The sequence below is a fragment of the Bradyrhizobium genosp. SA-4 str. CB756 genome, from assembly GCF_000473125.1.
In the GTDB taxonomy this organism is placed as follows: Bacteria; Pseudomonadota; Alphaproteobacteria; order Rhizobiales; family Xanthobacteraceae; genus Bradyrhizobium; species Bradyrhizobium arachidis.
Genome location: NZ_KI421499.1, coordinates 8,945,958 through 9,001,727, shown reverse-complemented (window position 1 = coordinate 9,001,727; position 55,770 = coordinate 8,945,958). Strand labels below are relative to the sequence as shown.

Genomic DNA, 55,770 nt, shown 5'->3' with positions numbered 1-55,770 from the left:
GTTCGAACGCGACCGCCTGCTGGCAATCGAGCTCACCGACGGTGTGCTCGATGGCGCCGAGGGGATGATCGTCCCGACCGGCGCGGCCCTGCCCAAACGGAGGGCGGTTCGCGCCCTCCACGCGCACGCGGCCTAAGGGATCGCTTTCATAGCGAAGACCGAAGCCGCAGCATCCTGCGGCAACGCCCGGCCGCGCCTGCGCCAAGCCTCTTCCTTTGGGGTTGCGCAGGCGCCGGAAACGCCTTTTAACCCCGCGAAACACCCCTTTCAGTCGAGGTCCAAAACATGTCTCGTCGCCTGATCTCCACCGGCTCCCCGCTCGAGAAGACCGTCGGCTACAGCCGCGCCGTGATCGATGGCGATTTCGCCTTCGTCGCGGGAACCACCGGCTACGATTACACGACGATGACGATGCCGGCCGATGTCACGAGCCAGTCACGCAACTGCTTCAAGACCATCGAAGCCGCCCTGAAGGAGGGCGGATTCGAGATGGCCGATATCGTCCGTGCGACCTACTACGTCACCGACGCCAGCTACATCGATGCCCACTTCGCCGTCTGCGGCGAGGTTCTCGGCGACATCAGGCCGGCGGCGACGTTGCTGGTCGTCTCCGCCCTCGCCAAGCCCGAGATGAAGGTCGAGATCGAAGTCACCGCCAAGCGCCGCAGCGTCTGACAAGCGCCGCAGCGCCTGATCCACCCCCTCACCTTTCGTTCGCCAGCACGTTCCGGAGAAACCATCCCATGAGCCACCCCTCGCAGATCTACGCGAAGATCACCGGTCCCATCGTCATGGTCGGCTTCGGCTCCATCGGCAAAGGCACCTTGCCGATGATCGAGCGGCATCTCGACTACGACAAGTCGCGCGTCACCGTGATCGATCCCAAGGACGAGGGCCGCAAGGCGCATTGCGAGCAACAGAATGTGCGCTTCATCCAGAAGGCCGTGACCAAGGACAATTACCGCGAGCTGCTGACCCCGCTGCTGACCGAAGGCGGCGGCCAGGGCTTTTGCGTCAATCTCTCGGTCGATACCGGCTCGACCGACATCATGGAGCTCTGCAACGAGCTCGGCGCGCTCTACATCGATACCGTCAACGAGCCCTGGCTCGGCTTCTATTTCGATGCGTCCAAGGGCCCGGAAGCGCGCTCCAACTACGCCCTGCGCGAAGTGACGCTGGCCGCCAAGCGGGCGCGCCCGGCGGGCTCGACCACGGCCGTCTCCTGCTGCGGCGCCAATCCCGGCATGGTCTCCTTCTTCGTCAAGCAGGCGCTGCTCAATGTCGCCGCCGATCTCAAGCTCAATGCTCCCCGGCCGAAGACCAAGGCCGAATGGGCGGATTTGATGCGGCAGGCCGGCATCAAGGGCATCCACATCGCCGAACGCGACACCCAGCGCTCCAAGAAGCCGAAGGAGCCTGATGTCTTCGTCAACACCTGGTCGGTGGAAGGTTTCCTGTCGGAAGGCGTGCAGCCGTCCGAGCTCGGCTGGGGCACCCACGAGAAGTGGATGCCGGAGAATGCGCGGACCCACGAGGCCGGCTGCGGTGCTGCCATCTATCTGATGCAGCCCGGCGCCAACACGCGCGTGCGCACCTGGTGCCCCACCCGCGGCGCGCAGTACGGCTTCCTCGTCACCCACAACGAATCGATCTCGATCTCCGATTACTTCACGGTGCGTGACGCCTCCGGCAAGGCCGTCTACCGGCCGACCTGCCACTACGCCTATCATCCCGCCGACGATGCCGTGCTGTCGCTGCATGAGATGTTCGGCCGCGCCGCCAAGATGCAGGAGAAGCACCACATCCTCGACGAGAACGAGATCGTCGACGGCATCGACGAGCTCGGCGTGCTGCTGTTCGGACACGACAACAATGCCTATTGGTACGGCTCGCAGCTCTCGATCGAAGAGACCCGCGCCCTTGCGCCCTATCAGAACGCCACCGGCCTGCAGGTGACCTCCGCCGTGCTCGGCGGCATGGTCTGGGCGCTGGAGAACCCGAACGAAGGCATCGTCGAAGCCGACGAGATGGATTTCGATCGCCTGCTCGAAATCCAGCTGCCGTATCTTGGCCCGGTGAAGGGCTTTTATACCGACTGGACGCCACTGACGGATCGTCCGGGGCTGTTCCCGGAGGACATCGACACCAGCGATCCCTGGCAGTTCAGGAATATTCTGGTGCGGTGAGGCAGGCTCTCTCGCCCCGTCATTCCGGGGCGCGCCACTTGGCGCGAGCCCGGAATCCATCGGGCGGCAATACGTGCGGATGAATGGATTCCGGGCTCGCGTTTCGCGCGCCCCGGAATGACAGAGAAACCTACTTCTTCTCGATCGGCGGCGCGACCTTCTCCGCCGGAGCCGGTGGCAACACCGGCTTTGCCGCGCCCTGCGTCTGCGGATCGGGGCGCGCCGGCTCGGGGGCCGGCGTGGTCGGCCGGTCGCCGCCGGGCTTGGACTCCGCGGGCGTCTTGCTCTGTTCGTCGGACGGCGTGCCCTGGAGCGGCTGCGTCGCTTGCGCCGTCTGCATCCGGCTTTCGGCGCGGATTTGCGCCAGTGACACCACCGACACCACGACGCCTGCTGCGAACAGCGAACAGGCGATTGTCAGGTCGAGCTTCAGTCTGCGCTTGTCATTCTGGCCGGGCATATCGATCACCGCGTTTGTCCGCGGGATCAACGAAACTGGGGCACGCCGGTTCCGGGGCCGAATGAGCGGGAACCTATCCCCTGCGCGCCAAAGCGCCGCGCTCACTCCGTCGTGCTGACTTCCCAGGTCGCGTGACGCACGCCCGGCAGGTGTTGGAGATCGGTCGCCACCGCATTCAGCTCGTTCGGGTCGACCGCTGTGGCCACCAGCTTTGCGACGATCTCCAGATTGTCCTCGCCGATCTCGGCGACCTCGACATCGGCCACCGGATATTTCGCGGCCTCGAGCTTGTCGACGAGGCGGTCGCGCATGTCGGGCAACGCGTCGGTCGCGACCGCGAGCTTGAAGTAGTAGGTCGCTTCCAGCGCCTTCTCGTTCAGCGGGATGCGGTTGATGGCGTTGACCAGCGGGCGCAGCAGCGTGTTGCCGGCGATGACGAACACGGTGAGCGCGGCCGCCTGCGCGACCATGTCCGCGCCCGCGCAGGAGCCGACCGCGGCCGAGGCCCACAGCGTCGCCGCGGTGTTGAGCCCGCGCACGTCCATGCCCTGCTTCATGATGACACCGGCGCCGAGAAAGCCGATGCCGGAGACGACATAGGCGATCACCCGCACGGCACCGTCGGCGCCGTCCAGATGCATGGCGAGATCGACGAAGGCGGCCGCTCCCACTGCGACCAGCACGTTGGTGCGCAGGCCCGCGGTGCGCTGGCGGTATTGCCGCTCCGCGCCGATCAGCGTGCCCAGCACGAAGGCCGTGAACAGGCTGACCAGCGTGTCGGCGAAATCAGCAAGCTGGAAGGTCGTCAGAAACCGCATGAATGTCAGCTGCCGGAGGGTGGGCAAAGCGAAGCGTGCCCACGGCTCCCGTCAAAGGAAAAAGATCGTGGGCACGGCGCGAGGGCGCCTTTGCCCACCCTACGGCGGGAACTATGACAGATTAAAGCTCCAGCAGCCCGCCATCCCCACTTTCGTCCGCAAACGCCAGCAGGGTGCCCTTGGCATTCCAGGCGAGCGCAGACACGGGCGGCGTGCCGTTGCGACGGACCAGGATCTCGGCGCCGTCCTCCAGCCGCACCATCAGCACGGTGCCGTCGCTGTAGCCGGCGGCGAGGATGTCGTTCTTGGGATGACAGGCGACCACGGAGACACGGGCCTGCAGCGGCGCGAGCATCGCGGGCTCCTTGCCCATCGGGCCGTCCTTGCTGGCGAACGGCCAGATGATGACGGTGTCGGCGCCGGAGGTTGCCAGCCCCTTGCCGCCCGCGCTCCAGGACATCGAACGGACGCGGCCGGGATAGCCGGTCATGCGCATGTGCCTGTTGTCGGCGAGCCGCCAGCCATGCAGCGCCGCCTCGTGCATCGAGGTGACCAGGAATTTGTTGTCGGGGCTGAAGGTGACGCCGAGATGCGAGCCGGCCCAGGGCAGGAATTCGGCCGATCCTTCCATGTTCGGAAACCACAGCGTCGCGCCATTGTAATGCGCGATCGCGAGCCGCAGACCCTTTGGCGCAAACGCGAGTCCGCCGACGGTCGAGGGCACCTCGAGCGACTTCTCCTCGGCCTTGCCGCTCTTGACGGTCGCGGTCTTGCCGGCCGACCAGGCGAAGGCGCCATCGGCGTGGAGCGCCACCGCGTCGATCCAGCGCCGCTTCGGGTCGGTCGCAAGCAGCGTCACCTCGCCCTTGGCGTCGAGCGCAACGACCTTGCCGTCGTCGCCGCCCATCACGAGGCGCTTGCCGTCGGAGGCGGTCGAGAGAATGCCGCCACTGTGCACGGCGACCGTGGTGATCTCACCCTTGGCGTCGACGAATGCGACGTTCTCCTCGCCGCCGACGAAGGCGGCGCGGAGGCCAAGGAAATGCACCGAGGTCACGGCCATGCCAAGCGCGAGCGGCTTGACGCGGTCGGTGACGGAGACGATCGAGGCGGAATCGGGGGCCGGCGAAAACTCTTTCATCACGAGACGATGCAGCTCTCAAAGCCCTCGCGAATGGCCTTTTCCGGCAATTCGCGGCCGATGAAGACGAGGCGGCTCTCGCGCGGCTCACCGTCCTTCCACTTCCGCTGGTGGTTACCCTCCAGCATCATGTGGACGCCCTGGAAGACATAGCGGTCGTCGTCGTCGTGGAAGGCGAGGATTCCCTTGGAGCGCAGGATCTTGCCGCCCTCGACCTGCACCAGGTTCTGCAGCCAGGGCATGAACACATTGGGATCGAGCGGCTTGTCGGTCTTCAGCGACAGCGACTGCATGTCCTCGTCGTGATAGTGCTTCAGGCCGTGGCCGTGATCATGGTGGTGATGGTCGTGGCCGTGATGGTGGTGATGATCATGGTCGTGGTCATGGTCGTCGGCCTCGAGGAAATCCGGCTCGATGTCGAGGATGCGGTCGAGGTCGAACGCGCCGCGATCGAGCACGTCGGCCAGCGCCACCGAGCAGCGCTCGGTACGATGCAGCTTCGCATAGGGGTTGATGCCGCGGATACGGGCCTCGACCTCGGCAAGCTCGCCCTTGTTGACGAGATCGGTCTTGTTCAACACGATGACGTCGGCGAACGCGATCTGGTTCTTGGCCTCGGGCGCGTCCTTCAGACGGTCCGACAGCCATTTGGCGTCGGCGACCGTGACGACGGCGTCGAGGCGGGCGTTCTTCTGCACGTCCTCGTCGACGAAGAAGGTCTGGGCGACGGGTGCCGGATCGGCAAGGCCGGTGGTCTCGACGATGATGGCGTCGAACTTGCCCTTGCGCTTCATCAACCCGTCCATGATGCGCACGAGGTCGCCGCGCACGGTGCAGCAGATGCAGCCGTTGTTCATCTCGAACACTTCCTCATCGGCGCCGATGATGAGGTCGTTGTCGATGCCGATCTCGCCGAATTCGTTGACGATGACGGCGTATTTCTTGCCGTGGTTCTCCGACAGGATGCGGTTGAGCAGCGTGGTCTTGCCGGCACCGAGATAGCCGGTCAGCACGGTCACGGGAATTTTCTGGGAGGTCGCTTCAGACATAACAACTCCGGCTTCGGGCTTTTCGCGCGACGCGAGGCGGGGTGGCCCCTGCCCTAATGGTCAAGCGCGCTGGTCAGGGCCTTTATATTGTGCCTGACCATGTCAATGTAAGTGGGTGCAGGCCCCTTTTCGCCGGTCAAACCGTCCGAAATCAGGGTCCCGCCGACCTGTGCGCCGGTCTCGGCCGCGATCCGCCGGATCAGGCGGTCATCGCTAATATTTTCCAGAAATACCGCCGGGATTTTTTGGGCCTTGATCTGGCCGATGATGGCCGCGATGTCCCGCGCGCTGGGCTCGGTTTCCGTGGAAACGCCCAGGGGGGCGATGAACTGGACGCCGTATTCGGCGGCGAAATAGCCGAAGGCGTCGTGGGTCGAGATCACCTTGCGCCGCTCGGCCGGGATTTTGGCGACGGCCTCGCGGACCTCGCGGTCGAGGGCTTCGAGCTTTTCCAGATAAGCCCTAGCCTGACCGCGGAAGAACTCGGCATCGTCAGGATCGGCCACGGCCAGCGCGTTGGCGATGTCGGTCACGTAGACCTTGGCATTCGGCACGGACTGCCAGGCATGCGGATCGGCGGCCGAGCCAAGCTTCAGAGGTGCAATGCCGGCGCTTGCGGTGACCACCTCCGCCTTGCTGCCTGCTGACTGCACCAGACGCGGCAGCCAGCCCTCGAGGCCAAGCCCGTTGACGATGACGAGCTTTGCAGCCGCGATCCGCTTCGCATCGCCCGGCGCCGGAGTATAGACGTGAACGTCGCTGTCGGGGCCGACCAGCGTGGTCAGATCGATCCGGTCGCCGCCGACATTGCGGACGAAGTCGGCGAGGATCGAGAAACTTGCGACCACGTTTAGCCGCTCGGCGGCGTGCAGCGGTGAGGCCATCAGCAGCAAGGCAAGGAGCAGAAGGAAGCGCATCGTCACGCCTCCAGATGCCGGCCGGGAAACATCTGCCTGACGATGCCGCCGACGCGACCGAACAGCACAGAGACGATGTAGAACACCGTCGCCACCAGGATGATCGCGGGCCCCGACGGCACGCGGGTCTGAAACGACAGCACGAGGCCGGCGTAGCCCGAGATGGCCGCGGCGATCACAGCGATGCACATCATGGCCGTGAGATCGCGCGACCAGAACCGCGCGATGCCGGCAGGGAGGATCATCAGCCCCACCGCCAGCAGCGTGCCGAGCGCCTGAAAGCCGTTGACGAGATTGATCACGACGAGGGCGAGGAAGGCGAGATGCGCAGGGCCGCCGGCACGGCTGACGGTGCGCAAGAAGAGAGGATCGACGCTCTCGATCACCAGTGGACGATAGATCACGGCAAGCACCAGCAGCGTCACCGTGGCGTTGAAGGCGACCACCAGCAGCGTCTGATCGTCCATCGCGAGGATGTTGCCGAACAGGACGTGCAAGAGGTCGATATTGGTGCCCTTGATCGAGACGATGGTGACGCCGAGCGCCAGCGAAGCCAGATAGAAGGTCGCAAGCGAAGCGTCCTCCTTCAGCCCCGTCGAGCGCGCGACCACGCCGGCGAGGATCGCCACCGCAAAGCCGGCGATCAGGCCGCCGGCGGTCATCGCAAACAGATTGAGGCCGGAGAGCAGGAAGCCGACGGCCGCGCCGGGCAGGATCGCATGCGCCATGGCATCGCCGACCAGGCTCATCCGCCGCAGCATCAGGAACACGCCGATCGGCGCGCCTGCCAGCGCCAGCGCGATCACGGCGGCGAGCGCCCGCCGCATGAACTCGAATTCGGTGAACGGGCCGATCAGCGCGTCATAGACCATCTGTGATCACGCCGCCTGCGAGCGCCCATCTTCGCCACAGGCCGCGGCGCTGTCGTCGAAGGCCTCGCACATCCGCATCGCGACCATCAGGTTTTCCGGCGTCAGCACCTCCGCTGTCGGGCCCCAGGCCACGGGGCCGCGCGCCAGCACCAGCGTCTCGGTAAAGTGGGTGCGCACCATCTCCATGTCGTGCAGCGCGGCCAGCACGGTCCGGCCTTCGCCGTGCCAGTGCTTCACCAGCGCGAGCAGGTCCGCCGTGGTCTTGCTGTCGATGGCGTTGAAGGGCTCGTCGAGCACGATCAGGCGCGCATCCTGGAGCAGCACGCGCGCGAACAGGACGCGCTGCATCTGTCCGCCCGAGAGCGTTCCGATCGGGCGGTTCTCGAAGCCGCTGAGGCCGACGGCGCCGATCGCGCGGAGAATCTTCCCGCGCGCGGCCTTGCCGATGCCGCCGAACAGGCCGGCATCGCGCCACAGCCCAGTGCCGACGAAATCGAACACCGAGATCGGGAAAGTGCGGTCGATCTCCGCACTCTGCGGCAGATAGGCGATGTCGCGGACGTCTAACCCACCGAGATGGATGCTGCCGTCGAGCGGCCTGAGGATGCCGACGATGCCGCGCAGCAACGTGGATTTCCCGGCGCCGTTGGGGCCGATCACGGCGACCAGCGCCCCTCGCGCGACCTCGCCATTGAGATGGTGCACGGCCGGATGGCGGTCATAGCCGAGCGTGACGTTGTGGAAGTGCAGCGCCGCCATGGTCACCTCATCGCCAGAAAGACGATGCCCCAGAGCACGGCGCAGACAGCGACAGCCGCCGCAAGGCGGCCGGCCATGGTCATGCGCAGGATCGACCAGGGTGCGTCCTGCGCCGGATGCGGCGAGGCCGCATCGTGGACATGGGCGTGGGTGTGGTCGTGCCCATGCGAATGGTCATGAGAATGACCTTGGGAATGCCCATGAGCATGGTCGTGATGGTGGGCGTGGGACGCGGCGGGAACCATGCCAGGGACGTTATATTATAACATTACGCCTGTCCACGGCTGAGGATGTCATTCCGGGGCGGCTCGAAGAGCCGAACCCGGAATCTCGAGATTCCAGGTTCGATGCTGCGCATCGCCCCGGAATGACCTCCCGAGCGTTTAGGGCTTGCCAATCACCATCGCGATGGCGGCAGCCACGAAGGGAAACGGCACGGACACCGCGCAGCGGAACCAGACAAAACGGGCCGGCATGAACGGGATTTCCCACAAAATCACCCGCTGGAAGGCGAACAGGGCCCAGGCGACGACATAGGCCACCACCTGCGGCACCCCGCCACCGGACTTCAGCGCCACGGTCCCGATCGAGAAGCCGATCACGGGACCGCCGGGTGTGGCCGCGCCGGCGACCACGGCGGTCGCAACCCCGAGCCAGCCGCTGTCCGGGCCGAGCCAGCCGGTGATCACCTCCTGCGGGATGATCGCGGCGATGTAGCCGGAGCCGATCACCCCTAACGCGATCCGCGGCACGATGTTGATGAAGTCCATCGTGCCTTCGCGCAGCGAGGCCTTGAACACCGGAGGGCCGCGGCGGAAGGCGATCAGGCCGACGCCGAACACCGAGCCCCAGAGCAGGATGTCGATCAGGAGCGCTGCGCTCAATTCGCCTCCTCGTCGCTTTCACGCTTCGGATAGACCCGGACATAGACGAAGCGGCCGAGCGCACCGGCGAGTACCGGCAGGGGCAGCGAGATCACGATCCGCCACAGCGTGAAGTCGGTGCCCATGATCGGGATCTCCCAGGCGACCGCGCGGCCATAGCCGATCAGGGTCCAGCTCACGACCATGGCGATGGTGGCGCCGAAATCGGCACCGACCGCAAGTAGCGCGCTCGCCACCGGATAGGCGGTGAAGGGACCGCCGGGGAGAATCGCTCCGAAGGCGGTGCCGATCAGGAGGCCCATCAGGCCGGATTTCGGCCCGAGCGAGCGCGAGACTTTCTCGTGCGGCAGGATCTCCGAGATGAAGGCCCCTAACAGGCAGCCGGCCAGCACGCGCGGCAGGATGCCTGAGAACAGCGAGAGATCGTGGGTGAGGATGTCGAGGACGCCGTCGGTGCCGTCGCGCCGCCAGACCAGGCCTGCGCTCACCGCCACCAGCGCTGCGATGATGATGGTCGACCAGCCGATCGGCTTGCGCACACGGCCCGGCCGCGGCTCGGACTCCGCGTCCTCGGCAGGCGCCGGATTGTTCGGGGAAGGCTCTGACAACGGCTCGGTCGGATCGAAGGTGATGCCCGTCCTGATTAAGGGCGGCGTTCCCCCGATGCAAACGGTGTGATGACAGACCCGTGCGCGCGCTGCGCAGGACTGGTTCAATCAGTCAATTCCGCACAGCAAAAAGGCGGCCGCTGATGCGACCGCCTGATTTGTCATTCCGGGGCGCACGAAGTGCGAACCCGGAATCTCGAGATCCTCAGGTGCGCAACCGCGCACCGTAGTTCGATGCTGGCGCATCGCCCCGGGATGACGGAGTAAAGCTTACGCCTTGTCGAACAGCGACTCGACGTATTCCCAGTTCACGAGGTTCTCGACAAACGCCTTGAGATAATCGGGGCGGCGGTTGCGATAGTCGATGTAGTAGGAGTGCTCCCAGACGTCGCAGCCGAGGATCGGCGTGGCGCCGTGCACCAGCGGATTCTCGCCGTTCGGGGTCTTGGAGATCTCGAGCTTGCCGTTCTTGACCTGGAGCCAGCACCAGCCGGAGCCGAACTGACCGACGCCGGCCGCCTGGAAGTCGGTCTTGAACTTCTCGAAGCCGCCGAGGTCCTCGTTGATCTTCTTCTCGAGCTTGGCCGGCAGCTTCGTGCCGCCGCCATTGGGCTTCATCCAGCTCCAGAAGTGGATGTGGTTGTAGTGCTGGCCGGCGTTGTTGAACACCGCGGGGTTCTTGCCGAACGAGCCCTTGACGATCTCCTCAAGGGACTTGCCTTCCCATTCGGTCCCCTTGAGCGCATTGTTGCCGTTGGTGACGTAGGCCTGATGATGCTTGTCGTGATGATATTCGAGCGTCTCCTTCGACATGTACTGGCCGAGGGCGTCATAGGCGTAGGGGAGTGGGGGCAGCGTAAAGGTCATGGCTTCTTGTCCGCAACTGGTGGGGAACGAGTTCTAACGGTCACCCCTTATAGAAGGTTCCTGCAGCATTAAATACCTCAGAATTTGCGAAAACGCGTGATGGGGTGACTTCGCCCGAATGCACCAATTCGTCGCAACGGGCCGCGGTCGATCAAGCCTGCGGTTCGCCATAAAATATCATTGCCTTTGAGGCGCTTAAGACAGAACAAGCGCGCCACGAAGCGGAGCTGCGAAGGGACGCCATGAGCATAGAGATCGACATTTTGAACGGCGACGCCTCGTGGCCGATCGCCGCGCCGCTGCATCAGGCGGTCTGGGGACCGCAGATGATCGCGGGCAAGCCCTGGGCTCACGTCAAATGGGACAATGCCCATCTTCGCGTGCTGCTCGAGACGCCCGAGGACGGTATCGTCTGCCACGTCGGCGTCTACTTCCGCACCGTCACCTGGAACGGACAGAAGGTCCATGTCGGCGGCATCGGCGGCGTCTGCACCCGCGAGGACCGGCGCGGCCGCGGCTATGCGACCATGGCCATCGACGCAGCCGTCCATACCATGCGCGCCAACGAGGCGGTCCGCTTCGGGTTCCTGTTCTGCGAGCCGCACAATTTCGCATTCTACGAGGCGCGCAGATGGCAGCCCTTCAAGGGCGAGGTCTACTGCGAGCAGCCGGAGGGGCGGATCCGCTTCGAGTACATGGCGCCCTACGTCTTCGAGATCGTCCGCGCGCCGACGCTCGGCACCATCGACCTATGCGGCCTGCCCTGGTGAGCCCTGCGTGAGCGCAGGGCTGGCGCGGAGGGGGGCCGCCCTATAATATGTCGCTCATCATCCAATATTCCGCCCGGTGGGACATGACGATCGACGCCCCGATAGACGCCGCGCCGCCGCGGGCCCCGGTCGCCTCCCCCATTGCGAGCCTGCTGACGGCGCCGATCCTGCCGACGCTGCTCCGGCTCGCGATCCCCAACATGATCGCGATGGTCGGCAGCACGCTGGTTGCGATCGCCGAGACTTCCTATATCGGGCGGCTCGGCACCATCCCGCTCGCCGCCATCGCCCTCGTTTTTCCGTTCGCGATGCTGACGCAGATGATGAGCGCGGGCGCGATGGGCGGCGGGGTCTCCTCGGCGATCAGCCGCGCGCTAGGCGCCGGGAATCGCGATCGCGCCGCGACGCTGGCGCTGCATGCCGCCATCATCGGCCTCTGCGGCGGACTGTTCTTCACGGCGATGATGCTCGCCTTCGGCCGCTCGTTCTTCACGCTGCTCGGCGGGCGCGAGCGCGTGCTCGAGGAGGCCTGCGGCTATTCGCAGGTGCTGTTCTCGGGCGCGGTCGCGATCTGGCTCGTCAACACGCTGGCCTCGGTGATCCGCGGCACCGGCGACATGCGCCTGCCGTCGATGACGCTGATCGTCGCGAGCGTGCTCCAGATCGCGCTCGGCGGCACGCTGGGGCTCGGCCTGTTCGGCATGCCGCAATTCGGCATGCCCGGAGTTGCTGCCGGCCAGCTGATCGCGTTCAGCTGCGCCGCGGTCTTCTTTCTCTGGTATCTACTATCAGGCCGCAGCCGGCTGGCGCTGAACTTTCGCGCCTTCCAGTTCGAGCGCGCGATGTTCCTGGACATTCTCAAAGTCGGCGCCGTGGCCTGCCTATCGCCGCTCCAGACCGTGCTCACCATCCTGATCTTCACAAAGATCCTGGCGACCTTCGGCACCGAGATGCTGGCCGGTTACGGCATTGGCTCGCGGCTGGAATTCCTGCTGATCCCGATCACCTTCGCCTTCGGCATCGCCTCGGTGCCGATGGTCGGCATGGCGATGGGCGCCGGACATATCAAGCGCGCGCGGCGTGTCGCCTGGACCGCGGCTGCCGCTTCGGGACTGGCGGTCGGCCTGATCGGCCTCGCCGTCGCGCTCGATCCTGCGCTGTGGGTGTCGCTGTTCACCGGGGAGCCCGGTGTCACTGCGGCGGCGCACAGCTATTTCCACTGGGCCGGCCCGGCCTTCGTGTTCTTCGGCATGGGCGTGTCGCTGTATTTCTCATCGCAGGGCGCGGCACGCGTCGGCGGCCCGGTGCTGGCCTCCACTGCCCGGCTTTTGATCGTCGCGATCGGCGGCGTCAGTCTGATGACGGCGCAGGCGCCGGCCTGGACGTTGTTTGCGCTGGTCGGCGGCGCCATGGTCGTGTTCGGGCTTTCGACCGCCGCCTCGGTCGCCTTCGCGCGCTGGGGCAAATGAGCGCAGGCGAGTAAGCGCAGGCAGGTAAACGCGGGAATGTGATTCCATCCAGCGTTGCACTATCCTGCCGGGCTGCTATGGAAGCGCCTCCATTTTTCGGGGCTCCCTCCATGCTCAGCAGGTTCGCGATTCCTTCCGTCATTTTGGCTGCGCTGTTTGGCGCGACTGCCGCCCATGCTCAGAGCGCCGACGGGACCTGGCTCACCCAGGCGGGTGATGCGCGCGTGAAGATCAGCAAGTGCGGCGGCGGCATCTGCGGCCACATCGTCTGGCTGCGCGAGCCCATGGACACCGCGACCGGCCAGCCCGCCACCGACAGCAAGAACCCCAACCCCGCGCTCGCGAGGCGCCCGATGATTGGCCTGCCGCTGTTCAGCGGCATGCAGCCGTCAGGGCCGAACAAATGGTCGGGCCAGATCTACAATGCCGACGACGGCAGCACCTATGCGAGCAGCGTCACGGTCACCGGCGCAGATTCGCTGCGGGTCGAAGGCTGCGTCGGCGCGCTCTGTGGCGGCGAGACCTGGACCCGGCGCTAAAGCGCGATGAGATTGGGATGAATCGTTATCCCGCTTTAGGTTGTTGTTTGAGCATGATCTTTTCGGAAAACCGCTTCGCACTTTTCCGGATCATGCTTTAGCCCGCCGCCATCATCGCCTTCAGCGCCGTCGCCGCCGAGGCGTAGCCGCCCCGCGCGCCGTCGATGAAGTGGACATGGTCGCTGCGCAGCGCCGACGGCGTGAAGCAGGTCATCATCGCCGCGTCCTGCTGGTAGAGGCCGTAGCGCACGATGCCGTCGCGCGCCGCCATCGCGAGGCGCTCGCTCAAGGCGCGCTCAAGCTGCGGCGTGCAGTCGAGGATCATGCGCAGGCCATCATCGTATTTGCGGAAGTCCGAGTTCTCGACCACCTGGCGCTTGTAGACCTTGGGCACGAAGCCGCCGACCTTGAGGTCGAAACGCATGATCAGATAGACGAACAGCGTATAGGCCAGCACGCTGGCCCTGCGCGCGAGCAGCGGACCGCCGCGCTTGGTGCGGGCTTCGAAGTCCAGCCCCTGCGGCGGCCATTTCAGCGGCGGGCCCTGCGGCGGCACGGGACGGCCGCCGTCCGGGCTGCGCTCGACCAGGTGGATGATGTCCTCGATCACCTTGCGGAAGGCCGCCGGATCGACGCCGCGGGCGGGCATCACCAGCACCGACAGGATCAGGCCGCGCGCAGCCGGCATCACCTCGAAGCGGCAAGACAGTCCTGAGAGATCGGGCTGCGCGCCCGCCGGTGCCTCCGCGACCGCGAACTCGCCGCGCTTCATCGCAGCGTCGGCCCAGGCGAGCCCGCCGCCCGAGAACATCGCATAGGACAAATTCGCCGACGGACCGAAACGCGCGACGCGCACGTCGAGGCCCTGCGCGCGGATGGCGCTGACCGGCACCAGCGCGACGCGCATCTTCAGGTCGAGATCCTCCCGCACCCAGGTCGCGGTCGCGGCCAGTGCCTCGCGCGCAGCATCGAGATCCGAAGGCGCGACCGCAAAGCTCGCGCCGTCACCGCCGAACACGAAGGGAAATTCGCGACCCTCAAGCGCATTGGTCACCGCCGCGATCACGGCGGCGCCGGCCATGTTGACCGCCTTGTAGCGCTGCGCCGCGATCGCCTTGGTCGAATCCACGATATCGGCAACGCCAATGCTCCAGTCATCCGGCAGCGGCGCATAGAGCGCGGGGTCCATCAGGCTGGTGAAGCCGCGGAAGACGGGAATGCCGCCGTAGAAGGAGTCGCCTGATGTCATCGGGTGATGCCGGATGGTTGGAAGCGTCCGAGAGAGATACGAGGCAGGAGCGATCCGGGTTCGCCGGGCGGCGCCGCTTTCGATCATTGGCCGAAACCGGCCCGGACAACAAGATCGCAGCGCGCCGCAATGCCGCAGCCGATCATTGATCGACGTCAAACAGCCGGCCCGGGCAACCTCTACGATGGCGGCATCTCCAGGAGCGAGGCGGGATGATCGAGGTGTCCGACTTCAGCAACAGGCAGTCCAACCCGCCGATGCGGCGACGCACGGGGCTTGACCCGATCAGTGCGGTGAAAATGCCGGAAAGACTGACAGCAATTGTCGATGCCTGGGCTGAAGCCCATCATTTGTCGCGCTCGGCTGCGATCTGCAAGCTGGTCGAGCTCGGGCTGAAGATCGCGCCTGCTGCGCCGGCATCGGCGCACTCGGTCGCATCCGACGCCACGCGGATCGAGGAGATCGCGGTGCACGAGATCAAAGCGCTGCTCGATCCCGCACTGCCGGTCGACGAACGCGAGCGCCGCATCCGCCGCCTCACCGAGGGGCCGCCGGAATTCTCACACGAACGGATTGACCTGCCGAAGCATCGAGCTTGAGCGCCCGCACGCGCTAATGCAGCTTCTCGTCCTCGCGCTTGCGCAAGGCCTCGAGCGAGGCATCGTGGCAGCCGACAAGCCGCACGAATTGCTGCGGATACATTTCATGGCCGTGGCCGCCGGAGTTCTGATGCGTCATCGGCGGGCAATGGACCTCGTCTGGCTTCGCGCCAGATTGCTCGGTCCGGTGCTGAGATGAAGCGGTCATGTCTTGCACGGTCATGGACTGCTCCCTGTCGATTAGGGCAGATCGATTGACGTAACCCAATCGATTGCGGAGCATCTTACGACCAAATCCGGCTGAATGTCATTGCGCCGGATCAACGCAATTGTGGCAGACGGGTTCCGTTTACGCGGTATTGCCCGCGTCGATCGTGAACACGGTACCGGTCACGTTGCGGCCGCCCTCGCCGAGCAGATATTCCACCATGCGCGCGACGTCGTCCGTTTCCGGCAGGCGGCGCAATGCGCTGCGGCCGGCGATGCGCTTGCGGCCTTCGTCGGAGAGATTGTGCGTGAGCTCGGTGTCGATGAAGCCGGGCGCGATCGCATTGACGGTGATGCCGAGCTTGCCGACCTCCCGCGCGAGCGAGCGGGTGAAGCCGGTTGCGGCAGCCTTGGTCGCGCCGTAGACGGAGAGGCCGTTATAGCCTGTCGTCGCGATGATCGAGGAGATGTTGATGATGCGGCCGGCGCCATCGGCCATCATCTGCCGCGCGACATATTTGGTGAGGATGATCGGCGACAGCACATTGAGCTGCACCAGCGCCTCGATCTCCGAATTGTGCATGGTCGCGAGCAGGCCTTCGGTGCCGAGGCCGGCATTGTTGACGAGACCAAAGGTCGGACCGAACTCGTCGCGCACGAGCTTCGCGAAGGCGGGGATCGCATCGATCACGGCGAGGTCGCAGGCCCGAAAATGCAGGCGGCCCTCGGACTCTGCGATCGCCGCCTTGAGCTCGTCGCTCTCGCGCCGCGCCGCCGCGATCACGTTGTAGCCTGAAGCAACGAGGCGCTTGCCGATCGCCAGGCCAATGCCGCGGCTGCCGCCGGTGACGAGAACATTATGCATCGGTGCGCGCCAGTTTGCCGGCCGGAGTGACATCGAGCGCCTCGACGAAGCGGATCACCGCCGGCACCTTGTGGGACGCCAGCTGGGCGCGGCACTGCTCCAGGATCTGGTCGCGGATCTCCTTGATCCGCGCCTGGTCGGTGCCCTCAGTGAGGATCACGTCGGCGACGACGATGCCGCCGGTGATCGGGCTGCGCCGCGATTTCGCCCGCGACATCCGCACATCAGGGTGGCGGTTGATCACCGCCTCGATTTCCTCGGGGTGGACCTTCAGGCCGCCGATATTGATGATGCCGCCGCGGCGGCCGACGAAATAATAGCGGTCGCCCCGCAGCTCGACGATGTCGCCGCTGTCGACAAAGCCGTCCGCGTCGCTGAGTGCGGCGGCGTTGCGGCCGACATAGGCATGTGCGGTGCGCGTCGAGCGGATCCGCAGCGAGCCATCGACCACCTTCATCTCGACGCCATTGCGATTGCCGAGATAGTCGGCCGGGAAACCTTCGAGCCCGTCATTGACGGCGAAGCCGACGCCGGCCTCGGTCGAGGCATAGGCATGGCCGACGGAAGAATTCGGGAATGCGGCCTTGAGCCCGTCGAGCACCGCCTGGTCGGCGATCTCGCCGGAGAGGCGGACATAGCGCGGGGCGAACTGCGCGGCCGCGCCGCTCATCAAGAGCTTGCGCCAATGCGAGGGCGTACCGGAGATGTGGGAGACGCCGCGCCCGTTCAGCCGCGCGACGTGATCGCCGAGCGCCTCATGCGGATCGGACAGCACCATGGAGCCGCCGGAGAGAATGGCGCGGAGAAAGATCTGCAGGCCGCCATAGCGGCGGATGTCGTAGAACGTCGCCCATACCGGCGCGGGGCCTTTTGCCGGACCTTCGGCGACGATGGCGCCGGTCAACGCCTCCAGCGTATGGCCGGCGATTTTCGGCACGCCCGAGGTGCCCGACGTCAGCATCAGCCATTCGGTGGCGCGCTCGGTCTTGGCAGGCGTGGTGGCTTGAAGCGGCAGTTGCGCGGTGACGACCAGCGACACGCCGGCATCAGTCCAGCGATCGGGCTCGTCGGTGACAACGGCATCGATCCCGGCATCGGCGATCAGCGCGTCGAGATGCGCCGGGTTGAGATCGGGCGGGCACAGCAGCATGCGACGGGCGATGCCGTCGAGCTCGATCATGGCGATGCCCGACCGAAGCTGGTCGGACAATTTCAGCAGGACGGCACGGCCAGACAGCTCATGCAGGCGGCCGCCGAGGACCGTCTGCGACAGGATATCCGTCAGCGACACCACATGGTGGGCATCCGACAGCGTACGGCCGGTCAGCTCCGCGCCGAGATGGTCGCGAAGCGCAAAAATCTCACGCGGGGACATTTTCGTAGGCCCGCACGAAATCGCCCACGGTGGCGGGGAACGCTGCGTCCTCGGAAATGGTGAAGGGGTCGACGCCGGTCTCGTCTTCGAGGCGCGCCACCAGAATGGCGAAGGCGAGCGAGTCGAAGCCCGTCTCGTGCAGGGACAGATCGTCCGAGAGGGCGGGAAGCGTCACGTGCTGCTCTTTGGCGATCTGCTGGATCGCCTCGATGACCTTGGACCGTACCGACATGGCTGGCTCGCTCTTGTTATCGATATTTCGTGTTGCGGCGGCTCTTGATGACCGCCTCCCCATGGCCGTCTGTTTACCCGACAGAAGTAAATGGCTTCTTGGACAATTCAGATAAAATTGGACCTATCTGGCGATTTCCGCGGCGCTACAGCCTGATCGTGCCGTCGATGATCTTGGTAAACGTCCCTGAATCGAGCGGGGCATAGGCGCCGGATTTCGGGTCGAGCATGAACAGCGGATCGGAGATCGCAGCCGGATCAAATCCCTCCCGCGCCAGCTCGCCCTTCTTCTGCTTGAACGTCTCGGTCGCATCGAGCTCGCGCGAGATGCGAACGAAGACCGGGCGGGCGTAAGCCGGCAGGCGCTCGGCGAGATGAGCCGGCAACGCGGCGATGTCAAAGCCCTCGTTCACGACGATGGCGCTCATGCCGGCGCGGCCGTCGGTGTCCAAAATGCTGACGCCGTAGGTGGTGGCATCGATCACGCCGGTGAAATCGCGGACGGCGTCATTGACCTCGGAGGTCGCGACGTTCTCGCCCTTCCAGCGGAAGGTATCGCCGATGCGATCGACGAAATGGAAAAAGCCCTGGTCGTCGAGCCGCATCAGATCGCCGGTCCGGAACCAGGCATCGCCCTTGGCGAACACGTCGCGGAGAATCTTCTTCTCGGTTTCGCCGGCGTCGGTATAGCCCTCGAAGCGGCCCCCGCCTTCGTCGGCCGTGCCGATGCGGCCGATCGCTTCGCCGGCTTCGCCGCGGGCGCAGGCGATGCAACAGCCATCTTCATTGCGCAGCGGCGCGCCGCTATCAGGGTCGAGCTTGACGAGGCTCGCCGGAAACCGGTGCGCAAGCAGCGGCGGGATGCGGCCGATCGCGCCTGGCTGGCCCTCGACGTTGAACAGCGAGAAATTGCCTTCGGTCGCGGCGTAGAATTCGAGGATGCGGGGAATGGCGAAGCGCGCCTGGAAATCTTCCCAGATGTCGCCGCGCAAACCATTACCGCAAACGAGCCGCAGCCGGTGGCGGTTCTCGTATTCCGACGGCGGGGCTTTGAGCAGATAGCGGCAGAGCTCGCCAATATACTGGAACAGCGTGCAGTCGTGCCGGACGATGTCGGGCCAGAAATTCGAGGCGGAGAATTTGTCCGCGATCACCACCGAGCCGCCGGCGGCGAGCATGCTGCATGGCGCGACGATGCCGCCGACCGAGTGGAACAGCGGCAGGCAGTCATAGAGCCGGTCCTGCGGCGTGGCGCCGGTGAGACCCGCGAACCAGAAGCCCCAGTTGAGGATGCGGCGATGGCTGATGCTGGCGGCCTTCGGCAGGCCTGTCGTGCCGGAAGTGTAGATCAGCAGCGCGCGGTCATCGATGGTGACGTCGCCGTGCTCGTCCGGCGACAGCGGCGCATCGTCGAGCGCCGCAAGCGCAACGTCGATGGCGCGCTCGCTGCGGACATCGCCGTGGGTCCAGACTTTTGCATCTGACTTCAGATGCGGCTTCGCGCTCTCCAGCGTCTCCGCGAGCTCATGCGCGACGATGATATGCGAGGGCCTTGCGACGCCGATGCAATGCGCGAGCGACGGTCCGACCAGCTTGGTATTGATCAGCGCCACCACGCCGCCGACCCGGCTGATACCGAGCCAGGCCGCGAGATAGTCGATGCCGTTCGGCATGATCAGGGCGACCGTATCGCCCTTGGCGACGCCGACCGAGCGCGCCCAGCGCGCATAGCGGTTGGTCCGCCTCGACAGGCCTTCGTAGTCGAGCGTCGTCTCGTCTGCGACCAGCGCGATGCGATCAGGCTGACACTGCGCCCGATCGTCGACGACGTCGGCGAACAGGCGGCCCGGCAGTGTCTCGATCCGTGCCGTGAGCTCGATGGCTTTCAGCCAGATCTTTGACGCCGAAGGTGCACGCGCGGCCTTTGATTGCTCGATGACGCCGGTAGTCATGCCGTTCATTCTTTCGGAACGTGTCTGCAGGTAGCGGCAGCTTAGCCCGCGCGTCCTGCCCAGGTGTTAAGAGACAAGGTAAAAGCCGGTTAGTGCGCGATTAACTCCAGTCATCCTTTACCAAGCCGACGGGATCGGCGTGCGGCGTGGCGCAATTCTTGCGATAGCAAATCCAGTCATTTCGGGCGCGCTGCGCGCGTCCCCGCTCCCTGGTTGCAGGACGAGCCGAACTGGACACGATGATGATCACCAGACGACATTTCCTTCGGGCCGCCGCCTGCACCGTCGCCACGCTCGCAGCACCGCGCGCCTTTGCGATCGGCAACCCCTCCTATCCCTCGCGCAGCGTGAAATGGGTCGTGCCTTATGCGCCGGGCGGCGCGACCGACGTGCTGTCGCGGCTGCTGTGCCAGCGGCTGTCCGACCGGCTCGGCCAGACTTTCGTGGTCGAGAACAAGCCCGGCGCCGGCAGCAATATCGGGACGCAGACGGTGATCACGTCCGCGCCCGACGGTTACACACTGCTGCTGACCTCGACTGCGAACGCGATCAACGCTTCGTTCGATCCCTCGCTGCCCTATGATTTCGCCAGGGCTATCGCGCCGGTCGCCGGGCTCGCGCGCATTCCGCTGGTGCTGGTCGTCAACAACGACCTGCCGGTGAAGAATATTGCCGACTTCATCGCCTATGCCAAAGCCAACCCGGGCAAGATGTCGATCGCCTCGTCCGGCATCGGCACCTCGCTGCATCTGTCCGGCGAGCTGTTCAAGTCTCTCGCCGGCGTGCAGTTCACCCATGTGCCCTATCGCGGCTCAGCGCCGGGCCTCACCGACGTGATGAGCGGCCAGATCCAGGGCATGTTCGACAACGTCACCTCGTCGTTCGAGCTGGTGCGCGCCGGCAAGCTGCGCGCGCTCGGCGTCACCACGCGCGAGCGCTCGGAGATCCTGCCCGACGTGCCGCCGATCGCGGACACCCTACCCGGCTACGAGACGAGCTCGTTCTACGGCGTCGGCGCGCCGCACGACACGCCGCGCGAGATCGTCGATCTGCTCAATCGCGAGATCGACACCGCGCTGTCCGATGCCGAGATCAAGGCCCGCATCGCCGAGCTCGGCGCGATCCCGCTGCACGGCAACGCCGGCGAGTTCGGCAGCATGCTGAATGCGGAGACCGAGCGCTGGCGCAAGGTTGTGGAATTGTCGGGGATCAAGAAGGAGTAGCGGTGCGGAACGCGGATTGCGTCAAAGCCATCCACACCCACCATTCCTAGCGGCTTGCCGAAATGTCCCGGGCGCGGGCATGTTGCCGCGTCATGACGACCAAATCCCGCGAGCGAATCTATGGTGCGTCCGTCCGGGCGGCGGCAGAACGCGCGGCCGACGTGCGTAAAGAGGCCGATCGTCTCGCCTGCGAAGCCTGGAACCAGCGGATGCTAGGGTTTCAGGGCCCCGCACAGCCCTCACCGACGCTCGGGGACGCACTCAACGCGGGCTACTGCTATCTCGAGGTCAAGTGCCTGGGCTGCGAGACGCATCAGACGGTGGCGCTCGACATCGTCAGGCGGAGGAAGTCGACGCCGATCCACGAGCTTGAGCGGGCCATGTGCTGCCGCCAGTGCTCGGAGCTTGCGGGCCGGCCCTACAAGCGCAGCCATCTGGTTGCGCTCCGCACGACAAAGATCTCCGCAAAAGATCCGCGCTCGAACTGGTGGCCCGGCGAGCGGTGATCGCGCGGAGCTAGCCGCCTCGCCTGTAGCGCGCGCGGGGCAGCGGCGCGTTGACCGGATAATACGGATTGAGATCGCAGCTCGCGGGGCGGCCTGAGGCCGTGGCACGGCACTGCGGCACGGAGATGAAGGAGCAATCGTACCATTCCCCACCGCCGCCATTCGCGCCGGAATAGACGTGCATGCAGACTGGAAAGCGGGGATCGAACGTCTGCGCCCGCGCCGGCGCAGCCGCGATCAATGCACCGGCGATCACCATCAGACCGAATGAGCTGCGCATGACAGGCATCTCTCCAAGCTGCAATCGCGGATCGCTAGTGCTGCTTCCTGTGGCGCTTGCGCGGAGGCGGCGGCGGTTCGTCGAAGGCGTAATAGGGATTGAGGTCGCAGCTTGCCGAGCGGCCGGACGCCGTCGCGCGGCACTGCGGCAGCGAGGTGAAGGAGCAGTCAAAATAGTCGCCGCCACCGCCACCGAAGCCGCCCGGCGTGTAGACGTGCATGCACACCGGGTAGCGCGGATCATAGGTCTGGGCGCGGGCGTCCGCCGCGGCAAACAGCGAAGCAATCGCGGTCAGGGTCAAAATTGGCAGGCGCATCGGGCATTTCCTCGAATCGGCAACAACGGCACGCGGTATGTCATTTCGATATGGCACAATGGCGCGGAAGAAGCGATTGTTCCTGTTCATACCTCTCCCGCTTGTGACGCGCGGCGAAACGGATGAGACTTGGCGCCGCAACAGCATGAAAGCGGGAAGACGCGACGTTTTCGGCCTGCACGGAGCGCATAACTCGCTGCAACTCTCCTCCGACAAAGGTCGCAAACATCCGGTGCAGGAATCCGTTCGCACACCGGCACGAACGGACTAGTCTTTCGAGCACAACGCCGGCCCCGGACCGACGACGTTCCAGGGCAATCAAGAAACAAACGGGCTGAAGGAAACGCACATTCGCGCTCGGGCTCTTTCGGGCGCGGCTCCGCCATGCGCGGGGGAGAAGATGCGCTGGCCCTCTGTGGTCCCAGGGCATGCAAGAGAGCTTCTCGTCTCCGTTCATCCGATACCCGATCGGCACCTCGCTGCTGATGGCGGGCATCCTGTTCGTAGGCCTCGTGGCCTATCCGCTACTACCGGTTGCACCGCTGCCCCAGGTCGACTTTCCGACCATCCAGGTTTCCGCGTCGCTGCCGGGCGGCAGCCCGGAAACCATGGCCTCCTCGGTCGCACAGCCGCTCGAGCGCCAGCTCGCCCAGATCCCCGGCATCACCCAGATGACCTCGACGAGCTCGCTCGGCTCGGCCTCGATCACCATCCAGTTCGATCTCAACCGCCTGATCGATGCCGCCGCCAATGACGTGCAGGCTGCGATCAACGCGGCGAGCGGGCAATTGCCGAAGAACCTGCCCTCGCCGCCGACCTACCGCAAGGTCAACCCGGCGGACTCCCCGATCATGATCCTGTCGGCGACGTCAGACACGCTGCCGCTGACCACCGTCAGCGACCGCACCGACGCGCAGCTCGCCCAGCAGATCAGCCAGATCCCGGGCGTCGCCCAAGTATTCGTCGGCGGCCAGCAAAAGCCCTCGGTGCGCATCCAGATCGATCCGGCCAAGCTCGTCGCCAAGGGATTGTCGCTGGAGGACGTGCGCAGCCAGATCGCGATCGCCACCGCCGACAGCCCGAAGGGCAACATCGATGGCACGCGGCGCTCCTACACCATCTACGCCAACGACCAGCTGCTCGAGGCGGCGCACTGGAAGGACATCATCGTCGCCTACCGCAACGGCGCACCGTTGCGGATCCGCGACATCGGCGAGGCCGTGTCCGGGCCGGAAGACATGAAGACCGCGGCCTGGGCCGACGGCAAGCGCGGCGTGTTCCTGGTCATCTTCAAGCAGCCCGGCGCCAACGTCATCGAGACCGTCGACCGCATCAAGGAGAAGCTGCCGCGGCTGATCGCAGCGATCCCGCCCGCGATCAAGATCAAGATCATCAGCGACCGCACCATCACCATCCGCGCCGCAGTCGACGACGTGCAGATCACGCTGATGATCACCATCGCGCTGGTGGTGATGGTGATCTTCATCTTCCTGCGCAGCTTCTGGGCCACGATCATCCCGAGCATCACCGTGCCGCTGGCGCTGCTCGGGGCCTGCTCGCTGATGTGGGTGTTCGGCTATTCGCTGGACAATCTGTCGCTGATGGCGCTGACCATCGCGGTAGGCTTCGTGGTGGACGACGCCATCGTGATGCTGGAAAACATCACGCGCTATGTCGAGCGGGGCGAGAGCCCGGTCGCCGCGGCATACAAGGGCGCGGCCGAGATCGGCTTCACCATCGTCTCGATCAGCATCTCGCTGGTCGCGGTGCTGATCCCGCTGCTGCTGATGGGCGGCATCATCGGCCGGCTGTTCCGCGAGTTCGCGGTGACGCTGTCGATGGCGATCTTCGTCTCCCTCGTGGTGTCGCTGACCCTGACGCCGATGATGGCCTCGCGCTTCCTCCGCGCCGACCACGAGGCGCGGCGCGGCCGCTTCTACCAGTGGAGCGAGCGGATGTTCGAGCGCCTGCTCGGCGCCTACGAGCGCGGCCTGGATCTCGCGCTGAAACACAGCTTCGTCACGCTTCTCATCTTCTTCGGCACCGTCGCGCTCTCGGCAGTGCTGTTCATCATGATCCCCAAGGGCTTCTTCCCGCAGCAGGACAACGGCTTCCTCACCGCGGTATCCGAGATGCCGCAGGACATCTCCTTCACCGAGATGAAGCGCCGGCAGGAGGAGCTCAACGCCATCGTGCAGGCCGATCCCGCCGTCGATTCCATCGCGATGTCCATCGGCGGCGGCGGCACGGCGCTGAACTCGGGGCGCATGTATGTCACGCTGAAGCCGATCGGGGAGCGCGATGCCAGTGCGCAAGCGATCATCGCACGGCTGCGGCCGAAGCTTGCCGAGGTCGAGGGCGCTCGCCTCTACATGCAGGCCTCGCAGGACGTGCGGCTCGGCGGGCGCGCCACCCGCACCCAGTTCGAGTTCACGCTCCAGGACGCCAATCTCGCCGAGCTGAACGAGTGGGCGCCGAAGATCCTGGCCGGCATGAGGGGCCTGCCACAACTGCGCGACGTCGCCACCGACCAGCAAACCGAGGGTACGACGCTGCAGCTCAGGATCAATCGCGACACCGCCGCGCGCTACGGCATCCAGCCGCAACTGATCGACGACACGCTCTACGACGCCTTCGGCCAGCGCCAGGTCGCGCAATATTTCACCCAGACCAACAGCTATCACGTGGTGCTCGAGATCACGCCGGCCCTGCAAGGCCAGCTCGAGACGCTGGAGAAGCTCTACATCAAGTCGCCGCTGACCGGGGACCAGGTGCCGCTTTCGGTGATCTGCAACTGGACCAACGTGCCGGTGCGGCCGCTCGCGATCGCGCATCAGGGCCAGTTCCCTGCGGTGACGATCAGCTTCAACCTCGCCGAGGGCGTGGCGCTGGGACAGGCCACCGACGCGGTGCTGCGCGCGGTTGGCGCCATGGGCGCGCCGCCGACACTGTCGACGAGTTTTCAGGGCACCGCGCAGGCGTTCCAGCAATCGCTCGGCACCGTGCCAATGCTGATCCTCGCCGCGCTGGTCGTCGTCTACCTCGTGCTGGGCGTACTCTACGAGAGCTACATCCACCCGCTGACCATCTTGTCGACGCTGCCGTCGGCAGGTGTCGGCGCGATCGCGATCCTGATGATCTTCGGATTCGACTTCAGCCTCATCGCCCTGATCGGGATCATCCTGCTGATCGGGATCGTCAAGAAGAACGGCATCATGATGGTGGACTTCGCCATCGCCGCCGAGCGCGAGCAGCATCTGACACCGGAGCAGTCGATCCGCCAGGCCGCGCTGCTGCGCTTCCGCCCGATCATGATGACGACGATGGCGGCGCTGCTCGGCGGTGTCCCCCTGATGCTCGGCACCGGCACCGGCGCCGAGATCCGCCAGCCGCTCGGCTATGCCATGGTCGGCGGCCTGCTGGTGAGCCAGGCGCTGACGCTGTTCACGACGCCTGTGGTCTATCTCTACCTCGACCGCTTCTCCAACCTGCTGTCACGCTGGATGGACGGGAAGCCGCAGGCCGAGACAGCCAGCGACAAGCAGAAGGATGCGGCGGAGTAGATCCAGAGGCTTTCCACGGAGGGTTCTGGATTGCTTCGTCGCAAGGGCTCCTCGCAATGACGGAGCATGAGGCAGCAGCTTCGTTCATCAGGTGCCGTAGGGTGGGCAAAGCGAAGCGTGCCCACCATCCGCATTTGGTGGGCACGCTTCGCTTTGCCCACCCTACAGGGTCTACGCGGTCTGCGCGCGTGGCAAGCTGCTCCCCATCGCAATGACGACGGAACAAGAGGAGCGTCAGCCCAGCCCCTGCAGCACCAGCCGATTCAGCCTCGCCGCAAACGCCGCCGGATCCTCCGGCAGCTCGCCGTCCAGGATCTGCGCCTGCTCGAGCAGGAGCAGGCTGAGATCGTCGACCGTCTTGGAGCCGGCCTGCGCCTTGGTGATCGCGCTCACCATGGGATGACGCAGATTGATCTCGAGGATCGGCCTGGTGCGCATGCCGCGGTTCTGCTGCGACAGGATGCGCTCGAGCTCGCGGCTCGGGCCCTGGCTGTCGGCGACGAGGCAGGAGGCGGAGCTGGTGAGGCGCGTCGAGGCCTTGACGTCGCTGACGCGCTCGCCCAGCGCGGCCTTGATCACCGCGACGGTCGCGGCTTCGTCCGCTTCGGGCTCGTCCTTCTTCGCCTCGTCCGCCGCGTCGACGCGCGGGATCAGGTCGAGGTTGAGATCGCCCTGGCTGAGCGACTTCAGCGGCTTTCCGTCGAACTCCGTCGGCATCGAGGTCCAGAACGCGTCGACCGGATCGGACAGCAGCAGCACCTCGATGCCGCGCGCGGTCGCCGCTTCCAGCCGCGGATTGGACTTCAGACGCTCGATGCTGTCGCCGACGAGATAGTAGATCTCGGTCTGGTTCGGCTTGAAATCGGCGACGACCTGCTTCAGCGAGCGCTTCTCGCCCGAGGTGGTGGTGAAGCGCGACAGCGCCAGCAGCTTTTCGCGCCGCTCGAAATCCTCGTAGATGCCTTCCTTCAGCACCGCGCCGAAGGCATCCCAGATCTTTGCAAAGTTGTCCGGATCCTTGTCGGCAAGGCCTTCCAGCTCGGACCCGACGCGGGTCGCCACCGCCTTGCGGATCTGCGCCAGCTGCGGATTGTTCTGCAGCATCTCGCGCGAGATATTGAGCGGTAGGTCCTCGCTGTCGACCACGCCACGAATGAAGCGCAGATAGCCGGGCAACAGATCGGCATCGTCGGTGATGAAGACGCGGCGAACGTAGAGCTTCACCCGGCCCTTGCGGTTCGGCTCGAACAAGTCGAACGGCTTGGTCGAGGGCGCGAACAACAGCACGGCGTAGGAGTAGCGGCCCTCGGCGCGGTAGTGCAGCGTCATCGCGGGATCGTCGAAGGCCGAGGCGATCTGCTGATAGGCCTTCTTGTAGTCTTCCGCCGTCAGCTCGGATTTGGAGCGCTGCCACAGTGCGCTCGCCGAGTTGATCTGGCGCGGCTCGCCCTCTTCGGGCACGAGCTCGATCGGGAACAGGATGTTGTCGGAATAGGCGCTGACGATGCGCTCGATCTCGTACGTCTCGAGATATTTCTTGGCGTCGTCCTTGAGGTGCAGGACGATCTCGGTGCCGCGCGCCACGCGCGCCGCGTCCGCCTCGCCGGCCCGCGCGATCTCGAAGCCGGAGCCGCCGGAGGACGTCCAGGTCCAGACGTCGCTCTCGCCGGCGCGACGGCTGATGACGGCGATCCTGTCGGCGACCATAAAGGCGGAATAGAAGCCGACGCCGAACTGGCCGATCAGGCCGAGGCCGTCCTTGGCCTCCTTCAGCTTCGACACGAAGGCCTTGGTGCCGGAGCGGGCGATGGTGCCGAGATGGTCGATCAGCTCCTGCCGCTCCATGCCGATGCCGTTATCGGCGATCGTCAGCGTTCCGGCCGCCTTGTTCGGGATGATACGGATCTTGAGCGCGTCGCCTTCGCCCAGCAGCGCCGGACTTGCGATCGCCTCATAGCGCAGCTTGTCGCAGGCGTCCGAGGCGTTGGAGACGAGCTCGCGCAGGAAGATGTCGGTCTCCGAATAGACGGAGTGCACCATGAGGTGCAACAGCTCGGAAACCTCGGCCTGGAATGGCTGCGTATGCACAGCCGTATCTGACGTCGTCATGCGTTTACCCGGTCAATCAAAGGGAAAGCCGGGATATAACGCGATCGGACAACGGATCAAGAGGATGTGAGCGCCGTGACGACGCCGGTCCTTCGGCCAGGCGCGATCAGGTCACGCAGCGACCTGGCTGGAGCAGCCTTGCGACCTCGGTCAGCGAGCTGACCATCGGCTCGCAGGCGATCGTCGGCTTGGGGCGGCCCTGCTTCTGGTCCTTGCCCTTGAGCAGCACCGGCGGCGGCTTGGCATTGCCGGTCTCGATCACCGCGGGGACCCGCAGCAGCACCGACGTGTCGGCAAGGTCGTTCAGCCGCATCGACACGGTGCGGGTGGGAACCGGGGCGGCCTTGACCTCGGCGAGACGGTCGGCCTTGCTGGCGCGATTGACGTTGTGGCCCGGCTTGTCGGCAACCGCCTGCCAGCGGTCGGCCAGATCGTGGCCGGAGGCCAGCTGCACCGCGCCGACCTGGACCGCACCGAGCGTTGCGGCAATTGCGACGGCGCCCAAAAATATCTTTTGAATCTGTGACATGGCTAAATATCCCTCGCCCCATGGCGATCGCGGGAACAACGCGACGAGAGGACCGGGAGTTCTCAGCCGTTAAGATCACTTAACCGTGTGCGCAAATCACCGAAGGCGGCACAAAAAATTTCGCTACCGCCTGGAACGACTTTCGCGCCCGGGAGTCGTCTCAGCAGCCGGCTATTCCCCCCTGCCCCATAAGCCGGCGACGTAGGGCGCGACTGTGGTGATGCCAGTCGCGCCTTACTTTTTTTCGGAAGATCGGGGGGATAAATCCGCCCCAGCAAACGTCCGGTCGGTCTCAGCCGCGCGCACCGCCTCGCTCGAAAAGCGCCCCGCCCGGCCTGAAGGTGCGTCCTGGCGCCGCAGGCCGTCGCGGTCGATCACGGCCTACCGGCGGTCGGCCGCACTGCGACCATGAGCACAGCGCGGGCGCAATCATCCGACAGCGACCGGGCTCCGGGAAACCTAATCGAGCGTTTGCAGATAGGCGTAGACTGTCTTCGATCCCACGCGGCCCGTTCCAACCAACTCGCTTTTCAGCTTCTGCGCTGCAAAGGTCGACGGCTCTTGCTCGGTCAATACAATGACGCGGCTGTCTCTAATGTCCGCGTGGTCAGATTGCAGGAAGCTTCTGTAACGATCAATCGCCCGCGGGATGTCTCGGACGATCTCATCCGTACGGGTATTCTTGCCATCAGAAGCCGCAGCATAGGCATCCTGGGTGCTGTACAAATATGCCAGGTAGTAGCCTCCCTGCTGCAGGGCTTCTTTCGTCACGATCTTCTGCGCGTCCTCGGGACTTGTTCCCAAGCGCCACCAATATTCAAACAGAATTGGCTCGACAGGGCTGATCGACGGCACGCCACCTGGCGGAATTCGTGAGATACAGCATGGCCCTCCTGGCATGTACAGCTTTGCCAGGTTGAGGACGTAATCGTATTGAGAATTTGTGCGCACGTTGAAAATCGGGACGAGCTCTGCCGGGTGTAGCAGGACTCGATTTACGTCCGGATGCGTTTTCCTGGCAGCATCGACGGCCTGCATGCTTGCGAACACTGCAGGTGTGTTCGTTGCATTCCAATACACCATCGCCGTTCTGTCGGCGTTGATCACCACGAGGGCGATCACCAGGGCAATACCGGGGCCTGCCCATCGAAAGATCCGGTTCATCCAGAGAGCTTGTTTCGGAAGTGTGCAGAGCAACGCGACGCCAAGAGCCAAAAATTGATAGTTGACATTCCGCTCCCAGTCCCGAGTGCCGATTGTGAGCCCGGTGATCACTTGCTGGTTGCTCACGATGATAGGTATCGCAAGGAAGCCGATTGCCAACCATGCGGCTCGTTCGGCGGGCCGCTTCACCGCTGTCCAGATTGCCAACGGCACCACAATCAGTCCGCACACCAACAACGCAGGAGTTACGGCTGGAAGCCGCGTCGTGTAGACAGGTAAAGCCCCTTTGGCCTTTGCCAGCGAGACACCGGCGAAAATCGCGCACGCAGTCAAAACGATTGCGGCCAAACGGATGGCTAAATCCCGCCTGACGAAGAAGAAGCTAACGAGAGTAACCCACACGGCCATGAGCAGCGAAGGGAAAGCGATGTAGGTGTACGTGAAAGGAAACAGAACGCCCAAACTCGCGATGCCCGCGAGGGCAGCGCCGGACCGGCGATCGTCTTTTGCAATTCGAAGCAAGAAACCAAGAAAAGCAAATACAACCGCGTAGCTAAGCTGCGGTTCGGGTGTTCTCAAAATCGTAAGATAGCTAGTCGTGGCGTCTGGCACCACTCCTGCACCAAAGAACTTCCTGAACCCCTCCAGCCATGTGTAATTCCAGACGGAGACATTGGCGAGCGAGAACAAGTCCTGACCAAAGAGAAGCAGCAAGGTCAGCACGGCCCTGCCTCGCCAAGAGACCAGGATCGAACTCGCGAGATAATAAGCCGCGACTACGCTGATGGCCGGAAAAATCGCATCGGCCAGGATCATCGTCCAATCAATCGAATGGTTGGTCAGCGCGAACATGGCCGCGAAAATGTAGTGACTTAGCGCACGGCCAATCTCAAAGTAGTTCGAGACCATATAGACAAGGTAAGTATCTTCGTCGAAGCCCATCTGAAAGAATGCAACCTGCCCAACCTGGCGACTCAAGAGCAGGTGCGGCACGAGTGCCAGCGCCATAGCGAAAAGAATCACGATGCTGCAGGCAGCCAAATCGTCAGAGTGAGAGTATTTCGATCCCGGCAAGTACCTCGCAATTTTCACTGACTTCTCCGCTCAGACGATACAACTGGCACGCGATTTGCGTACCACCGAAAGTTCGCACCAGCAAGACTGCGCAGCACCGCGCCCACAAGCCGCGGCTGCGCGGGGCAATCATGAGCCGTTAGTTAGTTTCCATCGTGCCGGTTGCGACGACGGTTGCCATCGCCGATGATGGTGTTGTCGTATGCGCTCGGCAATCGGATGAGCGGCAGCGACGTTATCGTTGCACTGGGCGCGCTGCAATCTGCTCGCGCATCAGCCGCGCGACGACGTTCGAGAACTGGTGCGCCGTCGCGCTCGCGGTCGCCTTCGCCCGGCAGCAAGGGCCGGATGTGCTTTCATGACTGCTGGCGATGAACCCCGGAATGAACAGCGCGACTGTGGTGATGCCAGTCGCGCCTTACTTTTGTCTGGGGCTCACTTTTGCTTCAAGTTATTTGGCCTTCCCCGCCAGCCACTCCCGCCCTTCGGCATAAAGCTTCTCGACCTCGGGCCCGATCAGGCCGGGCATGTCGCGCTTGACCTTGTAGCCGATCAGCTCCTGCATGTAGGCGAGGTGGCGGTAGCCTTCGGGCAGTGCGGCCAGCGCTTGCTGGTCAAGCCGGAGTGTTGCCGCGGGATCGACCGGATCGATGCGGTCCTTCTCGTAGATCGGCTGGCGGCGGACGATGCCCCATTGGCCTCGCCGCTTCTCCAGGAAATCGTAGAAGCGGCCGGTGCAGACGACGTCGCAGAGCACGTCATGCACCAGGGCACGCTGCGAGATCGTCATCTTGGTCTGGGCGATCGCGCGCTCGCCCGCGAGGTCGATGCTGGAGCCGCCGAGGAAATGCAGGATGCGCACGCCCCTGGCAAAGCCCTCCTGGCTGACGCGCATGAAATCCCGCGCCGGTCCCTGAAACCAGGTCGCGGACATCCAGCCCTCTTCGTGCCAGACCGTGGCAAAACGCTCCCAGTCACCGGCATCGCGCCACACCGCCCAGTTCTCGACGAGGTCGCGGATGGCGAGACGATCGAGCAGTTGCTGGTCCATGGTGCGTATCTCCGATTGGGATCGATGCCGAGGTATGAGCGGCGAATTCGATGCGCGTCAAGCGCGGCAGGCAGACATGAAAAATCCGGCGTGCCTTGCAGCACGCCGGATCGATCACTTCGCCAAATAACGCGTTATCAGGCCGCGGGCGCCTTCTTACGCCGCGGGCGCCCTTCTTACGCCGCGGGCGCCTTGGGCGTGCGGTTGCGCGAGTTGCGCTGGAAGAACAACGCCTGGCTCGCCACCGCCGAGACCATTGCGGGCTGGAACGGCTTTGAGATCAGGAACGCCGGCTCGGGGCGCTCGCCGGTGAGGAAGCGCTCGGGGTAGGCGGTGATGAACACCACCGGCACCTCGAAGGTGCGCAGCAGCTCGTTGACGGCGTCGAGGCCCGACGAGCCGTCGGCGAGCTGGATGTCGGCGAGGATCAGGCCAGGCCGCTTGTTCTTGGCCAGCGCCACCGCATCGGCATGGGTGCGCGCGACGCCGACGACGTTGTGGCCGAGGTTCTTCACCAGGCTTTCGAGGTCCATGGCGATGAAGGTCTCGTCCTCGATGATCAGCACGTCGGTGGCGATCTCGGCCGCCATCTCGCGTCCGGCGGCATCGGCCAGCCGCCGCGTCTCGCCAACGTCAGTGCCGAGGATGTAGGCGACTTCCTCTTCCGAAAATCCCTCGAGCGAGAGTAGCAGGAAGGCCTGCCGCGGCAGCGGCGTGATGTTCGACAGCCGCCGCTCCGGCGGCATCGGCAGCGTCGTCACCTCGGCATCATCGTTGACCGAGACGGAATTCCAGATCTGGGTGAACAGCCGGAACAGACCGGCGCGCGGCCCGTGGCTCTCGTCGAGCACCGACGGATCCCCCAGCATGGCTTCCAACATGGCTGCGACATAGGCGTCACCGGAGGCCTGGCTGCCCGTCAGGGCGCGGGCGTAGCGGCGCAACAGCGGCAAGTGTTCAGCAACAAGCTGTGAACGGGACATCCCCACTCCATTCATCTTCGGGCCAGCCTTAGATCCAACCCTGAGGTCAGGCGATACGCGGGGGGGCCCGGGTTCCCCTGCTGGGCTGTTTACGCATCAGGCCAATAAAAGTTCCGCAAAGCGCGGAACTTTTTATCTCACGTCGCATTGTGCCTATCCAGGGAACGGCTCCCGGTTGAGAAAACTTCTCTATTTTACAGTCACTTAACTCGGGGAAACGTGGAACAGGTCATGAAAGATCTCAAATCTCAAGCCAGCAAAAGCACGACCCCCGGCAAGGGAGGGCTCACTCCGGAGATTCAATCCCGGATCGGGCATCAGCTCCGCGCCATGTACGACGACGTCGTGCGGCAGGGGGTTCCCGACCGGTTCGCGGAGCTCATCAAAAAGCTTGATGCGCCGGGAGGGATATCTCAAAGCGAGAATGTTGCTGGGGGCTCCAACGACAACAACAATGGGAGGGATTAATGCCTCTCACGGACTCCCTGCGTAACGACATCCTGGCGGCCGTGCCGAGTCTGCGCGCGTTCGCCATCTCGCTCAGCGGCAATGCGGACCGCGCCGACGACTTGGTGCAGGAGACGCTGCTGCGCGCGCTCGCCAACATCGACTCGTTTCAGCCCGGCTCCAATCTGCCGGCGTGGCTGTTCACGATCCTGCGCAACCTGTTCCGCTCCGACTATCGCAAGCGGCGGCGGGAAGTCGAGGATGCCGAGGGCAATTACGCCAAGACGCTGAAGACGCAGCCGTCGCAGAACGCGCATCTCGAGTTCGAGGAATTCCGTACCGCGCTCGACAAGCTTCCGCAGGACCAGCGCGAAGCCTTGATCCTGGTCGGTGCCTCGGGCTTCTCCTATGAGGACGCGGCTTCGATCTGCGGCTGCGCGGTCGGCACCATCAAGAGCCGCGTCAATCGCGCGCGCTCCAAGCTCGCCGCGCTGCTCTATGTCGACGGTGCCGAAGATTTCGGGCCCGACGAGACCGTGCGGGCCGTGATCGGCGGCAGCGGCGGCTAGCGGCCCGCGTCAATCGGACCAAACGACAGCTGCAAAGGCGGCCGTTTCTGCGGCCGCCTTTGCTTGCGTGGATTTCAGTGTTTTCCGCGAATAGCCGCCGGATCACTCCTCGACGAAGGTCACCGTGTCCGCCACGTTCGCGCGCGAGGTGCGGTAGCTGTTGACCTTGTGGGCGTTGTCGGCATAGCCGAACGAGATGCCGCAGACGACGCGGCGATCGTCGGGCAGATTGAAGTGGCGGCGGATCAGGCCGGAGTGACGCGCCAGCGCCGCCTGCGGAATGGTGCCGAGCCCGAGCGCCTGCGCGGCCAGCATGAAGTTCGAGACATAAGCCCCGCAATCGATCGCACCGTAGATGCCGAGCGGCTCGTTGGTGTGGATGATGGCCACGTGCGGCGCGCCGAAGAAATTGTAGTTCTCCAGCGCCTGTTTGGCGTAAGCGCTTCTGTCGCCGCGGGCGATGCCGAGCGTGTTGTAGAGCTGGAAGCCGCTCTCGCGGCGGCGCTCCAGATAGACCCCGACATATTCGCGCGGCGGGGTGAAATCGTAGTCGTCGCCGAGCCCGCGCGACGCTTCCTTGTAGATCAGCTTGCGGAAGCGCTCCTTGGCCTCGCCGCTGGCGATGATGACCTGCCAGGGCTGGCTGTTGCACCAGGACGCGGTGCGCTGCGCGGTGGTCAGCACATGCTCGATGGTCGCGCGGTCGACTTCCCTGGGATGGAAAGCGCGGACGGAGTAGCGCTCGTTGAGGAGCTCCTCAAGCACGCCGATGCGGTCATTCTGTTTCACTTGTGCGTCCATGGATCAGCTCGCGCTCTTTCGTAGGGTGGGCAAAGGCGCATCGCGCCGTGCCCACGGACAGACTTACTCCGGCGCATCCGCATATGGTGAGCACGCCTCGCTTTGCCCACCCTACGAGATGCAGCGAGAGGCGAGATCACCGCCCCTTGGTCGGGATCTTGTTATACGGCACATCCTTGTCGACACGGATATCACCCGGCAATCCCAGCACGCGCTCGGCGATGATGTTGCGCAGGATCTCGTCGGTGCCGCCGGCGATGCGCATCGAGGGCGAGGACAGAAGCATCTGCTTGAACTGGCCCTGCACTGTCTCCTCATCGTTGCCGGTGAGGACACCAGCCGCGCCCTGCAGGTCCATCGCATAGGTCGCGATGTCCTGCAGCATCATGCCCGAGACCAGCTTGCCGATCGAATTCTCCGGCCCCGGCCGTTCGCCCTTCGACAGCGCCGAGATCGTGCGGTAGCTGGTGTATTTCAGCCCGCTCGACTTCGCCGCCCAGCTTGCAAGCTTCGAACGCACCGCGGGATCGTCGATGGCGAGGCCATCCTCCAGCATCAGGTTCGAGCAGAACTCGAACATTTCAGGGACGCCGGTCGCAAGCCGCGCACCGATCGACATGCGCTCGTTCATCAACGTCGTCAGCGACACGCTCCAGCCCTCACCGACGGCTCCTAACCGCTGGCTGTCGGGGATCACCACATCGGTGAAATAGACTTCGTTGAACTCCTGCATGCCGTTGGCCTGCTTGATCGGGCGGACCTCGACGCCCGGGCTCTTCATGTCAAGGAAGAACATGGTGAGGCCCTTGTGCTTGGGCACGTTGGGATCGGTGCGCGCGATCAGAAGGCCATAGTTGGAGTAGTGCGCGCCCGAGGTCCAGATCTTCTGGCCGTTGACGACCCAATTGTCGCCCTTCTTCTCCGCGCGGGTGCGAAGGCCCGCGACATCGGAGCCGGCCGACGGCTCGGAGAAGAGCTGGCACCAGATCTCCTCGCCCGAGGCGAGTTTTGGCAAATACCGGCGCTTGGCGTCCTCGCTGCCGAAGGCCATCACGGTCGGGCCGCACATGCCCTCCCCGATCTGGAACGGCTGCGTCAGCTTGCCGTAGACGCCTTCTTCCTGCTGCCAGATCACGCGCTCGATCGGGGTCGCGCCACGGCCGCCATACTCCTTTGGCCAGTGCAGGCAGGCCCAATTGCCTTCGAACTTCTTCTTCTGCCAGGCCTTGCCGACATCGACGATGTCGTGCTTGGCAAGCCGGATGCGGCCAAGCGAGGATTTTGACAGCTCGGCATGCAGCTCCTTCGGCGCATTGGCCTCGACCCATTTGCGCGCGGTCTCGCGGAAGGCGGCTTCCTGCGGGGTGTCGTCGAAATTCATGGCGGACCTCTAACCTCTTCCCTTGGTCGGGATCTTGTTGAACGGCACGTCCTTGTCGACCCTGATATCGCCAGGCAGGCCCAGCACCCGCTCGGCGATGATGTTGCGCATGATCTCGTCGGTGCCGCCTTCGACGCGGGTGCCTGGGGCACGCAGCAGCATGGCCTGGAAGCGGCCGGCCAGCTCGGCATCCTCGCCGCTGACCACGCCCGCCGCGCCCTGCAGATCCAGCGCGTAGGTCGCGACGTCCTGGATCATCGAGCCCGCCACCAGCTTGCCGATTGAGTTTTCCGGTCCCGGCCGCTCTCCCTTCGACAGCGCGGAGATCGCGCGCATGCTGGTGTATTTCAGCCCGCTCGCCTTCACCGCCCAGTTCGCGAGCTTCGAGCGCACCGCGCGGTCCTCGATTGCCGGGCCGTCGTCGAGCATCAGGCTGGAGCAATATTCGAACAGCTCCGGGAAGCCAGTCGAGACGGCCGCGCCGATCGCGCTGCGCTCGTTCATCAGCGTGGTCAGCGAGACGTTCCAGCCATCGCCGACCTCGCCAAGGCGCTGGTGGTCGGGGATGCGGACATTGTTGAAATAGACCTCGTTGAAGTCGGACGTGCCGCTTGCCTGCTTGATCGGCCGCACCTCGACACCCGGGCTCTTCATGTCCAGGAAGAACATGGTGAGGCCCTTGTGCTTGGGTACGGTCGGATCGGTGCGGGTGAGCAGTATGCCGTAGTCGGAATAATGCGCGCCCGAGGTCCAGATCTTCTGGCCGTTGATGATCCAGTCGTCGCCGTCCTTTTCGGCGCGCGTGCGCAGGCCGGCCACGTCCGAACCGCCGGCGGGCTCGGAGAACAGCTGGCACCAGATCTTCTCGCCGGAAGCGAGCGGCGGCAGATAGGTGCGCTTATGCTCCTCGCGCGCGAACGCCATCATGGTCGGCCCGCACATGCCGTGGCCGATGATGAACATGCGGGACAGCTGGCCGAACGGCCCTTCTTCCTGCTGCCAGATCACGCGCTCGATCGGCGATGATCCGCGGCCGCCATACTCCTTCGGCCAGTGCAGGCAGGCCCAGCCGGCATCCGCTTTCTTCTTCTGCCAGGCCTTCGCGACCTCGAGAATGTTGGCGTTCTTGAGCACGGTGCGGCCGAGCGAGGATTTGCGCAGCTCGTCCTCGTATTGCCTGGGCGCGTTGGCGCCGATCCAGGCCCGGGCTAAGCTGCGGAATTCGGCTTCCTGCGGGGTGTCGTCGAAGTTCATGGTGCTTTTCTCTCTGTCATTCCGGGGCGCGCGCAGCGCGAACCCGGAATCTCGACGTTATTCATTCACCTCTGGATTCTCAGATGTGCAATTGCACATCGTAGTTCGCCGCCTTGCGACGCCCCGGAATGACGACAACATCACGCCGCGTTCTTCTTCCGCATGCGGTCGATCAGCTGGTCTTCCCAATAGGAGAGGCTGCCCAAGCCCAACGCCATGGCGTTGGCGCGGCGGTAGTACATGTGGCAGTCGAACTCCCAGGTGAAGCCCATGCCGCCGTGAACCTGGATGTTGTTCTTGGCGCAATGCTGGAACGCCTGCGTTGCGCTGATCCGCGCGGCGGCGGCCGCTTCCGGCAGCTCGGCCGCATTGGTCGAAAGCGCCCAGGCGCCGTAATAGCTGTTGGAGCGCGCCAGCGTCGCCGAGACATACATATCGGCCAGCATGTGCTTGACCGCCTGGAACGATCCGATCTGACGGCCGAAGGCGATGCGGTCGAGCGCGTAGTCGCGGCCCATCTCCAGCGCGCGGTCGGAGCCACCGACCTGCTCGAAGGCGCACAGCACCGCGGCGCGGTCGAGCACCTGGGTCAAGATGCTCCAGCCCTCGCCGGCCGCACCGAGCGGCTCGGCCTTGCAGTCTTTGAACGTGAACTCAGCCTGCCCGCGGGTCGGATCGAGATTGGTGAGGTTTTTGACCTCGACGCCGCCGTCCCTAAGGTCGACAAGGAACAGCGAGATGTCGTTCTCGCGCCCGCTCGATCCCGTGCGCGCGGCAACCACCGCGAAGTCGGCGATCGCGCCATCGGCTACCGGCTTCTTGACACCGTTGAGCACGCCATTCGCCGCGGTGAGCTTGACGTTCTTCGGCGCCGGATTGCCCTTGCCCTCGAACAGGGCCAGCGTGCCGATCGCCTCGCCCGAGGCGATTGCGGGCAGCCACTTCTTTTTCTGCGCCTCGCTGCCGGCGATCAGCAGCGCTTCGGCGGCAAGATAGACGGTCGAGGAGAACGGCACCGGCGCATTCGCCCGCCCCATCTCTTCCGCGATCACGCAAAGCTCCAGATGACCGGCGCCCGCGCCACCAAACTCCTCGGGAATCGCGACACCGAGGAAGCCCATCTCGGCGAGGCCCTTCCACAGCTCCTTGTCGTAGGGCGCCTTGCCGTCGAGCACGACACGCACCGCCTTGGGCGAGCATTTTTCCGCGAGGAATTTGCGCGCCTGGTCGCGGAGCTGTTTCTGATCGTCGGAGAAATCGAAGTTCATGGCGGCTACCTCTTATTTTATCGTCATTGAGACCGTCATTCCGGGGCGCCGCGTAGCGGCGAGCCCGGAATCCATTTCGCCGCGTTTATGCGGCCCGATGGATTCCGGGTTCGCGCTGCGCGCGCCCCGGAATGACGAATGGAGAGAGAAGTGCTTCATCGCAGCACGATCACATCCTGATCCGGCGTGTCCGCATAGAGCCGTTCCACCAGCGCGGCACGGCGCTCGAGGCCGGCGCGCTGGTTGATGTAGCCCTTGTCGGTGAGCTCATTGCCGTCGATCGAGGGCGGCTCGACCATCAGCATCGCGCGGCCGATGACGCGGCTGCTGGCGCCTCCGCATTCGGTGTTGTGCGCTTCGAGACCTCGCCTGAAGCAGGCGATCACCTCCGGATGCTTCACCGCGTCCTCGAAGGTCAGCTCGGGATTGCCGACGAGCTGACGGCACGCATGCAGATTGGGCCAGGCGAGCAAGCCAATGGAGCACTGATCCTGTCCAGCGACCAGCGCGTCATGCACGACGGGCGTCGCCGCCGCGATCGCATCGGTGCGAAGCGAGCCGACATGCACGAAGGTGCCGGTGGTGAGCTTGAAGTCCTCGACCACCCGGCCCGCAAAGATGATGCCCTTCACCGGATCGGCTTCGTCGACGAAGACGCCGGCATCGCCAATGCAGTAGAAGCCTTCCTCGTCGAACATCTTCTTCGTGAGATCAGGCTGACCGAAGTAGCCGGGCGTGACGTTGACGCCGCGCAGGCGCAGCTCGTATTTCGACCCGCACGGCACCATCTTCAGTTCGACGCCCGGGAATGGCAGGCCGATCAGGCCGACGCGTTCGGTGTCCCAATAGGTGCCGGTCGAAGTCGGCGCGGTCTCAGTCGAGCCCCAGCCGGTGTAGAATACGATGCGCTCGCCGACGGCCTTCACGGCGAGGGCCTGCATGCGGTTGTTGAGATCGTCGGGCAGCCGCGCGCCGCCATAGGCCATGATCGACAGGTTCTTGAAGAACGAGCGGCACAGCGCATCGTCCTTCTCCATCGCCGCCGCGAGCGCGGCGTAGCCCGCCGGCACGTTGGCGTAATAGGTCGGCGAGATCTCGCGGAGATTCCTGATGGTCTCCTCGAGCTGGCCGGGCATCGGCCGGCCGTCATCGATATAGAGCGTACCGCCGTCAACGAGCACCGGATGGAAAGCGGCATTGCCGCCCATGGTGTGATTCCACGGCATCCAGTCGAGCACGACCGGCAGCGGGCCGCCCGGGATGCGCGGCCGCACCTGCATCATCATCGCCGCATTGGCGCACATCATGCGTTGCGTGTTGATGACGGCCTTGGGCATGCCCGTCGAGCCGGATGTAAACAGCAGCTTGCCGACGGTGTCGGGCGTGATCTTTGCGATCGAGTCCTCGACATCCCCAGTCACCGGCGTTGCCGCGAGCTCAGCGAAGCTGACGCTCTTGACGCCCTCGCAGGGCCGCACGACGTGAACGACGGTGACGCCGGTGAGATCGAGTGCCTTCAGCGCCTTCTCGAAGGTCGGGCCGTCCTGCACCATCACCACGGCCGGCTTGATCAGGTCGAACAGGTACTTCAGCTTGACGTGATCGTGGCTCATCAGGGAGTAGGCCGGCGACACCGGAGCCGCGGGGACGCGCGCCTGCATCGCGGCCTGCGTCATCAGCGCGTGCTCGATCGAATTGCCGGAGAGGATCGCGACCGGGCGTCCGTCGAGCCTGAGATCGAGCAGCGCCTGCGTCAGCGCATCGACGGTGCGCTTGGCCTCGCCGTAGGAAACCTTGCGCCAGTCACGATTGGGATCACCGCGCTGTGCGAGCCAAATACGCTCGGGCGCTTCCTTGGCCCATTTCGCCAGCGAGGCCGGGATGTGCTTCTCGTAGGCCTGCAGCGGAATGCGCGACTTGAGCACCACCGTGCCGTCGGCCCGGCGCTCGACATCGATGTCGCGCGCGAGCCACTCGACCTTGCGAAAGGCGGGCTTTGACATCACCGCCGCCGCGCTTCCACTCATTTTGCGTCTCCCGGAATTATTGTCCTTTGCGGATCTTTGTCGTTCAGCGCTTGATATAGACAGGCTTTCGCTTCTCAAGGAAGGCCCTGATGCCTTCCGAAAATTCCTCGGAGCGGCTGCACAGGACCTGGTTGCGATCCTCCATCGCGATCACAGCTTCCAGCGATCCGGCATCGACGCTCATGTTGAGACATTCCTTCGACAGGCGTAGCCCCACGGGCGAGGCCGTCATCATCGCATCGACATAAGACTCAGCCGCTGCATCGAGCTTGTCCTCGTCAACGACCTCCGAGACGAGCCCGACCGCGAGCGCACGCTCGGCGCCGATGAAGCGTCCCGTGAGGATCAGCTCGGACGCCACCGACACACCGACGAGGCGCGGCAGGAAATAGCTGGTGCCGATGTCGCAGCCGCCAAGGCCGAGCTTGATGAAGGCGCAGTTCATCCGCGCCGACTTCGTCGCGATGCGGATGTCGGAGGCGAGCGCCAGCGCAAAGCCGCCACCGGCTGCGGCCCCCTGCACCAGAGAGATGATCGGCTGCGGACAGCGCCGCATCAGCATGACGATGTCGGCGATGCGGCGCTGCGAGTCCAAGGACTCGGTGACGCCGGGCGGCTCCTGCTGCCCGGCCCGGCGCGCCATCGCATTCTTGAGATCGAGCCCCGCGCAGAAATTCTTGCCGGCGCCCTTGAGCACGACCACGCGCGTGTCGCGATTGCGCTGGAGGCCCTGGAAATAGACGTTGAGCGCATCGATCAGCGCAGGATCGAGCGCGTTCAGGCTCTCTGGACGATTCAGCATCACGCGATCGACGCCGTCGTGATGCTCGATCAGCAGCGGTTGGGACATGGGGCGCTCCTGCATCCGCTCTTTGAGTGGCGGTTATTGCGCCCTCTCCCCTTGTGGGAGAGGGCATGTACGTCGCTGACCACATACTCCCTTGGGTGAGGGGTCTGTCTCCGCGGAGAGAGCCCCTCATCCGGCGCGCTACGCGCGCCACCTTCTCCCACAAGGGGAGAAGGGAAGAGAGCTACCGCGGAGCCATGCGGATGGCGCCATCGAGACGGATGGTCTCGCCGTTCAGCATGGCGTTCTCGACGATGTGCACGGCGAGCGCGCCGTATTCCTTGGCATCGCCGAGGCGCGAGGGATGCGGTACCTGGGCCCCCAGGCTCTTGCGGGCTTCTTCGTTCAGGCCCATCAGCAGCGGCGTGAAGAACAGGCCGGGCGCGATGGTGTTGACGCGGATCTTCTGGCTGGCGAGGTCGCGCGCGGCCGGCAAGGTCAGGCCGACGACGCCGCCCTTCGAGGCCGAATAGGCGATCTGACCGATCTGGCCTTCGTAAGCGGCAACCGAAGCGGTGTTGATGATGACGCCACGCTCCTCACCGACCGGCTCGATGGTGACGAGGCGCTCGGCGAACAGCCGCAGGCAATTGAAGGTGCCGATCAGGTTGACGTTGATGATGCGCGCGAACTTTTCGAGCGGATAAACTCCGTCGCGGCCGACGATACGCTGCGAGCCGCCGATGCCGGCGCAGTTCATCAGCACGCGGGCGACACCATGCGCGGCTTCTGCTTTCGCGATTGCCGCCTTGATCTGCTCCTCGCTGGTGACGTCGGCATGAAGCGCAACGCCCTTCACCTCGGCGGCGACTTTCTCGGCGTTCTCCTTGTTCTGGTCGATCACACCGATCTTGGCGCCCTTGGCCGCCATGGCGCGGGCGGTCGCCTCGCCGAGACCCGAACCACCGCCGGTGATGAGAACGGCTACGTTTTTCAACTCCATCGTATTCTTACCTTTCCTTGGGCGTTTCTTCTCTAGACTTGCAAGTCTTCTGATTGACGAGTGATGGCCGATCATCCGGCCGCGGCAGCATCCATTGCTTGCGCGAGGATGCCGCCGCAGATCAGCGTTTCCATGTGCTTGATGTATTGCCGGCAGACGTCATCGGTGACCGGACCGACGCCGGTCGCGCGAGACATCGCGTGCCGGCCGAAGAACAGATGATCGCAGGCGCCGATCAGGCTGGTGTAGAACAGCACCGGATCGGTGACGCGGAATTCGCCGCTCTTCTCGCCTTCGGCGAGCAAGCGACGATGGAAGTCCAAGAGCGGCGCGACGAAGAATTTCGAGACCTCGTCCGCGGAGCCGGCAACGCTTTCGTGCAGCAGGTAATGGATCAGCCGGTTCATGTAGGGGAACCGGTAATAGGCGCGGATGATGCCGGCGATATGCAGCTTCAGCTTTGCCGTCGGCGTGATCGGCTGCGCGAGGAGATATTCGAGGTTGGACAGCTCGGTCGCGGCGTTACGCTCGAGTAGCGCCAGCAAGAGGCCGTCCTTGTTGCCGAAATGATATTTGACCAGCGCTGCGTTGGCGCCCGACTTCTGGGCGATGTCGGAGAGCGAGATCTCGATCGATGAGCGTTCGATCATCAGCTCGCTGGCGGCCACGAGCAATTTCTCTGCCGTGGAATTTTTTCCGCTCGGGAGCCTATTCGGTACGCTGGTAGTCACGGAGATCCCTGTTCTCGGCGCTTGAAGCGGCCGCAGATAAGCCGATGCAGCGCCTCATCACAAGAGTTAATTGATCGATTGACTAAACGATATCCCGCCCCTTAAATCCGCCCCCGACAACCAAACCCATCCAAGAAGAATCCAGGGAGAGACCGACATGGCCGAGGCTTACATCGTCGCCGCCGCGCGTACCGCGGGCGGGCGCAAGGGGGGCCGCCTCGCCGGCTGGCATCCGGCCGATCTCGCCGCCAAGGTGCTGGACGAGCTGGTCGATCGCACCAAGGTCGATCCCGCGCTGGTCGAGGACGTGATCATGGGCTGCGTCATGCAGGTCGGCGAGCAGTCCAACAACGTTGCGCGCAACGCGATCATGGCGTCGAAGCTGCCGGAGAGCGTGCCGGGAACTTCGATCGACCGTCAGTGCGGCTCCTCGCAGCAGGCGCTGCACTTTGCGGCCCAGGCCGTGATGTCCGGAACGATGGACGTGGTGATTGCGGCCGGCGTGGAATCGATGACGCGCGTGCCCATGGGCCTGTCCTCGCAGCTCGCCGCCAAGAACGGTTTTGGCCATTACAAGAGCCCGGGCATCGAGGCGAAGTATCCGAACATCGTGTTCAGCCAGTTCACCGGCGCCGAGATGATGGCCGAGAAGTACGGCCTGTCGAAGGATGATCTCGACGAATACTCTTTCAACAGCCATCAGCGCGCGATCGCAGCGACGCAAGCCGGCCACTTCAAGAAGGAGATCGTGCCGCTCGAGATCACTCGCGCCGACGGCAGCAAGGATACCCATCATATCGACGAAGGCATCCGCTTCGATGCCACGCTCGAAGGCATCAAGGGCGTCAAGCTGATCGCCGAGAACGGCAAGCTCACCGCGGCCAGCGCCAGCCAGATCTGCGACGGCGCCTCCGGCGTCATGGTCGTCAACGAGCGCGGCCTCAAGCAGCTCGGCGTGAAGCCGCTGGCGCGCATCCACCACATGACCATGACCGGCGGCGACCCCGTCATCATGCTCGACGCTCCCCTGCACGCCACCAAGAAGGCGCTGGAAAAGGCCGGCATGAAGGTCGACGACATCGACCTGTTTGAGGTCAACGAGGCCTTCGCTTCGGTGCCGACCGGCTGGCTCAAGACCACCGCCGCCGATCCGGCTCGCCTCAACGTCAACGGCGGCGCCATCGCGCTCGGCCACCCGCTCGGCGGCTCCGGCACCAAGCTGATGACGACGCTGGTCCACGCCCTGCACCAGCGCGGCAAGCGCTACGGCCTGCAGACCATGTGCGAAGGCGGCGGCATGGCCAACGTGACGATCGTGGAGCGGCTGTAAGAAAAACAAAAGCGAGTAGTGAGTGGCGAGTAGCGAATGGTGAGTAGGCGAAGAGCGGTTTGCCCTTCTTCCCTATTCGCCACTCGCTACTCGCCATTCGCGTTTTGAGGAAACGCCATGACCCACCCCTCCGTCTACGCCCGTGCCACGCCCGACAAGATCGCCTACCGGATGGCCGGGACGGGCAAGGCGATCACCTATCGCGAGCTCGACGAGCTCTCGAACCAGGGCGCGCAGTTGTTCCGCTCGCTCGGCCTCAAGGCCGGCGACCACATCGCACTGCTGATGGAAAACCGGTTGGCGTTCATGGAGATCTGCTGGGCGGCGCAGCGGAGCGGGCTCTATTACACCGCGATCAGCCGTTACCTGAAGCAGGACGAGATCGACTACATCATCGGGGATTGCGGCGCCAAGGTCGTGATCACCACGCCGAAATGTGCCGACCAGATCAGGGATCTGGTCAAGGGCGCTCCGGGCGAGCCGATCTTCTTCATGGTGGATGAGCCGCTGCCCGGCTTCCGCTCCTACGACAAGGAAGCGGCCGCGCAGCCGACCACGCCGATCGCGGACGAAGTCGCCGGCTACGACATGCTGTATTCGTCGGGCACCACCGGCCGCCCGAAGGGCATCAAGAAGGCCTTCGAGGGCAATGCGATCGACGTACCCAACGCGTTCCTGCGGGTGCTCTGCGCCGACATGTGCGGCATGAACGCGGAGAGCACTTATCTGTCGCCGGCGCCGCTCTATCACGCGGCTCCCCTGCGCTTCAACATGATGGCGATCGTGCTTGGCGGCACCTCCATCATCATGGAGCATTTCGATGCCGAAGAATTCTTGAAGCTGGTCGAGAAGTATGAGGTCACGCAATCCCAGCTGGTGCCGACGATGTTCGTGCGCATGCTGAAGCTGCCGGACGAGGTTCGCACCAAATACAATGTCTCGACGCTGAAGGGCGCGATCCACGCCGCGGCCCCCTGCCCGGTCGACGTGAAAGCAAAGATGATCGAATGGTGGGGCCCGATCCTGATCGAGTACTACGCGGGCTCGGAAGGCAATGGCGTCACCGTCTGCAACTCGCAGCAATGGCTGGAGCATCGCGGCAGCGTCGGCCGCGCCGTGGTCGGCAAGATCAAGATTCTGGACGAGAACGACGAGGAGCAGCCGGTTGGCGAGATCGGCACGGTCTATTTCGCCGACGCGCCGGCGTTCACATATCACAACGATCCCGAGAAGACGAAGAAGGCCTACAACGCCAAGGGATGGTCGACGCTCGGCGACGTCGGCTATCTCGACAAGGACGGTTTTCTGTTCCTCACCGACCGCAAGTCCTACATGATCATCTCGGGCGGCGTGAACATCTACCCGCAGGAGACCGAGGACGTGCTCATCACCCACTCGGAGGTGGCCGACGTCGCCGTGTTCGGCGTGCCGAACGAGGAGATGGGCGAAGAGGTCAAGGCAGTGGTGCAGCCGCACGACATGAAGCGCGCCGGCAAGGCGCTTGAGGCCGACCTGATCGCCTACTGCAAGAGCCGCCTCTCCGCCATCAAGTGCCCGCGCTCGATCGACTTCGAGGCCGAGCTGCCGCGCACGCCCACGGGCAAGCTGGTGAAGCGGCACCTGCGCGACAGGTATTGGCCGAAGATGGCGGCGAAGATTTAGGGCGGGATCTCGTAGGGGGGCAAAGGCGCAAAGCGTCGCGCCCACGACCCGTCTATGTTGAGACGGTTTGGTGGGCACGCTTCGCTTTGCCCACCCTACGGCGCCGGCGCAAGCCCACTCAATCGAACAGGCTCGGCGTGTGGTTCACCAGCGCGCCTTCGATCTCGAGCATCTTCAGCTTGGTCACCACGCCGCCATTCGCCGAGAAGCCGCCGGGCTTGTTGCCGGCCGCCAGCACACGATGGCAGGGCACGACGATCGGGCAAGGGTTGCGGCCGAGCGCCTGACCGACATCGCGAGACAGCTGCACGCCGCCGAGCTGCTTGGCGATGTCGCCATAGGTGATGGTCTTGCCGGGCGGGATGGCGCGGGCGATCTCGTAGACGCCGCGGCTGAACTCGGGCACGCCATCGAGATCGAGCGGGATGTCGGTGAGATCGTCGGGCTCGCCCGCGAGCAACTTGACGATGCGGTCGATCGCCCGCTGCACCTCGGCGGTCGGCTCGGCTTCGCTGGCATCAGGATGGCGCTGGCTGATGCGGGTGCGGATCTTCTGCTCGCCGCCCATCGGCAATTGTGTGCCGTTGATGCCGCGCGGGCCCCAGGCGATGGCGCAGAGGCCTATCTTCGTATCGAACAGGGCAAAATGCTGGTCGGTCATGGCTTGGTTCCTGAGCTTGCGTCCTTCTCGCATGCCCCCACTGTGATCTGTCCTCAAATCTAGGCTTGGAAATAGTTGCGATCCACCCGGTTTCCGGGAATCTTGCACAGGAGTTCCGCCCTCTTCTCACGAGCCCCCAGAATGCAAAGCCTCCACGTCAACGGATACGACATGCCCTATCTGGACGTGGGCGAGGACAGGGGCCGCGCGCCGCTGGTCTGCGTTCATGGATCGCTCAATGACTTCCGCGTCTGGGGCTGCGTGCTCGGGCCGCTGACGCAGCGACACCGGGTGATCGCTGTCAGCCTGAGGCACTTCTTCCCCGATCGTTGGGACGGTGTCGGCGAGACCTATTCGATCGCCCAGCATGTCCAAGACGTCATCGCCTTCATCGAAAAGCTCGACCTCGGCCCGGTCGATTTGATGGGCCATTCCCGCGGCGGGCACATCTGCTTCCGCGTGGCGCAGCAGCGGCCGGACCTGCTCCGACGATTGATCCTGGCCGAGCCCGGCGGCGAGCTCGATGCCAGCCTCGACCCTGACTATGTCGGCGGGCCCTCGCCTTTGCTGGCGCGCTTCACGGCCTCTGCCGAAAAGATCGCAGCGGGAGATGTCGACGGCGGGCTCGCCGTCTTCGTGGATACGCTGGAAGGCGCCGGCACCTGGCCGCGGCTGCCAGCCATGGTGAAGCAAAACCTGCGCGACAATGCCTACACCCTGATCGGCCAGGTCCGCGACAATCGCCCGCCCTTCTCGAAGGCGGATGCGGAGTCCATCAAAATGCCGACGCTGTTCATCCTGGGCGCGCGGACCAAGGGCCTGCTGCCAAAAGTGCTGCATGCGCTAGCCGCGCACGCGCCCTATTCCAAGACGGCGATCATCCCGAACGCGACGCATCCGATGTTCGAGCAGGCGCCGCAGAAATACTCCGAAGTGGTCCTGGACTTTCTGGCGAGCTGATCATGCAGACATTTCACGTCAACGGCTACGACATGGCCTATCTCGAAGTCGGCGAGGGCCATCCGCTGGTCTGCGTGCACGGCACGCTCGGTGACTTTCGCACCTGGTATTCGGTGCTCGGGCCGCTGTCGAAGAATCATCGCGTGATCTCGGTCAGCCTGCGGCATTTCTTTCCGGAGCATTGGGACGCCATCGGCGACGACTACAAGATGGCGCAGCATGTCGCCGACACAATCGCGTTCATCGAGCAGGTCAAGCCCGGACCGGTCGACCTGATGGGCCATTCGCGCGGCGGCCACATCGCGTTTCGTGTCGCGCAGGCGCGGCCGGATCTGCTGCGAAAGCTGGTGCTGGCCGAGCCGGGCGGCGATCTCGATGCCAGCCTGCCGGTGCCGGAAGGCACGCCGGCGCATCCGCCGCTCGCCGCAAAGACGGTGCGCTCGGTCGAGATGATCCGCGCCGGCGACATCGAGGGCGCGCTGCAGAATTTCTACGAAGGCATCGAGGGCGACGGCTCCTGGCGGCGCGTGCCGGCGGCCGCCAAACAGCAGCTGCGCGACAACACGCTGACCTTCCTCGGCCAGATCAACGAGCAGCGCCGGCCCTACACGCTCAGCGATGCGCAGGTGATCAGGACGCCGACGCTGCTGATCGGCGGCGGTGCGACCACGGGGAGCCTGTCCGTGATGTGGCGGGTGCTGGCCGAGCATATTGCAGGCGCCAAGACGGCGATCATTCCCAATGCCGGCCACTGGATGTTCGAGCAGGCGCCGCTGGAGTTCGGCGAGGTGGTGAGCAGGTTTCTGGCGGAGTAACTCTCTTCCCTTCCTTGTGGGAGAAGGTGGCGCGAAGCGCCGGATGAGGGCTCTCTGTCCGCATATGAGTTTGCAGAGCGAGACCCCTCACCCGCCGAGCTTCGCTCGGCACCCTCTCCCACAAGGGGAGAGGGTAAGAAGGTGCCTCACGCCACCTTCCACACTCCGACCGGCATCTTGATCGTCGCGTTCAGCCGGTTCCAGACGTTGATGACCGCGATCGAGAGGATCAGCGTAGCCAGCTCGCGCTCGTCAAAATGCTTGGCGGCCTCGTTCCAGATTGCATCCGGCACCGGGTCCTCGCGATCGGCAAGGCGGGTGACGGCTTCGGTCAGCGCCAGCGCGGCGCGCTCGGCCTCGCTGAAATAAGGCGCATCGCGCCAGGCGGACACGGCAAACAGGCGCTCGTCGGTCTCGCCCAGCTTGCGGGCCATCTTGGGATGCATGTCGACGCAGACGCTGCAGCCATTGATCTGGCTGGCGCGCAGGTGCACCAGTTCCAGGAGCTTTTCCGACAGGCCCTGCTTGGTCAAATTGCCGAGGGACTGCAAGACATTCATGGCTTCGGGCAGGACCATGACGGGGTGATTCATGCGGGCGTGCATCATATCGAGTCTCCGTTTCACGAATTTCGAAGGTTCCGGTCACATCGGCCGGATTGGCTTCGTCATGGGCATGACGGATCGCGATGAGGGAATGTGACCGATGAGCCAAGAAAACTTCGAAGACAATTTTCTGGTGCGGCAGTTCGAGGCCAACAGGGACCATCTGCGTGCCGTCGCCTACCGCATGCTGGGATCGCGCGGCGAGGTCGACGACGCCGTGCAGGAGGCCTGGCTGCGTGTCAGCCGCTACGACACATCTGACATCGCGAACCTCCGGGGCTGGCTCACCACCGTGGTCGCGCGCATCTGCCTCGACATGCTGCGCGCACGCAAGTCGCGCAAGGAAGATCCGATGGGCCCGCATGTGCCGGAGCCGGTCGACGAGACGCGGGAGCGCGAGGCGGAGATGGCCGATTCCGTCGGCGCGGCACTGCTGGTCGTGCTGGAGACATTGCAGCCACCGGAGCGGCTCGCCTTCGTGCTGCACGACATGTTCGCAGTCCCGTTCGAGGAGATCGCGCCGATCGTCGGGCGCTCGGTCGATGCCTCGCGGCAACTGGCAAGCCGCGCGCGGCGGCGCGTGCAGGGCGCGCCGGTGCCCGAGGCGGACTTGTCGCATCAGCGCAGGATCGTCGATGCATTTCTCAAGGCTTCGCGCGAGGGCAATTTCGAGGGGCTGCTCGCCGTGCTCGATCCCGACGTCGTCTTCAGCGCCGACGACGCCGCGGTGCGGCTCGGCACGCTGCCCGAGATCCGCGGCGCGGATGCGGTCGCGCAGATCTACAAGGGCCGCGCCCAGGCGGCACGGTCCGCGCTGGTCGATGGCGAGATGGGCGTGGCCGTCATCCTCGACGGCCAGCTGCGCATCGCACTACGCGTCACGTTCAGCGGCGACCGTATTGCGGGGATCGAAGCTCTGGCCGATGCGGAGCGGATTGCGGCGCTCGAGGTGGAGGTGCTGGAGCCCTAGAGCAGCGTGGCATCCGGACGGTGTGGATGCTACGTTTCCGTCCGATCGCGCGATTGCAGACGCCCAAGACGCGAAAGGATGCTCTCATGACAGCCCGCTCCGTCTCCATGCTGGCCGTGCTCGGCCTCGTCGCCGCCAGCAGCACCGCGCTCGCGGCTGCCGACGAGAAGCTGAAGGCCGCCGCCGAGCAGGAGAAGGCGCCGCTGATCGAGACCCTGCGCGAAATGGTGATGACCGAGAGCGGCAGCGGCGATGCCGAAGGCCTGAAGAAGATGGCCGACTTCACCGAGGCCCGTCTCAAGGCGCTGGGCGCCAGCACCGAGCGGCGCAAGACCACCGCGGGCACCCGCGCCGACATGGTGATCGCGACGTTCAAGGGATCAGGCACGCGGAAGCTGATGCTGATCGCGCATATGGACACGGTCTATCAGCGCGGCATCCTCGCAAGCGAGCCGTACCATGTCGACGGCAACCGCATCTACGGTCCCGGCATCGCCGACGACAAGGGCGGCATCGCCGTGGTGCTGCATGCGCTCAAGATGCTGAAGGACGCCGGCTGGAAGGACTACGCGACGCTCACGGTGTCGTTCAATCCGGATGAAGAAGTCGACTCGATCGGGTCGGGCGAGATCATCGCCGAGCTCGCCGACCAGCATGACGTCGTGCTGTCCTGCGAGCCAACGGCGGCGTCGCCTCCGGCGAAGAACGACGCGCTGCTGCTGGGTGCGAGCGGCACAGCGACGGCGAAAATGGAAGTGAAGGGCCGCGCCTCGCATGCGGGTGCCGCGCCCGATCTCGGGCGCAACGCGCTGATCGAGCTCGCGCATCAACTGCTGCAGGCAAAGGACGTCGCCAAGTCGATCCCGGGCACGCAGCTGAACTGGACCACGGCGCAGGCGGGCACCGTGCGCAACCAGATCCCGGAGAAGGCCGAGGCCGGCGCCGACATCCGCCTCACCATTCCCGACGGCGTCGCCAAATTGCAGGCGGCGCTTGACGAGAAGCTGAAGACCAAGCTCGTGCCCGACACCGAGACGACGGTGACGATCATTGCGGGGCGCCCGCCCTTCGTCGCGAGCGAGCGCGGCCGTGCGCTGGCTCAGGAGGGACAGGCGATCTATGCCGAGATCGACCGCAAGCTCGACATCGCCGAGATGACCGGCGGCGGCACGGATGCCGGCTATGCCAGCCGCAGCGGCAAGGCGGTCGTGGTCGAGAGCTTTGGCCTTGCCGGCTTCGGCTATCACGCCCGCGACGAGTTCATCGACACCAACTCGATCGTGCCGCGGCTTTACCTGATGAGCCGGATGCTCATCGAACAGGGCAAGAAGTAGTAGCGGCCGGGCCTCGCCGGGGCCCGCATTCGAAAACAACCCCATGCACAGTAGAGCGCGCCTAGCGATATCAATGATTTAACTAGGTCGAAGACGGCGACCTGAGCGGGCCTCGCGGCCACCTTGACGCGCTCCCCCTCCCGCTATACCTTCGAATACGGAATTCCGTATTCCCTTTTGCTTCGGAGCTTCCGGCGTGATCCCTCTCGATCCGCTCCCGAACCTGATCGACCAGGTCTATGCCCGGATCCTGGAGGCGATCTCCGACCGCACGCTGCAGCCCGGCCAGCGCATCCGGCAGAACGAGCTTGCCGACAAGCTCGGCGTCTCGCGCCAGCCGGTGTCGCATGCGCTGCATCTGTTGCACCGGCAGGGGCTCGTTGCCGAGAGCGGCAAGCGCGGCTTTGAAGTCACCCAGCTCGATCCTTCCCGCATCCGCCAGCTCTATGAGGTGCGCGGCGCCATCGATGCGCTGGCCGCACGGCTGGCGGCGGAGCGCGCAGGCACCGACGCGGCGGGACGCGCACGGCTGGACGCAGCGCTCGCCGCCGGACGGAACATCGACCGCAACACCTCGCTCGCCGACCTCATCTCGCTCGATGTCGATTTTCACCGCGCGATCTATCAGCTCGCCGGCAATCCCGTGATCGAGGAAACCATCGCGCCGCAATGGCCGCATATGCGCCGTTCGATGGCGACGGTGCTGTCGGAGCTCGACTATCGCGGCAGTGCCTGGGCCGAGCATGCCAATATCGCAAAACACATTCTCGCAGGCGAGGCGAAGGCTGCCGAGCGTGCGGCGCTGGCGCATGCGCAGACGGCGGGACGGATGACTGAGGAGAGATTAAGGGCGACGGACGAGGCGGCGGCGTAAGCGGCTGTCATTCCGGGGCGACGCGTAGCGTCGAGCCCGGAATCCATCGGGCCTCATAGACGGCGAATAAATGGATTCCGGGTTCGCGCTTCGCGCGCCCCGGAATGACAAAAACAAAACAGGAGGACGACCCATGAAACTGTCTCAGGAGCAATTGGAGTTCTTCCACCGCGAGGGCTGGCTGTTCCTGCCCGAGCTGTTCAGCCAGGAGGAGGTCGATCTGCTCGTGCGCGAGGCGGTCGGCATCTATGACGCCAACCGGCCGGAGGTCTGGCGGGAGAAGAGCGGCGCGCCGCGCACGGCCTTTGCCGCGCATCTCTACAACGAGGCGTTCAGAACCCTCGGCGCGCATCCGCGCATGATCGAGCCGGTCGAGCAGGTGTTCGGCGAGCCTGTCTACATGCACCAGTTCAAGATCAACGCGAAATCCGCTTTCACCGGCGATGTCTGGCAATGGCACCAGGATTACGGCACCTGGAAGCGCGACGACGGCATGCCGGAGCCGCGGGCGATGAACATCGCGATCTTCCTCGACGAGGTGATGCCGATCAACGGCCCCCTGATGCTTGTGCCGCGCAGCCAGAACGCCGGCGATCTCGAAGCCTCGCACGACCTTGCCACCACGTCCTATCCGCTGTGGACGCTGGACGAGGACACCGTGACGCGCCTCGTCAAGCAGGGCGGCATCGTCGCCCCCACCGGCAAGCCCGGCGGCATGCTGATGTTCCACGGCAATCTCGTGCATGGCTCGAGCGGCAACATCACGCCCTACCCGCGCAAGATCGTGTACCTGACACTGAACGCGGTCTCGAACTACATCCGCACACCGACGCGGCCGGAGTACATCGCGCATCGCGACTTTGCGCCGATCAAGACGGTGGAGGATGATGCGCTAGTGCGGCTCGCGCGGGCACCGCGGCAGGCGGCGGAGTAAGACGCGGTCGCGCAACATCTCCGGTCGTCATGCCCGGGCTTGACCCGGGCATCCACGTCTCGACACGATCACTTGCAGCAAGACGTGGATGGCCGGGTCAAGCCCGGCCATGACGAGCTGATAGAGCCGCGCGTTCACGAATTTCTGTATCACCGGAAAACATCCCTATGAACCTCTTCCGTCTCCTCCAGGCCCGCGCGTCGGCCGGCAAGCCCGTCCGTGTCGCGCTGATCGGTGCCGGCAAGTTCGGCTCGATGTTCCTCGCCCAGGTGCCGCACACGCCGGGGCTGGAAGTGCCCATCATCGTCGACATCGACTGCGAGCGCGCTCGCGAGTCGTGCCGCACCGTCGGCTGGGACGCCGAGCGCATCGCCAGGACCGTATTCACCGATGACGGCGCCCGCGCCATCGCCGGCGGCGCCATGGATGTGGTGGTGGAGGCGACCGGCAATCCCGCGGTCGGTATCAAGCATGCGCGCGCGGCGATCGCGGCGGGCAAGCATATCGTGATGGTCAACGTCGAGGCCGACGTGCTGGCCGGCCCGCTGCTCGCCGAGGAAGCACGGAAGGCCGGCGTGGTCTATTCGCTCGCCTATGGCGACCAGCCGGCGCTGACGGCGGAGATGGTGGACTGGGCCCGCGCCACCGGCTTCCGCGTCGTCGCCGCCGGCAAGGGCACAAAATATCTGCCGGCCTACCACGATGTGACGCCCGACGGCGTCTGGCAGCATTACGGCCTGACCGCCGGCGAGGCGCAGTCGGCCGGCATGAACCCGCAGATGTTCAACTCCTTCCTCGACGGCACCAAATCGGCGATCGAGATGGCCGCGATTGCGAATGCTTGCGGGCTCGACGTGCCCGCAGGCGGCTTGCTGTTTCCGCCCTGCGGCGTCGACGATTTGCCGCATGTCATGCGGCCCAGCGACAAGGGTGGCGTGCTGGAGCGCTCCGGCGTGGTGGAGGTGGTGTCGTCGCTCGAGCGCGACGGCCGGCCGGTGTTTCGCGATCTGCGCTGGGGCGTCTACGTCGTGCTGGAGGCGCCGAACGACTACGCCGCCGACTGCTTCAAGCAATACGGCCTGAAGACCGATGCCAGTGGGCGCTTCGCTGCGATGTACAAGCCCTATCATCTGATCGGGCTCGAGCTGAACATCTCGATCCTGTCGGCCGCGCTGCGCGGCGAGCCGACCGGGCAGCCCTACGGTTTCCGCGGCGACGTCGCGGCGGTCGCCAAGCGCCCCTTGCGCGCCGGCGAGATGCTGGACGGCGAAGGCGGCTACACGGTGTGGGGCAAGCTGGTGCCGGCGGCCGCGAGCCTGAAGACCGGCGCGCTGCCGATCGGCCTCGCCCATCGCCTGAAGCTGAGGCACGACGTCGCGCATGGCGCGATGGTGCGCTGGAGCGACGTCGAGTTCGACGCGAGCAACGAGACCGTGAAGGTTCGAAAGGCGATGGAAGCCGCGTTCGCAGCGCAACATTGAACGTCGATGCCGAAAACACGACCAAAGTGCGCTTGCTTTGCGTATCCCCTTTGGTCATCCTGACCAGGATCCGGAAAACCAAGATTTCGGACAGAACGTCGGTTGCCCGGCGAAGACAAAGCGGCACCAAGATCGCAATCCCTCGTCGAGGACTCGACATCACAGAGAGGGGAAGCGCATGGAACGTCGTAAATTCCTCACGGCAGGCGGATTGGGCCTTGCCGCGAGTGCCGTTGCCTCACCAGCAGTTGCCCAATCGATGCCGGAAGTCAGATGGCGGCTCGCCGCGAGCTGGCCCAAGGCACTCGATACGCTCTATGGCGGCTGCGAATATTTCTGCAAGCGCGTCGCCGAGGTCACCGACAACAAATTCCAGATCCAGCCGTTCGCGTCCGGCGAGATCGTCCCGGGCCTGCAGGTGCTGGATGCCGTGTCCAACGGCACCGTCGAGATGGGCAACACGGCGCTCTATTACTACTGGGGCAAGAATCCGGCCTTCACCTTCGGCACATCACTGCCGTTCGGACTGAACACGCGGGCGCATATTTCCTGGCTGCTGTTCGGCGGCGGACAGGAGCTGCTCAACGACCTCCTGAAGGAATACAACACGATCGGCATTCCGACCGGCTCGACCGGCGCCCAGATGGGCGGCTGGTTCCGGAAGGAGATCAAGTCGATGGAGGACTTCAAGGGATTGAAATTCCGCGTCGGCGGCTTCGCCGGCACGATCATCGCCAAGGTCGGCGGCGTGCCGCAGCAGATCGCGGGCGGCGACATCTATCCGGCGCTGGAGAAGGGCACGATCGACGCGGCCGAATGGGTCGGCCCCTATGACGACGAGAAGCTCGGCTTCGTGAAGGTGGCGAAGTTCTATTATTATCCGGGCTGGTGGGAAGGCACCGGCCAGGGCCACAACATCATGAACATCGACAAGTGGAACGCGCTGCCGAAGCACTATCAGGCTGCGATCGAGGTCGCCTCACGCGATACCTTCACATGGGTCACCGGCAAATACGACTACGTCAATCCGCCGGCGCTGAAGCGCCTGCTGGTGGCCGGCGCGATCCTGAAGCCGTTCCCGCAGGAGGTGCTGGAAGCGTGCTACGCCGCCGCGAACGAGATCTACGCCGATCTCAACAAGACCAACCCGCACTTCCACAAGCTGTACACCAGCCTGTCGGCCTTCCGGAACGAGTCGCTCGCCTGGATGCAGGTCGCCGAGCTCAGCTACGACAGCTTCATGATGCGGATGCGGACGAGG

The 55,770-nt window shown here is 64.7% G+C and carries 56 protein-coding genes (2 of these 56 running past the window's edge); 22 read left to right on the top strand and 34 right to left on the bottom strand.

The features are described from left to right. From BRAGE_RS0143450 to BRAGE_RS0143440, 3 genes are all read left to right on the top strand, one after another. On the top strand, positions 1-136 hold the 3' end of the coding sequence (locus BRAGE_RS0143450) for a GNAT family N-acetyltransferase (protein ID WP_027562894.1). 452 nt of this gene lie to the left of the window's left edge; the window shows 136 of its 588 coding nt (coding positions 453-588); the start codon falls outside the window, past its left edge; it ends in the stop codon at positions 134-136. Positions 137-285: 149 nt separating this feature from the next. Beyond that, the gene (locus tag BRAGE_RS0143445) at positions 286-675 is read left to right on the top strand and encodes a RidA family protein (protein ID WP_027562893.1); all 390 of its coding nucleotides are present in this window, start codon (positions 286-288) and stop codon (positions 673-675) included. 68 nt (positions 676-743) lie between these two features. Beyond that, positions 744-2,186, top strand: coding sequence for a homospermidine synthase (locus tag BRAGE_RS0143440; protein WP_027562892.1), 1,443 nt, complete (start codon positions 744-746; stop codon positions 2,184-2,186). A 130-nt stretch (positions 2,187-2,316) separates the two neighbouring features. Here the strand turns inward: BRAGE_RS0143440 and BRAGE_RS56275 are convergent, their stop codons facing one another. The 11 genes from BRAGE_RS56275 to BRAGE_RS0143380 form a co-directional block, all read right to left on the bottom strand. Beyond that, the gene (locus BRAGE_RS56275) at positions 2,317-2,646 is read right to left on the bottom strand and encodes a hypothetical protein (RefSeq protein ID WP_027562891.1); all 330 of its coding nucleotides are present in this window, start codon (positions 2,644-2,646) and stop codon (positions 2,317-2,319) included. A 101-nt stretch (positions 2,647-2,747) separates the two neighbouring features. Further along, positions 2,748-3,464, bottom strand: coding sequence for an MgtC/SapB family protein (locus tag BRAGE_RS0143430; RefSeq protein ID WP_027562890.1), 717 nt, complete (start codon positions 3,462-3,464; stop codon positions 2,748-2,750). A gap of 121 nt (positions 3,465-3,585) precedes the next feature. Further along, complete coding sequence (locus tag BRAGE_RS0143425; protein ID WP_027562889.1) at positions 3,586-4,605, bottom strand: WD40 repeat domain-containing protein; 1,020 nt, start codon at positions 4,603-4,605, stop codon at positions 3,586-3,588. Beyond that, positions 4,605-5,654, bottom strand: a complete 1,050-nt coding sequence (locus BRAGE_RS0143420) for a CobW family GTP-binding protein (RefSeq protein WP_027562888.1) — start codon at positions 5,652-5,654, stop codon at positions 4,605-4,607. Before BRAGE_RS0143420 ends, BRAGE_RS0143425 begins: the two co-directional genes overlap by 1 nt. 53 nt (positions 5,655-5,707) lie before the next feature. After that, positions 5,708-6,571, bottom strand: a complete 864-nt coding sequence (locus BRAGE_RS0143415; RefSeq protein WP_027562887.1) for a metal ABC transporter substrate-binding protein — start codon at positions 6,569-6,571, stop codon at positions 5,708-5,710. A gap of 2 nt (positions 6,572-6,573) precedes the next feature. Then, on the bottom strand, positions 6,574-7,443 hold the full coding sequence (locus BRAGE_RS0143410; RefSeq protein WP_027562886.1) for a metal ABC transporter permease: 870 nt from the start codon (positions 7,441-7,443) through the stop codon (positions 6,574-6,576). A gap of 6 nt (positions 7,444-7,449) precedes the next feature. Further along, a complete protein-coding gene (locus BRAGE_RS0143405; protein ID WP_027562885.1) occupies positions 7,450-8,202 on the bottom strand; it encodes a metal ABC transporter ATP-binding protein in 753 nt (250 codons plus the stop codon). A 2-nt stretch (positions 8,203-8,204) separates the two neighbouring features. Then, the gene (locus BRAGE_RS51200) at positions 8,205-8,447 is read right to left on the bottom strand and encodes a hypothetical protein (RefSeq protein ID WP_035730688.1); all 243 of its coding nucleotides are present in this window, start codon (positions 8,445-8,447) and stop codon (positions 8,205-8,207) included. Between the two features lie 138 nt (positions 8,448-8,585). After that, positions 8,586-9,086, bottom strand: coding sequence for a hypothetical protein (locus BRAGE_RS0143390; RefSeq protein ID WP_027562884.1), 501 nt, complete (start codon positions 9,084-9,086; stop codon positions 8,586-8,588). After that, the gene (locus BRAGE_RS0143385) at positions 9,083-9,694 is read right to left on the bottom strand and encodes a permease (protein WP_027562883.1); all 612 of its coding nucleotides are present in this window, start codon (positions 9,692-9,694) and stop codon (positions 9,083-9,085) included. Before BRAGE_RS0143385 ends, BRAGE_RS0143390 begins: the two co-directional genes overlap by 4 nt. A 270-nt stretch (positions 9,695-9,964) precedes the next feature. Continuing rightward, positions 9,965-10,561 carry a superoxide dismutase gene (locus tag BRAGE_RS0143380; protein ID WP_027562882.1) on the bottom strand — a complete coding sequence of 199 codons (597 nt, stop codon included), beginning with the start codon at positions 10,559-10,561 and terminating at the stop codon, positions 9,965-9,967. A 242-nt stretch (positions 10,562-10,803) separates the two neighbouring features. Between BRAGE_RS0143380 and BRAGE_RS0143375 the strand changes: the two genes are divergently transcribed. The 3 genes from BRAGE_RS0143375 (at position 10,804) to BRAGE_RS0143365 (ending at position 13,339) form a co-directional block, all read left to right on the top strand. Beyond that, a complete protein-coding gene (locus BRAGE_RS0143375; protein ID WP_027562881.1) occupies positions 10,804-11,331 on the top strand; it encodes a GNAT family N-acetyltransferase in 528 nt (175 codons plus the stop codon). 83 nt (positions 11,332-11,414) lie between these two features. After that, a complete protein-coding gene (locus BRAGE_RS0143370) occupies positions 11,415-12,800 on the top strand; it encodes an MATE family efflux transporter (protein ID WP_027562880.1) in 1,386 nt (461 codons plus the stop codon). Between the two features lie 110 nt (positions 12,801-12,910). Continuing rightward, a complete protein-coding gene (locus tag BRAGE_RS0143365; RefSeq protein WP_027562879.1) occupies positions 12,911-13,339 on the top strand; it encodes a DUF2147 domain-containing protein in 429 nt (142 codons plus the stop codon). 97 nt (positions 13,340-13,436) lie between these two features. Here the strand turns inward: BRAGE_RS0143365 and BRAGE_RS0143360 are convergent, their stop codons facing one another. Beyond that, positions 13,437-14,588, bottom strand: a complete 1,152-nt coding sequence (locus BRAGE_RS0143360) for a DUF3095 domain-containing protein (protein WP_027562878.1) — start codon at positions 14,586-14,588, stop codon at positions 13,437-13,439. A 212-nt stretch (positions 14,589-14,800) separates the two neighbouring features. On the opposite strand from BRAGE_RS0143360, the gene BRAGE_RS0143355 reads away from it, so the two are divergent. Next, positions 14,801-15,187 carry a hypothetical protein gene (locus BRAGE_RS0143355; protein ID WP_027562877.1) on the top strand — a complete coding sequence of 129 codons (387 nt, stop codon included), beginning with the start codon at positions 14,801-14,803 and terminating at the stop codon, positions 15,185-15,187. A 13-nt stretch (positions 15,188-15,200) separates the two neighbouring features. Here the strand turns inward: BRAGE_RS0143355 and BRAGE_RS0143350 are convergent, their stop codons facing one another. The 5 genes from BRAGE_RS0143350 to BRAGE_RS0143330 form a co-directional block, all read right to left on the bottom strand. Next, positions 15,201-15,410: a hypothetical protein gene (locus BRAGE_RS0143350; protein ID WP_027562876.1), complete on the bottom strand. Its 210-nt coding sequence runs from the start codon at positions 15,408-15,410 to the stop codon at positions 15,201-15,203. Between the two features lie 126 nt (positions 15,411-15,536). Then, positions 15,537-16,259: an SDR family NAD(P)-dependent oxidoreductase gene (locus BRAGE_RS0143345; RefSeq protein WP_027562875.1), complete on the bottom strand. Its 723-nt coding sequence runs from the start codon at positions 16,257-16,259 to the stop codon at positions 15,537-15,539. Beyond that, a complete protein-coding gene (locus tag BRAGE_RS0143340; protein ID WP_027562874.1) occupies positions 16,252-17,634 on the bottom strand; it encodes a class I adenylate-forming enzyme family protein in 1,383 nt (460 codons plus the stop codon). The genes BRAGE_RS0143345 and BRAGE_RS0143340 overlap by 8 nt, the downstream gene beginning before the upstream one ends. Next, positions 17,621-17,866 carry an acyl carrier protein gene (locus BRAGE_RS0143335; protein WP_015688794.1) on the bottom strand — a complete coding sequence of 82 codons (246 nt, stop codon included), beginning with the start codon at positions 17,864-17,866 and terminating at the stop codon, positions 17,621-17,623. Before BRAGE_RS0143335 ends, BRAGE_RS0143340 begins: the two co-directional genes overlap by 14 nt. Positions 17,867-18,011: 145 nt before the next feature. Continuing rightward, entirely contained in the window at positions 18,012-19,826 is a 1,815-nt protein-coding gene (locus BRAGE_RS0143330) for a long-chain-acyl-CoA synthetase (RefSeq protein ID WP_027562873.1), read from the bottom strand. A 233-nt stretch (positions 19,827-20,059) separates the two neighbouring features. Here BRAGE_RS0143330 and BRAGE_RS0143325 point away from each other — a divergent pair, with 233 nt between their 5' ends. Beyond that, positions 20,060-21,040, top strand: coding sequence for a Bug family tripartite tricarboxylate transporter substrate binding protein (locus BRAGE_RS0143325; RefSeq protein WP_027562872.1), 981 nt, complete (start codon positions 20,060-20,062; stop codon positions 21,038-21,040). A 92-nt stretch (positions 21,041-21,132) separates the two neighbouring features. Next, positions 21,133-21,546 carry a hypothetical protein gene (locus BRAGE_RS0143320; protein ID WP_027562871.1) on the top strand — a complete coding sequence of 138 codons (414 nt, stop codon included), beginning with the start codon at positions 21,133-21,135 and terminating at the stop codon, positions 21,544-21,546. A 10-nt stretch (positions 21,547-21,556) separates the two neighbouring features. On the opposite strand, the gene BRAGE_RS0143315 is transcribed toward BRAGE_RS0143320, so the two are convergent. Further along, positions 21,557-21,826: a DUF3551 domain-containing protein gene (locus BRAGE_RS0143315; protein WP_027562870.1), complete on the bottom strand. Its 270-nt coding sequence runs from the start codon at positions 21,824-21,826 to the stop codon at positions 21,557-21,559. A 34-nt stretch (positions 21,827-21,860) separates the two neighbouring features. Continuing rightward, on the bottom strand, positions 21,861-22,142 hold the full coding sequence (locus BRAGE_RS0143310) for a DUF3551 domain-containing protein (RefSeq protein WP_027562869.1): 282 nt from the start codon (positions 22,140-22,142) through the stop codon (positions 21,861-21,863). A 428-nt stretch (positions 22,143-22,570) separates the two neighbouring features. On the opposite strand from BRAGE_RS0143310, the gene BRAGE_RS0143305 reads away from it, so the two are divergent. After that, complete coding sequence (locus BRAGE_RS0143305) at positions 22,571-25,705, top strand: multidrug efflux RND transporter permease subunit (protein WP_027562868.1); 3,135 nt, start codon at positions 22,571-22,573, stop codon at positions 25,703-25,705. A gap of 234 nt (positions 25,706-25,939) precedes the next feature. On the opposite strand, the gene htpG is transcribed toward BRAGE_RS0143305, so the two are convergent. The 5 genes from htpG to BRAGE_RS0143270 form a co-directional block, all read right to left on the bottom strand. Then, a complete protein-coding gene (gene htpG / locus BRAGE_RS0143300) occupies positions 25,940-27,814 on the bottom strand; it encodes a molecular chaperone HtpG (RefSeq protein WP_027562867.1) in 1,875 nt (624 codons plus the stop codon). Positions 27,815-27,920: 106 nt separating this feature from the next. Beyond that, positions 27,921-28,343, bottom strand: coding sequence for a hypothetical protein (locus BRAGE_RS0143295; protein WP_027562866.1), 423 nt, complete (start codon positions 28,341-28,343; stop codon positions 27,921-27,923). 459 nt (positions 28,344-28,802) lie between these two features. Then, on the bottom strand, positions 28,803-30,599 hold the full coding sequence (locus BRAGE_RS0143290; protein WP_141263229.1) for a hypothetical protein: 1,797 nt from the start codon (positions 30,597-30,599) through the stop codon (positions 28,803-28,805). Between the two features lie 433 nt (positions 30,600-31,032). Further along, on the bottom strand, positions 31,033-31,632 hold the full coding sequence (locus BRAGE_RS0143280) for a nuclear transport factor 2 family protein (protein WP_027562864.1): 600 nt from the start codon (positions 31,630-31,632) through the stop codon (positions 31,033-31,035). A gap of 176 nt (positions 31,633-31,808) precedes the next feature. After that, positions 31,809-32,615 (bottom strand): response regulator, encoded by an 807-nt coding sequence (locus BRAGE_RS0143270; protein WP_027562863.1) that lies wholly within the window; start codon positions 32,613-32,615, stop codon positions 31,809-31,811. A 231-nt stretch (positions 32,616-32,846) separates the two neighbouring features. Here BRAGE_RS0143270 and BRAGE_RS0143265 point away from each other — a divergent pair, with 231 nt between their 5' ends. Together BRAGE_RS0143265 and BRAGE_RS0143260 are read left to right on the top strand one after the other, a co-directional pair. Next, entirely contained in the window at positions 32,847-33,083 is a 237-nt protein-coding gene (locus BRAGE_RS0143265) for a NepR family anti-sigma factor (RefSeq protein ID WP_027562862.1), read from the top strand. After that, entirely contained in the window at positions 33,083-33,631 is a 549-nt protein-coding gene (locus BRAGE_RS0143260; RefSeq protein ID WP_018316216.1) for a sigma-70 family RNA polymerase sigma factor, read from the top strand. The genes BRAGE_RS0143265 and BRAGE_RS0143260 overlap by 1 nt, the downstream gene beginning before the upstream one ends. A 102-nt stretch (positions 33,632-33,733) precedes the next feature. Here the strand turns inward: BRAGE_RS0143260 and BRAGE_RS0143255 are convergent, their stop codons facing one another. The 8 genes from BRAGE_RS0143255 to BRAGE_RS0143220 all read right to left on the bottom strand — a co-directional run bounded on the left by BRAGE_RS0143255 (position 33,734) and on the right by BRAGE_RS0143220 (position 42,826). Beyond that, a complete protein-coding gene (locus BRAGE_RS0143255) occupies positions 33,734-34,432 on the bottom strand; it encodes a nitroreductase (protein WP_027562861.1) in 699 nt (232 codons plus the stop codon). A 136-nt stretch (positions 34,433-34,568) separates the two neighbouring features. Continuing rightward, positions 34,569-35,813, bottom strand: a complete 1,245-nt coding sequence (locus tag BRAGE_RS0143250) for an acyl-CoA dehydrogenase (protein WP_027562860.1) — start codon at positions 35,811-35,813, stop codon at positions 34,569-34,571. A 9-nt stretch (positions 35,814-35,822) separates the two neighbouring features. Continuing rightward, positions 35,823-37,067 (bottom strand): acyl-CoA dehydrogenase, encoded by a 1,245-nt coding sequence (locus BRAGE_RS0143245; protein WP_027562859.1) that lies wholly within the window; start codon positions 37,065-37,067, stop codon positions 35,823-35,825. A 140-nt stretch (positions 37,068-37,207) separates the two neighbouring features. Beyond that, a complete protein-coding gene (locus BRAGE_RS0143240) occupies positions 37,208-38,335 on the bottom strand; it encodes an acyl-CoA dehydrogenase family protein (RefSeq protein WP_027562858.1) in 1,128 nt (375 codons plus the stop codon). Positions 38,336-38,490: 155 nt separating this feature from the next. Then, the gene (locus BRAGE_RS0143235) at positions 38,491-40,362 is read right to left on the bottom strand and encodes an AMP-binding protein (protein ID WP_027562857.1); all 1,872 of its coding nucleotides are present in this window, start codon (positions 40,360-40,362) and stop codon (positions 38,491-38,493) included. A 43-nt stretch (positions 40,363-40,405) separates the two neighbouring features. After that, positions 40,406-41,212 carry an enoyl-CoA hydratase/isomerase family protein gene (locus tag BRAGE_RS0143230; RefSeq protein ID WP_027562856.1) on the bottom strand — a complete coding sequence of 269 codons (807 nt, stop codon included), beginning with the start codon at positions 41,210-41,212 and terminating at the stop codon, positions 40,406-40,408. A gap of 181 nt (positions 41,213-41,393) precedes the next feature. Next, positions 41,394-42,152 carry an SDR family NAD(P)-dependent oxidoreductase gene (locus BRAGE_RS0143225; protein WP_027562855.1) on the bottom strand — a complete coding sequence of 253 codons (759 nt, stop codon included), beginning with the start codon at positions 42,150-42,152 and terminating at the stop codon, positions 41,394-41,396. A gap of 71 nt (positions 42,153-42,223) precedes the next feature. Further along, on the bottom strand, positions 42,224-42,826 hold the full coding sequence (locus BRAGE_RS0143220) for a TetR family transcriptional regulator (protein ID WP_027562854.1): 603 nt from the start codon (positions 42,824-42,826) through the stop codon (positions 42,224-42,226). A 214-nt stretch (positions 42,827-43,040) separates the two neighbouring features. On the opposite strand from BRAGE_RS0143220, the gene BRAGE_RS0143215 reads away from it, so the two are divergent. Then, on the top strand, positions 43,041-44,213 hold the full coding sequence (locus BRAGE_RS0143215; protein WP_027562853.1) for an acetyl-CoA C-acetyltransferase: 1,173 nt from the start codon (positions 43,041-43,043) through the stop codon (positions 44,211-44,213). Positions 44,214-44,330: 117 nt separating this feature from the next. After that, positions 44,331-45,875: an acyl-CoA synthetase gene (locus BRAGE_RS0143210; protein ID WP_027562852.1), complete on the top strand. Its 1,545-nt coding sequence runs from the start codon at positions 44,331-44,333 to the stop codon at positions 45,873-45,875. Between the two features lie 118 nt (positions 45,876-45,993). Here BRAGE_RS0143210 and BRAGE_RS0143205 read toward each other — a convergent pair whose 3' ends face one another. After that, on the bottom strand, positions 45,994-46,536 hold the full coding sequence (locus tag BRAGE_RS0143205) for a methylated-DNA--[protein]-cysteine S-methyltransferase (protein WP_027562851.1): 543 nt from the start codon (positions 46,534-46,536) through the stop codon (positions 45,994-45,996). 141 nt (positions 46,537-46,677) lie between these two features. Between BRAGE_RS0143205 and BRAGE_RS0143200 the strand changes: the two genes are divergently transcribed. Together BRAGE_RS0143200 and BRAGE_RS0143195 are read left to right on the top strand one after the other, a co-directional pair. Then, positions 46,678-47,496 carry an alpha/beta fold hydrolase gene (locus tag BRAGE_RS0143200; protein WP_027562850.1) on the top strand — a complete coding sequence of 273 codons (819 nt, stop codon included), beginning with the start codon at positions 46,678-46,680 and terminating at the stop codon, positions 47,494-47,496. A gap of 2 nt (positions 47,497-47,498) precedes the next feature. Then, positions 47,499-48,311 carry an alpha/beta fold hydrolase gene (locus BRAGE_RS0143195; RefSeq protein WP_027562849.1) on the top strand — a complete coding sequence of 271 codons (813 nt, stop codon included), beginning with the start codon at positions 47,499-47,501 and terminating at the stop codon, positions 48,309-48,311. A gap of 146 nt (positions 48,312-48,457) precedes the next feature. Here BRAGE_RS0143195 and BRAGE_RS0143190 read toward each other — a convergent pair whose 3' ends face one another. Further along, complete coding sequence (locus BRAGE_RS0143190; protein WP_035732041.1) at positions 48,458-48,916, bottom strand: carboxymuconolactone decarboxylase family protein; 459 nt, start codon at positions 48,914-48,916, stop codon at positions 48,458-48,460. Positions 48,917-49,016: 100 nt separating this feature from the next. Here BRAGE_RS0143190 and BRAGE_RS0143185 point away from each other — a divergent pair, with 100 nt between their 5' ends. The 6 genes from BRAGE_RS0143185 to BRAGE_RS0143160 all read left to right on the top strand — a co-directional run. After that, positions 49,017-49,886 carry a sigma-70 family RNA polymerase sigma factor gene (locus tag BRAGE_RS0143185; protein ID WP_027562847.1) on the top strand — a complete coding sequence of 290 codons (870 nt, stop codon included), beginning with the start codon at positions 49,017-49,019 and terminating at the stop codon, positions 49,884-49,886. Between the two features lie 86 nt (positions 49,887-49,972). Next, positions 49,973-51,220, top strand: a complete 1,248-nt coding sequence (locus BRAGE_RS0143180; protein WP_027562846.1) for a M20/M25/M40 family metallo-hydrolase — start codon at positions 49,973-49,975, stop codon at positions 51,218-51,220. 196 nt (positions 51,221-51,416) lie between these two features. Next, complete coding sequence (locus BRAGE_RS0143175) at positions 51,417-52,094, top strand: GntR family transcriptional regulator (protein WP_027562845.1); 678 nt, start codon at positions 51,417-51,419, stop codon at positions 52,092-52,094. 133 nt (positions 52,095-52,227) lie between these two features. Then, positions 52,228-53,028: a phytanoyl-CoA dioxygenase family protein gene (locus tag BRAGE_RS0143170; RefSeq protein ID WP_027562844.1), complete on the top strand. Its 801-nt coding sequence runs from the start codon at positions 52,228-52,230 to the stop codon at positions 53,026-53,028. Positions 53,029-53,195: 167 nt separating this feature from the next. Further along, complete coding sequence (locus tag BRAGE_RS0143165) at positions 53,196-54,509, top strand: NAD(P)H-dependent oxidoreductase (RefSeq protein ID WP_027562843.1); 1,314 nt, start codon at positions 53,196-53,198, stop codon at positions 54,507-54,509. Positions 54,510-54,687: 178 nt separating this feature from the next. Beyond that, positions 54,688-55,770, top strand: partial view of a TRAP transporter substrate-binding protein gene (locus tag BRAGE_RS0143160; protein WP_027562842.1) — the 5' portion only. The gene runs 6 nt beyond the window's last position; the window shows 1,083 of its 1,089 coding nt (coding positions 1-1,083); it begins with the start codon at positions 54,688-54,690; the stop codon falls past the right edge of the window.

Bases quoted from the DNA above. Each gene is read 5' to 3' on its own strand.
- BRAGE_RS0143170 (WP_027562844.1), top strand. From the start codon at position 52,228: ATGAAACTGTCTCAGGAGCAATTGGAGTTCTTCCACCGCGAGGGCTGG.
- BRAGE_RS0143230 (WP_027562856.1), bottom strand. From the start codon at position 41,212: ATGTCCCAACCGCTGCTGATCGAGCATCACGACGGCGTCGATCGCGTG.
- BRAGE_RS0143315 (WP_027562870.1), bottom strand. From the start codon at position 21,826: ATGCGCAGCTCATTCGGTCTGATGGTGATCGCCGGTGCATTGATCGCG.
- BRAGE_RS0143380 (WP_027562882.1), bottom strand. From the start codon at position 10,561: ATGACCTTTACGCTGCCCCCACTCCCCTACGCCTATGACGCCCTCGGC.
- BRAGE_RS0143200 (WP_027562850.1), top strand. From the start codon at position 46,678: ATGCAAAGCCTCCACGTCAACGGATACGACATGCCCTATCTGGACGTG.
- BRAGE_RS0143420 (WP_027562888.1), bottom strand. From the start codon at position 5,654: ATGTCTGAAGCGACCTCCCAGAAAATTCCCGTGACCGTGCTGACCGGC.
- BRAGE_RS0143310 (WP_027562869.1), bottom strand. From the start codon at position 22,142: ATGCGCCTGCCAATTTTGACCCTGACCGCGATTGCTTCGCTGTTTGCC.
- BRAGE_RS0143190 (WP_035732041.1), bottom strand. From the start codon at position 48,916: ATGCACGCCCGCATGAATCACCCCGTCATGGTCCTGCCCGAAGCCATG.
- BRAGE_RS0143360 (WP_027562878.1), bottom strand. From the start codon at position 14,588: ATGACATCAGGCGACTCCTTCTACGGCGGCATTCCCGTCTTCCGCGGC.
- BRAGE_RS0143365 (WP_027562879.1), top strand. From the start codon at position 12,911: ATGCTCAGCAGGTTCGCGATTCCTTCCGTCATTTTGGCTGCGCTGTTT.
- BRAGE_RS0143205 (WP_027562851.1), bottom strand. From the start codon at position 46,536: ATGACCGACCAGCATTTTGCCCTGTTCGATACGAAGATAGGCCTCTGC.
- BRAGE_RS0143330 (WP_027562873.1), bottom strand. From the start codon at position 19,826: ATGAACGGCATGACTACCGGCGTCATCGAGCAATCAAAGGCCGCGCGT.
- BRAGE_RS0143210 (WP_027562852.1), top strand. From the start codon at position 44,331: ATGACCCACCCCTCCGTCTACGCCCGTGCCACGCCCGACAAGATCGCC.
- BRAGE_RS0143445 (WP_027562893.1), top strand. From the start codon at position 286: ATGTCTCGTCGCCTGATCTCCACCGGCTCCCCGCTCGAGAAGACCGTC.
- BRAGE_RS0143305 (WP_027562868.1), top strand. From the start codon at position 22,571: ATGCAAGAGAGCTTCTCGTCTCCGTTCATCCGATACCCGATCGGCACC.
- BRAGE_RS0143225 (WP_027562855.1), bottom strand. From the start codon at position 42,152: ATGGAGTTGAAAAACGTAGCCGTTCTCATCACCGGCGGTGGTTCGGGT.
- BRAGE_RS0143165 (WP_027562843.1), top strand. From the start codon at position 53,196: ATGAACCTCTTCCGTCTCCTCCAGGCCCGCGCGTCGGCCGGCAAGCCC.
- BRAGE_RS0143355 (WP_027562877.1), top strand. From the start codon at position 14,801: ATGATCGAGGTGTCCGACTTCAGCAACAGGCAGTCCAACCCGCCGATG.
- BRAGE_RS0143320 (WP_027562871.1), top strand. From the start codon at position 21,133: ATGACGACCAAATCCCGCGAGCGAATCTATGGTGCGTCCGTCCGGGCG.
- BRAGE_RS0143270 (WP_027562863.1), bottom strand. From the start codon at position 32,615: ATGTCCCGTTCACAGCTTGTTGCTGAACACTTGCCGCTGTTGCGCCGC.
- BRAGE_RS0143405 (WP_027562885.1), bottom strand. From the start codon at position 8,202: ATGGCGGCGCTGCACTTCCACAACGTCACGCTCGGCTATGACCGCCAT.
- BRAGE_RS0143185 (WP_027562847.1), top strand. From the start codon at position 49,017: ATGAGCCAAGAAAACTTCGAAGACAATTTTCTGGTGCGGCAGTTCGAG.
- BRAGE_RS0143340 (WP_027562874.1), bottom strand. From the start codon at position 17,634: ATGTCCCCGCGTGAGATTTTTGCGCTTCGCGACCATCTCGGCGCGGAG.
- BRAGE_RS0143350 (WP_027562876.1), bottom strand. From the start codon at position 15,410: ATGACCGTGCAAGACATGACCGCTTCATCTCAGCACCGGACCGAGCAA.
- BRAGE_RS0143375 (WP_027562881.1), top strand. From the start codon at position 10,804: ATGAGCATAGAGATCGACATTTTGAACGGCGACGCCTCGTGGCCGATC.
- BRAGE_RS0143410 (WP_027562886.1), bottom strand. From the start codon at position 7,443: ATGGTCTATGACGCGCTGATCGGCCCGTTCACCGAATTCGAGTTCATG.
- BRAGE_RS0143235 (WP_027562857.1), bottom strand. From the start codon at position 40,362: ATGAGTGGAAGCGCGGCGGCGGTGATGTCAAAGCCCGCCTTTCGCAAG.
- BRAGE_RS0143250 (WP_027562860.1), bottom strand. From the start codon at position 35,813: ATGAATTTCGACGACACCCCGCAGGAAGCCGCCTTCCGCGAGACCGCG.
- BRAGE_RS0143215 (WP_027562853.1), top strand. From the start codon at position 43,041: ATGGCCGAGGCTTACATCGTCGCCGCCGCGCGTACCGCGGGCGGGCGC.
- BRAGE_RS0143265 (WP_027562862.1), top strand. From the start codon at position 32,847: ATGAAAGATCTCAAATCTCAAGCCAGCAAAAGCACGACCCCCGGCAAG.
- BRAGE_RS0143430 (WP_027562890.1), bottom strand. From the start codon at position 3,464: ATGCGGTTTCTGACGACCTTCCAGCTTGCTGATTTCGCCGACACGCTG.
- BRAGE_RS0143295 (WP_027562866.1), bottom strand. From the start codon at position 28,343: ATGTCACAGATTCAAAAGATATTTTTGGGCGCCGTCGCAATTGCCGCA.
- BRAGE_RS0143255 (WP_027562861.1), bottom strand. From the start codon at position 34,432: ATGGACGCACAAGTGAAACAGAATGACCGCATCGGCGTGCTTGAGGAG.
- BRAGE_RS0143180 (WP_027562846.1), top strand. From the start codon at position 49,973: ATGACAGCCCGCTCCGTCTCCATGCTGGCCGTGCTCGGCCTCGTCGCC.
- BRAGE_RS56275 (WP_027562891.1), bottom strand. From the start codon at position 2,646: ATGCCCGGCCAGAATGACAAGCGCAGACTGAAGCTCGACCTGACAATC.
- BRAGE_RS0143345 (WP_027562875.1), bottom strand. From the start codon at position 16,259: ATGCATAATGTTCTCGTCACCGGCGGCAGCCGCGGCATTGGCCTGGCG.
- BRAGE_RS0143240 (WP_027562858.1), bottom strand. From the start codon at position 38,335: ATGAACTTCGATTTCTCCGACGATCAGAAACAGCTCCGCGACCAGGCG.
- BRAGE_RS0143370 (WP_027562880.1), top strand. From the start codon at position 11,415: ATGACGATCGACGCCCCGATAGACGCCGCGCCGCCGCGGGCCCCGGTC.
- BRAGE_RS0143280 (WP_027562864.1), bottom strand. From the start codon at position 31,632: ATGGACCAGCAACTGCTCGATCGTCTCGCCATCCGCGACCTCGTCGAG.
- htpG (WP_027562867.1), bottom strand. From the start codon at position 27,814: ATGACGACGTCAGATACGGCTGTGCATACGCAGCCATTCCAGGCCGAG.
- BRAGE_RS0143245 (WP_027562859.1), bottom strand. From the start codon at position 37,067: ATGAACTTCGACGACACCCCGCAGGAAGCCGAATTCCGCAGCTTAGCC.
- BRAGE_RS0143425 (WP_027562889.1), bottom strand. From the start codon at position 4,605: ATGAAAGAGTTTTCGCCGGCCCCCGATTCCGCCTCGATCGTCTCCGTC.
- BRAGE_RS0143260 (WP_018316216.1), top strand. From the start codon at position 33,083: ATGCCTCTCACGGACTCCCTGCGTAACGACATCCTGGCGGCCGTGCCG.
- BRAGE_RS51200 (WP_035730688.1), bottom strand. From the start codon at position 8,447: ATGGTTCCCGCCGCGTCCCACGCCCACCATCACGACCATGCTCATGGG.
- BRAGE_RS0143195 (WP_027562849.1), top strand. From the start codon at position 47,499: ATGCAGACATTTCACGTCAACGGCTACGACATGGCCTATCTCGAAGTC.
- BRAGE_RS0143415 (WP_027562887.1), bottom strand. From the start codon at position 6,571: ATGCGCTTCCTTCTGCTCCTTGCCTTGCTGCTGATGGCCTCACCGCTG.
- BRAGE_RS0143335 (WP_015688794.1), bottom strand. From the start codon at position 17,866: ATGTCGGTACGGTCCAAGGTCATCGAGGCGATCCAGCAGATCGCCAAA.
- BRAGE_RS0143440 (WP_027562892.1), top strand. From the start codon at position 744: ATGAGCCACCCCTCGCAGATCTACGCGAAGATCACCGGTCCCATCGTC.
- BRAGE_RS0143325 (WP_027562872.1), top strand. From the start codon at position 20,060: ATGATCACCAGACGACATTTCCTTCGGGCCGCCGCCTGCACCGTCGCC.